Annotated in this window: 26 protein-coding genes; 12 read left to right on the top strand and 14 right to left on the bottom strand. The window is 73.7% G+C overall.

Translation table 11 applies throughout. From position 1 onward, the window contains the following. The 4 genes from ABZ809_RS30890 to ABZ809_RS30875 all read right to left on the bottom strand — a co-directional run. Positions 1-5,180: type I polyketide synthase (locus ABZ809_RS30890; protein WP_357566161.1), on the bottom strand; the 5,180-nt coding region annotated here is incomplete at its 3' end. After that, the gene (locus ABZ809_RS30885; protein ID WP_357566160.1) at positions 5,177-8,725 is read right to left on the bottom strand and encodes an amino acid adenylation domain-containing protein; all 3,549 of its coding nucleotides are present in this window, start codon (positions 8,723-8,725) and stop codon (positions 5,177-5,179) included. The genes ABZ809_RS30890 and ABZ809_RS30885, both read right to left, overlap by 4 nt. Further along, positions 8,722-11,088 carry a lantibiotic dehydratase gene (locus ABZ809_RS30880; protein WP_357566159.1) on the bottom strand — a complete coding sequence of 789 codons (2,367 nt, stop codon included), beginning with the start codon at positions 11,086-11,088 and terminating at the stop codon, positions 8,722-8,724. The genes ABZ809_RS30885 and ABZ809_RS30880 overlap by 4 nt, the downstream gene beginning before the upstream one ends. Beyond that, a complete protein-coding gene (locus tag ABZ809_RS30875; protein WP_357566158.1) occupies positions 11,085-11,873 on the bottom strand; it encodes a thioesterase domain-containing protein in 789 nt (262 codons plus the stop codon). The genes ABZ809_RS30880 and ABZ809_RS30875 overlap by 4 nt, the downstream gene beginning before the upstream one ends. Before the next feature lie 337 nt (positions 11,874-12,210). Here ABZ809_RS30875 and panD point away from each other — a divergent pair, with 337 nt between their 5' ends. Genes panD through argS form a run of 6 tightly spaced genes read left to right on the top strand, consistent with a single transcriptional unit; the run spans position 12,211 to position 21,982 of the window. Further along, a complete protein-coding gene (panD, locus tag ABZ809_RS30870) occupies positions 12,211-12,582 on the top strand; it encodes an aspartate 1-decarboxylase (RefSeq protein WP_357566157.1) in 372 nt (123 codons plus the stop codon). Positions 12,583-12,636: 54 nt separating this feature from the next. Then, positions 12,637-14,004, top strand: a complete 1,368-nt coding sequence (locus tag ABZ809_RS30865) for a DUF6002 family protein (RefSeq protein WP_357566156.1) — start codon at positions 12,637-12,639, stop codon at positions 14,002-14,004. After that, positions 13,994-17,131 carry an AMP-binding protein gene (locus tag ABZ809_RS30860; protein WP_357566155.1) on the top strand — a complete coding sequence of 1,046 codons (3,138 nt, stop codon included), beginning with the start codon at positions 13,994-13,996 and terminating at the stop codon, positions 17,129-17,131. Before ABZ809_RS30865 ends, ABZ809_RS30860 begins: the two co-directional genes overlap by 11 nt. Next, positions 17,128-19,242 carry a polyketide synthase gene (locus tag ABZ809_RS30855; RefSeq protein ID WP_357566154.1) on the top strand — a complete coding sequence of 705 codons (2,115 nt, stop codon included), beginning with the start codon at positions 17,128-17,130 and terminating at the stop codon, positions 19,240-19,242. The genes ABZ809_RS30860 and ABZ809_RS30855 overlap by 4 nt, the downstream gene beginning before the upstream one ends. Positions 19,243-19,247: 5 nt before the next feature. Next, a complete protein-coding gene (locus tag ABZ809_RS30850) occupies positions 19,248-20,246 on the top strand; it encodes an NADP-dependent oxidoreductase (RefSeq protein WP_357566153.1) in 999 nt (332 codons plus the stop codon). An 11-nt stretch (positions 20,247-20,257) separates the two neighbouring features. Next, positions 20,258-21,982, top strand: a complete 1,725-nt coding sequence (argS, locus tag ABZ809_RS30845) for an arginine--tRNA ligase (protein WP_357566152.1) — start codon at positions 20,258-20,260, stop codon at positions 21,980-21,982. Between the two features lie 64 nt (positions 21,983-22,046). Here argS and ABZ809_RS30840 read toward each other — a convergent pair whose 3' ends face one another. The 6 genes from ABZ809_RS30840 to ABZ809_RS30815 are packed head-to-tail and all read right to left on the bottom strand — an operon-like array spanning position 22,047 to position 30,102. Beyond that, positions 22,047-24,194 carry an alpha-N-acetylglucosaminidase TIM-barrel domain-containing protein gene (locus tag ABZ809_RS30840; RefSeq protein WP_357566151.1) on the bottom strand — a complete coding sequence of 716 codons (2,148 nt, stop codon included), beginning with the start codon at positions 24,192-24,194 and terminating at the stop codon, positions 22,047-22,049. Between the two features lie 3 nt (positions 24,195-24,197). Then, complete coding sequence (locus ABZ809_RS30835; protein WP_357566150.1) at positions 24,198-25,499, bottom strand: Gfo/Idh/MocA family oxidoreductase; 1,302 nt, start codon at positions 25,497-25,499, stop codon at positions 24,198-24,200. 53 nt (positions 25,500-25,552) lie between these two features. Then, positions 25,553-26,413 carry a carbohydrate ABC transporter permease gene (locus ABZ809_RS30830; protein WP_357566149.1) on the bottom strand — a complete coding sequence of 287 codons (861 nt, stop codon included), beginning with the start codon at positions 26,411-26,413 and terminating at the stop codon, positions 25,553-25,555. Continuing rightward, a complete protein-coding gene (locus ABZ809_RS30825; protein WP_357566148.1) occupies positions 26,410-27,366 on the bottom strand; it encodes a sugar ABC transporter permease in 957 nt (318 codons plus the stop codon). Before ABZ809_RS30825 ends, ABZ809_RS30830 begins: the two co-directional genes overlap by 4 nt. Further along, the gene (locus ABZ809_RS30820) at positions 27,363-28,736 is read right to left on the bottom strand and encodes an extracellular solute-binding protein (protein WP_357566147.1); all 1,374 of its coding nucleotides are present in this window, start codon (positions 28,734-28,736) and stop codon (positions 27,363-27,365) included. The genes ABZ809_RS30825 and ABZ809_RS30820 overlap by 4 nt, the downstream gene beginning before the upstream one ends. A gap of 31 nt (positions 28,737-28,767) precedes the next feature. Then, the gene (locus tag ABZ809_RS30815) at positions 28,768-30,102 is read right to left on the bottom strand and encodes an alkaline phosphatase family protein (RefSeq protein ID WP_357566146.1); all 1,335 of its coding nucleotides are present in this window, start codon (positions 30,100-30,102) and stop codon (positions 28,768-28,770) included. A gap of 95 nt (positions 30,103-30,197) precedes the next feature. Between ABZ809_RS30815 and ABZ809_RS30810 the strand changes: the two genes are divergently transcribed. Further along, the gene (locus ABZ809_RS30810; protein ID WP_357566145.1) at positions 30,198-31,226 is read left to right on the top strand and encodes an Lrp/AsnC family transcriptional regulator; all 1,029 of its coding nucleotides are present in this window, start codon (positions 30,198-30,200) and stop codon (positions 31,224-31,226) included. Positions 31,227-31,307: 81 nt separating this feature from the next. Here ABZ809_RS30810 and ABZ809_RS30805 read toward each other — a convergent pair whose 3' ends face one another. After that, positions 31,308-32,924 (bottom strand): RICIN domain-containing protein, encoded by a 1,617-nt coding sequence (locus tag ABZ809_RS30805; RefSeq protein WP_357566144.1) that lies wholly within the window; start codon positions 32,922-32,924, stop codon positions 31,308-31,310. Between the two features lie 474 nt (positions 32,925-33,398). On the opposite strand from ABZ809_RS30805, the gene ABZ809_RS30800 reads away from it, so the two are divergent. The 5 genes from ABZ809_RS30800 to ABZ809_RS30780 all read left to right on the top strand — a co-directional run bounded on the left by ABZ809_RS30800 (position 33,399) and on the right by ABZ809_RS30780 (position 40,033). Beyond that, the gene (locus tag ABZ809_RS30800; RefSeq protein ID WP_357566143.1) at positions 33,399-34,517 is read left to right on the top strand and encodes a hypothetical protein; all 1,119 of its coding nucleotides are present in this window, start codon (positions 33,399-33,401) and stop codon (positions 34,515-34,517) included. 108 nt (positions 34,518-34,625) lie between these two features. Next, positions 34,626-35,453: a DUF72 domain-containing protein gene (locus ABZ809_RS30795; RefSeq protein ID WP_357566162.1), complete on the top strand. Its 828-nt coding sequence runs from the start codon at positions 34,626-34,628 to the stop codon at positions 35,451-35,453. A gap of 158 nt (positions 35,454-35,611) precedes the next feature. After that, the gene (locus ABZ809_RS30790; protein WP_357566142.1) at positions 35,612-36,907 is read left to right on the top strand and encodes a protein kinase; all 1,296 of its coding nucleotides are present in this window, start codon (positions 35,612-35,614) and stop codon (positions 36,905-36,907) included. A gap of 127 nt (positions 36,908-37,034) precedes the next feature. Continuing rightward, positions 37,035-38,825: an extracellular solute-binding protein gene (locus ABZ809_RS30785; RefSeq protein ID WP_357566141.1), complete on the top strand. Its 1,791-nt coding sequence runs from the start codon at positions 37,035-37,037 to the stop codon at positions 38,823-38,825. A gap of 107 nt (positions 38,826-38,932) precedes the next feature. Then, on the top strand, positions 38,933-40,033 hold the full coding sequence (locus tag ABZ809_RS30780) for a glycoside hydrolase family 25 protein (RefSeq protein WP_357566140.1): 1,101 nt from the start codon (positions 38,933-38,935) through the stop codon (positions 40,031-40,033). Positions 40,034-40,109: 76 nt separating this feature from the next. Here the strand turns inward: ABZ809_RS30780 and ABZ809_RS30775 are convergent, their stop codons facing one another. From ABZ809_RS30775 to ABZ809_RS30765, 3 genes are all read right to left on the bottom strand, one after another. Then, a complete protein-coding gene (locus tag ABZ809_RS30775) occupies positions 40,110-45,533 on the bottom strand; it encodes a carboxyl transferase domain-containing protein (RefSeq protein ID WP_357566139.1) in 5,424 nt (1,807 codons plus the stop codon). A gap of 401 nt (positions 45,534-45,934) precedes the next feature. Then, on the bottom strand, positions 45,935-46,402 hold the full coding sequence (locus tag ABZ809_RS30770) for a RidA family protein (protein ID WP_357566138.1): 468 nt from the start codon (positions 46,400-46,402) through the stop codon (positions 45,935-45,937). Then, positions 46,399-47,010, bottom strand: a 612-nt coding sequence (locus ABZ809_RS30765) for a fumarylacetoacetate hydrolase family protein (RefSeq protein ID WP_357566137.1), incomplete at its 5' end; no start/stop codon positions are given. The genes ABZ809_RS30770 and ABZ809_RS30765, both read right to left, overlap by 4 nt.

Below are 47,010 nucleotides of genomic sequence, written 5' to 3'. Positions count from 1 at the left end.
GCCGGGACGGTCACGGTCGGCTCCGGCCGCATGGCCCGCAGCGTCCGGCCGCCGCGGCGCAGGAGCTGCGCCAGCGGGGTCGCCGACACCACCACCTGTGGCCCGAGGTCGTGGGCGATCACCCGGTACAGCGCCTCGACGCCGTCGGCCGGCGGGATGCCGTACGCGGGCGCCGCACCGACCGGCACCGGAGGCGGCGGCACGACCTCGGCCGCAGGGCCGCCCAGCGCCTGGTCCAGGGTCTGCCCGTCCACCACCCGCATCAGGAAGTCGGTGGCGGCGGCCAGCTCGACGCCGCTCTCGTCGACGAGCGTCACGTCGCCGTTGAAGTAGCTGTCACCGGCGCTGTCGTCCAGCCGCAGGTGCACCCAGAGCCGCGGGGTCAGCGGGGACCGGATCACCAGCCGGCCGTAGCCCATCGGCACGCAGCCGCCCATCGTCGGGCTCTTGCCGAACGCGGTCGCCTCGTCGAGGACCGACGGGTGCAGCGGCATCCGGTCCACCTCGGCCCGGACGATGTCGGGCATCTCCAGCAGGGCCAGCTTGTCCGGCCCGTCGCCGTGGTGCACCTCGCGGATGTTGCGCCAGTGCGGGCCCAGCTCGAACCAGCCGGAGGAGGCCAGTTCCTGCTCGGTGAAGTTGCCCGCCACCTTCGGGCAGCGGGCCCGGATCGCGTCGAGGTCCAGCCGCGGCGGCACCCCGGCCGGCAGCCAGCGGATCGTGCCCTGGGCGTGGGTCCGGCCCAGGCTGCTGCTCACGTGGAAGCGCAGGCTACCGCCGGCCTCCTCGGTGAACTGGATGCGCACCTGCGCCGAGGCGTCCTCGGCCAGCGCCAGCGGCTGGACGAACACCACGTCGGTCAGCTCGACCACGTGGTCGCCGGGCGGCGGGGCGACCGCGTCGACGAAGGCGGCCCGCACCGACTCCAGGTACGTCACCCCGGGCAGCAGCGGACGCCCGTTCGACCGGTGCTCGTCGAGCAGCCAGTGGGTCCGCGCGGACAGCGTGCCGCTGTACCAGGGCAGGCCGCCCGGCACGGGGTGCCGGGTGTCGAGCACCGGGTGGCCGAAGGGCTCGCCGGCCGGCCGGGTCGGGTCGGGGATCTCGGCGGCCATGCCGACCTCCAGCCAGCCCCCGAAGTTGATCGAGACGACCCGGCGGGCCCAGTCGGTCGCCCAGCGCGCGTACGCGTCCTTGAAGAGGTTGGCGGCACAGTAGTCGACCTGACCGAGGTCGCCGGCCACCGCCGCGTCGGACGAGCAGAGCACGACGAAGTCCAGCGGCAGGTCGGCGAAGACCCGGTGCAGGGCCACCGTTCCGGTCACCTTGGGCGCGATCACCGCATCGGCGGCGGCCGCGGAGCGCACCTCGATCATGCCGCCGCCGGGCAGGCCGGCGGCGTGCAGGATGCCGTCGAGCCGGCCGAACCGGTCCAGCGTCGCGGCGCGTACCCGGCGCAGCGCGGTCTCGTCGGCGACGTCGGCGGCGAGGGTCAGCACCTCGGCGCCGTACTCCTCCATGCGCCGGATCGCGGCGATCGCCCGGCCGACCCGTTCCCGGTCACCGTGCTCGGCGAGGTGGGCGTCCCAGGCCGCGCGCGGCGGCAGGGCGGCCCGGGACACCAGCACCAGCCGGGCCCGTGCCTGCCGGGCCAGCGCCTCGGCGACGGTGATGCCGATGCCGCCGGTGCCGCCGAGGACGAGGTAGACGCCGCCCTCGCGCAGTCCCGCACCGTACGGCTGGGTCGGCTCGACCGTCACCGGCTGGTGGTCCGGCACCCAGCGGCGGCCCCGGCGCAGCGCGACCTGCGGGTCGGCCGACGGGCGGCCCAACTCGGCGAGGACCGCCGAGACCGGGTCCGGCTCGTCGGCGGCGACGTCCACGTGCCGGGTGGACAGCCAGGCCAGCTCGTTCGGGGCCACCTTGGTCACGCCGACGACGGTGGCGTGCTCCGGGCGGGTGAGGTCGCCGCCCACCACGTCCTGGGTGCCGATCGTGACCACGTCCAGGTGCACCTGCTCCGGCTCGACCGCGGCCAGGGCCCGCACCAACGCCAGCAGGCTGTGGAAGCCGGTGCGCTGGGCCGCCGTCACCGCCGCCGGGTCGGTCGGGTCGACCGCGTCCCCGGCCGCGAACGCGTGGACGAACCGCTCCGGTACGCCGCCGTCGGCGGCCAGTGCGGCGAGCAGGGCGTCGTAGTCCTCGGCGCGGTCGGGCCGCAGCACGTGGCGGCCCTGCTCGTCGCGCCCGAAGGAGGTGCCGGCGACCACCTCGCGGACGTCGACGCCCATCGCGAGGAGCCGGTCGGCCAGCCCGGCGGCCCCGGTCGCGGGGCTGAAGACCACGCACCGCCCGGGCAGGGCCCGGCGTCCGGCGGGCGGGGTGGCGAGCCGCCAGCCCGGCACGCTGAACCAGTCGTCGAGCCCGCCGGCCGGCTCCGCCGGCCCGACGTCGGCACCCCCGGTGGCGACCGTCGCCGTGCCGGCCTCCGACGCCACCCGCGGCGACGGTGCCGCGGCGGGTTCCGGCTGCGGGTCCGGGTCGACCCAGTGGCGGATCCGCTCGTACGGGTAGTGCGGCAGGGACACCCGGCGGGCGGCACCGCCGCACGCCTCGGGGGCCAGCGACACCCCGGCCGCCCAGAGCCGGCCGGCGGCGCCGTACAGCACCTCCTCGTCGGTGGCCTTGTCGCCCTGGACCGGCAGGCTCTGCGCCGGGGCGGGGCTGCCCTCGGCGAGCTGCCGGCGGCTCTGCCCGGACAGCTGCCGCCCCGGACCGCACTCCACCAGCGCCCACGGGCCGTCCTCGCGCAGGGTGGCGAGGCAGGCGTCGAAGCGGACCGGCTCGCGCAGGTGCCGGGTCCAGTAGTCGGGGTCGGTGGCCTCGGCGGCGGTGATCCAGCCGCCGGTCACGTCCGACAGGTACGGCAGGGTCGGCGCCCGCATCGGCACCGAGGCGGCCACCGCCCGGAAGTCCGGCAGGACCGGGTCGACCATGGCCGAGTGGAACGCGTGCGAGGTGCGCAGCTGCTTGGCCGACACCTCGTCGGCGCGCAGCCGCTGGGCGAACTCCTCGATCGCCTCCGGCGGCCCGGCCACCACGCAGGCGCCCGGGGCGTTGACGGTGGCGACCGTCAACCCGGCGGGCAGCATCGGGGTCACCTCGGCCTCGCCGAGGCCGACGGCGAGCATCCGGCCCGGGGGCAGCGACTGCATCAGCTCGCCCCGGACGGCGACCAGCCGCAGGGCGTCCGGCAGGGTGAAGACCCCGGCGAGGGTGGCCGCGACGTACTCGCCGACCGAGTGCCCCACCATCGCCGCCGGTTCGACACCCCAGGACCGCCAGAGCAGGGCCAGCGCGTAGTCGACGACGAACATGGCGGGCTGGGTGTAGCGGGTCTGCGCCAGCAGCTCCGCGTTTGCCGGGTCGAAGGCCACCTCGCGGATGTCGGCCTCCAGGTGCGGCCGGAGCAGCTCGGCGCACTCGTCGACCGCGGCGGCGAAGACCGGTTCCAGCCGGTACAACCGGGCCGCCATGCCCGGGTACTGGGAGCCCTGCCCGGGGAAGAGGAAGCCGACCTTCACCGGTCCGGCCGTGCCGTGGAGCAGCCGCCGGGCCTGGTTGAGCCCCGCCACCGCGTCGGCCGCGTCGGCGGCGACCACGGCGGCCCGGTGCGGGTACTCCCGCCGACCGGTGCGCAGCGTGTACGCCACGTCGCCCAGGTCCAGGGTCGGGTTGTCGGTCAGGTGGCGGGCGAGTCGGGCGGTGGCCGCACGCAGCGCCGTCTCCGTACGCGCGGAGACCTGGAGCAGGTGCCGCTCGCGGGCGGCGGTGACCTGTGGTTCCGGTGCCTCCTGGAGGACGAGGTGCACGTTGGTGCCGCCGAAGCCGAACGAGCTGACGCCGGCCCGGCGCGGGACGCCGTCCGCCGTCCACTTCGACAGCGTCGAGTTCACCCGGAACGGGCTGGCCTCGATGTCGATCGCCGGGTTGGGCCGCTCGTAGTTCAGCGACGGCGGAATCACCTGGTGGGTCAACGCGAGCGCCGTCTTGATCAGGCCGATCACGCAGGAGCCCTGGCTCAGGTGGCCGACGTTGCTCTTCACCGAGCCGAGCGCGCACCAGCCGACATCGGGGCTGCTGCGCCGGAAGACGTCGTTCAGGGCGGCGAACTCGATCGGGTCGCCCATCAGGGTGCCGGTGCCGTGCGCCTCCACGTAGGACACCGTGCGCGGCTCGACGTCGGCGACCGCGAGCGCCTGCTGGACGGCGGTGGCCTGGCCCTCCTGGCTGGGCGCGCTGAACGACACCTTGACGTTGCCGTCGTTGTTCACCGCGTTGCCCAGGATCACCGCGTGGATGGTGTCCCCGTCGGCGAGCGCCGCGTCGAGCCGCTTGAGCAGCACCACGCCGCCGCCGCTGGCCCACAGCGTGCCACCGGCGTCGGCGTCGAAGGGGCGGACGTGCCCGTCCGGCGACTCCGGCGAGCCCTCCAGGAAGAGGTAGCCCGCGCCGATCGGGAACTCGATGCTGACCCCGCCGGCCAGCGCCATGTCGCACTCGGCGTTGCGCAGCGCCTCGCAGGCCAGGTGGATCGCCACGCCGGAGCTGGAGCAGGCGGTGTGCACGCTCATCGCCGGCCCGCGCAGGCCGAGCCGGTACGAGACCGAGGTGGCCAGGTAGTCGGGGCCGTTGCCGACGTGCGACAGCGACGCTCCGGACGACCGCCAGATCGAGGAGTTCCGCTTGACGTGCTCCCAGTGGTACGTCTCCTCCCCCGCGCTGCCGTAGACGGCGATGTCGCCGGGGTAGCGGGACGGGTCGTAGCCGCCGTCCTCCAGGGCGCTGTGCGACAGCTCCAGGAACAGCCGGTACTGCGGGTCGGTGACCTCCGCCTCGCGCTTGCTCATCCCGAACAGGATGTGGTCGAGCTTGTCGAGGTCGTCGAGGTTGGCCACGGCGGACACGAACGCCGGGTCGTCCACCTCGTCCACCGGCAGCCCGGTGGCGAGCTGCTCCTCACGGGAGGTGAAGGTGACCGACTCGACCCCGTCGACCAGGTTCCGCCAGAATTCGCGGACGTCGCCGGCGCCGGGCACCCGGCAGGCCATGCCGACGACGGCGATCGGTCCCACGCCCGGCAGGTCGCCCGGGCCCGACTGGTTCGTGCTCTCGGTCATTGCTGTCCCTCCGTGGGGCGGTCGAGCGAACGGTTGCGCCACGCGCCGCGGGTGAGCATCGCCTCGCGGCGGGCGTTGGCCCTGTTGACGGCCCGGCTGTGGGTGTCGCTGGTGGTGGTGCCGTCGAGGGTGCCGGCGAAGGTCCGTACGGTCGGCAGCCGGAACAGGTCGACCAGGCGCACCTCGCGGCCGAACTCCTGGACGAGCCGGTGCTGGAGTTCGGTGACGACCAGCGACGTGCCGCCGCTGTCGAAGAAGTTGTCGTCCAGCCCGACGGACTCACGGCCGAGCAGCGCCCGCCACAACGCCGCCACCCGGCGCTCGGTGGCGGTGGCGCCCGCGAGCGGGTCGCCCCCGGCCGGCCGAGGGCTGGCAGACGCCGTCGCCGGCTGGTACACCGCGCCGCCGTCGGCGAGGCCGGCGCGCAGCGGCTCGGCGTCCGGGAGGACGACGGCGGCGGCGGGACCGGCCGGCGCGTCGACCAGGCCGGCCAGCAGTTCCCGGTACGCCCCGAGCAGCCGGCGGATCCGGTCGCCGTCGTAGAGGTCGGGGTTGTAGACGACCTGGAGCGTGAACCCGCCGTCGGTGTCCACCACGTACAGGGTCAGGTCGAACACCGAGCCGGGCAGGCCGGCGGGTTCGGTGGCGGTCTCCAGTTCGGCCAGGTCCAGCCGGGGCCGGGCGAAGTTGAAGACGTTGAACACGACCTGGATCAGCGGGCCCCGGGTCGGGTCGCGGCGCAGCCGCAGGCCGTCGACGATCTGGTCCAGCGTCGCCCCGGGGTGGGCCGCGGCGGCCAGCAGTTCGTCCCGGCACCCCCGGACCAGGGTCTCGAAGTCGTCGGTGGGGGCGGACCGTAGCCGCAGCGGCGTGATGTCGACGAAGAACCCGACGAGGTCCTCCAGGTCGGCGTGCCGGCGGTCGGCGGTCGGCGTGCCGATCACGGCGTCGCGGCGGCCGGTGAGCCGGAAGACCAGTTCGGCGAAGCCGGCGAGCAGGACGGTCGCGGTGGTGACGCCCAGGCGGACCGCCAGCGCGGTGGCCGCGCCGAAGGTGGTCCCGCCGACGGTGACCGCCTGCGACGCCCCGCCGGAGGCCTGCTCCGTCGGCCGGGGACGGTCCCGGGGCAGGTCCAGCACCGTCGGGGCGCCGGTCAGGTGCTCCCGCCACCAGGCCAGGTCCTCGTCGTGGCGGCGCCGGTCCCGGTCGGCCCGCCAGGCCACGTAGTCGGCGAACCGGACCGGCGGGGCCGGCAGGGCCGCCGGGTGCCCGGCCAGGGCCGAGGCGTACGCCCGGGCGAGGTCCTCGTACAGCACGTCCTGCGACCAGCCGTCGAACACGGCGTGGTGGGTGGTGATCGCCAGGACGTGCTCGGCGGGACCGAGCCGCACCAGCCGGGCCCGCCACAGCGGGCCGGTGGCGAGGTCGAACGGGGTGACGGCCTCGACGCGCAGCAGCTCCCGCAGGGCCGCGGCCTGCTGCTCCGGGTCGCCCGCCGGCAGGTCCTCGATTGGCAGCGGCACCTGTGCCGGCAGGTCGGCGACGACGTACGGCCGGCCGTCGCGGGCGGGGATGCGCCAGCGCAGCACCTCGTGCCGGGTCGCCACCGCGGCCAGGGCGGCGCGCAGGGCCGCGGTGTCCAACGCGCCGGTGAGGCGCTCGGCCATGGCGATGTTGTACGCGGTGCTCTCCGGGGCGAGCTGGTTGACGAACCACACCCGGCGCTGGGCCACCGACAGCGCCGGCGGGTGGCCGGTGGAGATGCCGGAGCCGGTCGCCGGTCCGGCCTCGGCCACCGCCGCCGCGACCTGGCGCAGGGTGCGCGCGGCGAGGACCGTCTCCACGCTGACGTCGCGGCCGAGTTCCGACCGGATGGCGGCGACCATCCGCATCGCGCTGAGCGAGTGCCCGCCGCAGTCGAAGAAGTCGTCGTCGGGGTCGGCGACGTCCAGGCCGAGCACCCGGCACCAGATCGCCGCGACGGCGTCGTGGCGCGGGTCCACGGCTGGGCGTGCCGGGCGGTCCGGGCGGCACAGCGCCGCCACCCGCGCCACGTCCACCTTGCCCGAGCGGTTGAGCGGCAGTTCGGCCACCCGGACCACCCGGGTCGGCACCGCGGCGGCGGGCAGCCGGGCGGCGCACCACCGGCCGAGAGTGGCGGTGTCGGGCGCGCTGTCGGGCGTCACCACGGCCACCAGTTCGGCGCCCCCGGCGCCGGGCAGCGCCAGCACCACGCCGTGGCTGACCTCCGGATGGGCGCGCAGCACCGTCTCCACCGCGCCGACCTCGACCCGCTGGCCCCGGATCTTCACCTGGCGGTCGAGCCGCCCGAGGAAGGTCAGGTTGCCGTCGGCGCCCCGGACCACCCGGTCGCCGGTGCGGTAGAGCCGGGCGCCCGGTTGCCCGGAGAACGGGTCCGGCACGAACCGCTCCGCGGTCGCCCCGGGCTGCCCCAGGTAGCCACGGGCCACCCCCGGCCCGCCAACCAGCAGTTCACCGGGTACGTCGGCCGGCAGCGGACGCAGCGCCTCGTCGACGACGTACACCCGGTGGTTGGCCAGCGGGCGGCCGATCGGCAGCGGGGTGGACCACTGGCCCTCGGCCTGGAACGCGGTGACCTGCACGGTGGCCTCGGTGGGCCCGTAGCAGTTGAAGTAGCGGCCCCGCCCGCCCGCCGTCCAGCGGGCCACCTGCTCCGGGCCGGGGGCCTCGTCGCCGGTGAGCACGGTGCTGAACGCCGGCAGGGCGGCCGGGTCGAGCAGCGGCAGCAGCGCCGGCGGCAGCGACCCGTAGGTCACCTCGTGCCGGGCGAGGAAGTCCTGCAACCGGGCCGGGTCGGTGCGGTCCGCGTCGCCGACCAGGGCGACCTCGGCACCGCTGATCAGCGGCACCCACAGGTCCAGTACGGAGACGTCGAACCCGAACGAGGCGAAGGCGACGCAGCGGTCCCGCGCGGACAGGCCGGTGTCGTGCCGGGTGCCGGCGGCCAGCGCCACCACGCCGCGGTGGCTGACCACCACGCCCTTGGGCCGCCCGGTGGTCCCCGAGGTGTAGAGCACGTACGCGGCGGCGGCCGGGTCGAGCGCGGGCGCGGCGGCGGCCGGCCCGGGCCCGGCGGTGAGGTCCGGCGGGGCCAGCACCGGCACGCCGGCCCCGGCGAAGAGTGCCGCCGCCTCCGGCGCGGCGACGATCGCGCGCACCGCGGCGTCGGCGCAGAGCTGCCGGACCCGGGCCACCGGCAGGCCGGGCTCCAGCGGCACGTACGCGGCGCCGGCCAGCATCACGCCGAGCATGGCGGCCACCGTCTCGGGTCGACGGGGCCCGCAGACGGCCACCCGGTCCTCCGGGCCGATCCCGGCGGCGGTGAGCCCGGCGGCGACCCGTGCCGCGCCGGCGACGAGACCCGCGTAGGTGATCGCCGTGGCTCCCTGGCGGACGGCCACCGCGTCCGGCCGGGACCCGGCGACCGCCAGGACCGCCGCCGGCACGGTCGTGCCGGGGTGCTCCACCACGGGGCCGAGCAGGCCGGCCACGTCCGCGCTCACGCCCGGACCTCCGCCCCGGCCTGCGCCGCCAGGGCGTCGATCACCTGCATACGCAACTCCGAGGTGTAGCGGTTGCCGGCGGCGTCGGGCACCCACGCCTGCTCCGGGCCGGGCAGCAGTTCCGACACCACGACCTGGACCTGCCCGCCGGCCGCACGCCGCGCCGCGCGCAGCATCGACCAGAGCGACGAGGCGTAGACGGTGCTGCGGAAGTCGACGTAGCACGGCTTGATCTCGGTGCCGATCCGGACGAACACCCGCTCGGGCATGCCGAGCCGGCGACGCCACGCCCGCACCGCCAGGTAGCGGCCCTGCTCGCCGGTGGCGTCGGCGATGCCGGTCTCGTCGACGGTGGTGCGCCAGGTCTCCCGCGTGAGGACCATCCGGTCGACGGTGATCCGCGGGGTGTGTTCCCCCGCCGTCCACTTGCCGGCGTGCACCGTGCACTCCGCCAGGAAGTCGCCGAGCAGTTCGAGCAGCGGGACGTGGCCACCGTCCGGGTCGACCACCGTCAGCTCGCCGGCCACGTCGTCCACCGTGAGGTCGGCCAGCCGCAGCAGCCGGGCCGCGTCGGCGCCCCGGGCCGGCAGGAAGCCGAACTGGCGGTCGTCCGGTGCGGACAGGAAGGAGCTGATCCGGGCGGTGAACCAGGGCCACCCGTCCGGCAGCAGCGGCAGGATCCGGCCACCGCCGAGGTCGGCGTGCAGCGCCGCGTGCAGGGCCGCCGGGTCGTCGTGGCCGAGGGCGAACACCGAGTTGTTGAGGGTCGCCCAGGTGGCGTGCATCTCGCCGAGAACGGCGGTGAACTCACCGGCCGCCAGTGCCTCCGGCCCGTCGGCGCACAGGTGCAGGTCGGGGCTGTGCACCCGGGCGCCCGACCAGCCGGCGGTGACGGCCGGGAAGGCCGCCCGGGCCGCCGGGGCGAGGGTGGCCGCGTCCAGGTCCACCCGGCGTGTGCCGGCGGTCAGGGTGTCCAGGCCGCACAGCTCCCGCCAGCGGTCCGCGTACGCCTCCGCCGCCCGGTCGACCGGGCGTTCGCCGGTGCCGAAGAGCAGCGGCTGCGCCGCGTACCACAGCTCGGCGAGCGGAACCGCCGACCGGCCGTGGTCCTCGACCAGTTCCGTGTACAGGGCGCGCAGGGCGGCGCGGTACTCGGCGGTCACCTCGGCCGCCAGCCACCGGGAGGCCCGCAACAGCAGGTCCAGCGGCTCGGCCAGCACGTCGAGGACCCGCTGGCCGAGCCGGACGTCGAGGTCCCGGACCGTCTCCTCGTAGCAGAGGGTCCGGCCGGCGTAGGTGTCGCCGCCCCGGTGCCGGGCGGGTTCCCCGGTCAGCTCGACGAAGACGGTGTCGAGCGCCGCCAGGGCGGCGGCGAGCTTGTCCGCGTCACCGGCGGCGAGACCGACGGCGTCCCGGGCGGCGGTCAGCCGGTCCAGCGCCTCGGCGGCCCTGGTCCTGGCGTCGTCGTCGCCGATGGCGGCGATGGCCGTGGCCAACCAGTTCTCGGCGCCCGGGCGCATCGGCGGGTCCCAGCCCCACTCGACCAGGCCGCGTCCGCTGAGGTGCTCCACCAGCAGCGTGAAGTCGTCCTCGGTGCGCACCACCCGGGCGGGCGACGCCGCGAGTGCCTGGTAGATCTCCACCGCCGGGCGCCGGCCGTCGCAGAGCCGGACGAGGGCCGCCTCACCGGCGGAGAGCGGCACCGGGGACGCCGCCGGGCGGAGCACCTCCCGGTCGGCCAGCGCCAGGTGCGGCGCCAGCCGGACCGGCATCCAGCGACGGATCATCGGGTCGCGGGCGAGGCTGGCGGCGAACGCCGCGACGGCCCGGTGCTCCAGCAGGGTGATCCGCCGCCGGATCAGCCCCGCGCCGACCGTCAGTTCGGCGGGGGGTCCGGCCGGGTCGAAGCGGACCCAGCAGATCGGTCCGAAGAAGCCGATGGTGTCGTTCTTGGCGCAGTACCGCTGCCAGTACCGCGCGACGACCTCCTCCCGGCGGCGCAGCCGGGACCGGCGCGGCTGCTCCACCCGAGGCTCGGGGGCGGACAGCACGCCGTCGAGCGCGTTGCGTCCCTCCGGGTTCTGCCAGGCGACCGCCTCGCGGAACAGCGGGTCGGCGGCGATCTCGCGCAGCTCGTGGCTGGCCCCGGTGATCGCCCGGTCGAGCGCGGCGGCGAAGGCCGGCTCGTCGGCGGCGCCGTCGAGGAAGGCGTCGGCGACCTCGGCGCACGCCGGGTCGGCCAGCCGGTCGAGCCCGGCCGCGGGGAAGCCGGCCGCGCGCAGCACCGCCTCCCGCCACACGAGCCAGCCGCCGGGCAGGGTCACGTGGTGGTCGCGGGCGCCGCCCGCCGCGGGCGCGGTCACCAGGCACCGTCCATACCGGCCAGCGCCCGCAGCTCGCCGGCGACGAGCCGGGCGGTCTCCTCCCGCGCGGTACGCAGGAAGAGGTGACCGCCCGCCACGGTGTGCAGCCGGAAGGAGGCGGTGGTGTGCCGGGCCCAGCCCCGCATCCCCTCGGGGTGGACGCCGGGGTCGTCCTGCCCGGCCAGCCCGATCAGCGGGACGTCCAGCGGCCGCTGCGGGTGGTAGCGGTAGGCGTCCACCCAGGCGAAGTCGGACCGCAGCGCGGGCAGCAGCAGCTCACGCAGCTCGGGGTGCTCCAGCGCGCCGTCCAGGTCGGTGCCGAGCGCGGCGACCCGGTCCCGGACGTCCGCGCCGACGAGGTCGCTCGCCGCGGCCGGGACGTCGGGCGGACGGCTCGCCGCGACGTAGAGGGCCAGCGGGGGCGGCAGCGCACGGCGACGCAGCTCGCGGGCCACCTCGAAGCCGAGCCGGGCGCCCATGCTGTGGCCGTAGATGGCGTAGGGGCGGTCGGCCCGTTCGGCGAGGGCGGTCGTCACCTGCTCGACGGTGAACTGTGGCGGTTCACCGACCCGGGACTCCCGGCCGGGCAGCAGCACCGGCTCGACGGCGATCCCGGCCCACAGTGGACCGGCCCACCGCCGGTAGACGGCGGCACCGCCACCCGCGAACGGCAGGCAGAACAGGAGCACGTCGGCGGTGGCGGCCGGCCGGCCGGGAGCGAACCACCGGCCGGGGCCCGCCGCGGCGGCCCGCGAGGAGTCGGTGTCGTGCGCTGGCGCCGTCACGACGCCGATTGCAGACGTTGCTGAGCGTTATCGGTATATGACACCCTGCATCTCCGAATTGGGCAGGTAATTCGATTTGATCAGAGCGGGTCCTGATCGCTGGAGCGATTGCAGTTTCTACCACGCGGGGGGCGCGCGCGAAAGAACCCCTATCAACCCCTATCCCTGGGCGCCCAAAAAGGCCCCAGAAACCATGACGTACCAAATGAGACTCCTGCGATGTGCGGACGCGTGCTAGCGTGTGGCCCGCACTGCGGCCGAGACGGGGTCGTCGGCCGTCATCGCCGGTCCAACGGCCGCAACTCGCCATAAATTCGCCACGAGAGGTCGTCTTCGAATGCAGCGCACGATGTTGAAGTCGAAGATCCACCGCGCTATTGCGACACAGGCCGATCTGCACTATGTCGGTTCTTTGACACTCGACCCGGTTTTGATGGAAGCGGCGGACCTGCTGCCCGGCGAGCTGATCCATATCGTCAATGTCAACAACGGCGCCCGGCTCCAGACCTACGTTATCGAGGGCGAACGTGGCACCGGCGTGGTGGGCATCAACGGCGCCGCGGCCCGCCTCGTCATGCCCGGCGACGTCATCATCATCATCAGCTACGCGGTTGTCGACGACGAGCAGGCCGGTGCGCTCAAGCCCGCGGTCGTGTTCGTCGACGGGGAGAACCGCATCGTTTCCGTGGGCTCCGATCCCGCCAACTGACCGCGGCAGACCGCGCCGTCCGGCCGCGGACGGCCAACCCGAAGGACACGCATCATGGCCCGACCCAGCGGACCCGTCGGCAACCTGATCACCGACTACTACGGTCAGATTCCTGACGTGGTGAAGCGGTGCGTGGCCGACCCCCGGCCGTGCGACGACCCGAACGCGTTCAGCCCGGGCTTCGCGCTTCCCACACTGGACGAGGGGCTGCGGTCCTTCTTCGCGGCGGCCACCGCGCGGTGGACGCCGCTGGGCACGTACGGCGGCAGCCGGATCACCCTGCTGGACCTGACCGGCAATCCGGGCACGCAGACCACCAAGACGTTCGCCTCGTTGCTCATCGTGGCCCGGGCCGTGGAGCACATCCGGCGTACCGGCCAGCCGGTGCTCCTGTTCACCCCGACCTCCGCCAACAAGGGCACCGCCCTGCGCGACGCGGTGCTCCGCGCGATCGACTGCGGGCTCGTGACCCCCGACCAGCTCCGGGTCACCACCCTGGCGCCCCGGTCGTGCCTGGGCAAGCTCCGGTCGAACCGGCTCACCACCGACGCCGAACTGCGGCGGCTCAACCCGTTGCTGGTGCACGACTCGCCGCGCGCCGAGGACGTCAAGGCCCTCGGCCGGCAGTTCGTCGCCGCGCACGCCGAGGAGTACGCACGGCGGACCGGCGGGCGACTCTGGTTCTCGCTGGAGCTGGCGAACTACCTGGTCGCCGACGCCGCCCGGGCCTTCTTCGAGCACGACGCCGACCCGGTGCCCGGCGACCGCCCCCGGCTGCACGCGCACGCCGTGTCCAGCGCCTTCGGCCTGCTCGGCTACCACCAGGGTCGCGCGATCCTGGAGGAGACGGGCGCCAGCGAGCCGGCCCGGCGACCGGCCAGCCTGCTCGTGCAGCACCTGCACACCCCGGACATGGTGCTCAACCTGCGGCACGGCGACTTCGACCGCGCCCACCTGCCGTCGTACGAGTTCGACGCCGGGACCGGCCTGCACCGCCAGAGCGATGACCCCCACTTCCCGCTGACCACCCACGACCCGGGGGAACTGCTCGACCCGACGTTCTACACCCACCAGCCGGTGACCTCGGCGGCGATGAACGAGATCATCCGGACGCACGGCGGCGACGGGATCGTCGTCTCCCTGCACGAGTGCGTCGAGCGGTACCCCCTCCTGCGGGCGTACCTGGCCGACACCGGCCGGCCGCTGCCGGCCGACCTGCGACGGCTGCGCGAGTGGTCGCTGGTGATGGCACTGACCGGCGTGTTCAACGCGGTGGACCGGGGGCTGGTCGACGCGGGGCGCGACATCGTGGTGCACGGCTCGGGCAGCTACGGGGTGGACGACTACCGGCCGGCGGAGAGCGCCGACGTCACCGAGGTCCGCACCACCGCCGACATCGCCGCGGCCGTCGGTGACTGCTGACGCCGACCGGCCGGCCACCGCCCACCAGCGGGAGGTCTGGCTGCGGCAGCGAATCGACCCGGCCACCGGTCTGGCCGCCACCCGGGCCGTCCGGCTGCGCGGCCCGTTGCGACCCGACCGGTTGCGCGCGGCGCTGGACCAGGTCTGCGCCACGTACCCGGACCTGCACGCCGACCTCGTGCTGGCCGGGGACGGCGCCCGCCTGCGGCCGGCGCCCCCCGAGCCCGTCCGGTTCGACGTGGTGCCGCCGCACGAGGCGGCGCCGTCCACCCCGGACGCCGGCCCGACCCGGGGGGTGTGCGCCCGACTCGTACCCCACGATCCGACCGACCACGTCCTCACCCTGGCCGCCGCCCCCTGGGCCGTGTCGGGCGCCGGGCTGGGGACGCTGTTCGAGGCGGTGCTGTCGGCCTACGCCGCTCCGACGGCGGGGCCGGGCGCCGGTGACGCCCCTTGCGCCGGCCCGGCCCGGGTGCCCCGGCAGCGTGCCCTGCCGCCCGCCGCCCGGTCCGCCGGGCCGCGGGGCGCGGATCCCACCGACCCGCCGGGCGCACGCCGGCTGGATCTCGGGCTGCCGGCCCCGCACCCCGGCGGGCCGGGCCGGTGGACCGGCGTCCCCCTGACCCGGGACATCGCCGCCGGCCTGCTCGCCCTGGCCGACGCGCTCGGCACCAGCCGCAGCGCCGTCCTGGCGGCGGCCGTGGGCTGGACGCTGCACCGTTACACCGGCGACGGGACCATCGACGTCACGGTGCCCCGGGCCGTGCCCGAACGCCCCGGCGGCTCCGCCGACGTCGTCCGCCGGCTCCGCCCGGGCGCCGCGTCCACCGTGGGGGAACTGCTCGACGGGGCGCACCTGTCGCTCTCCGCGGCGGCGGGCCCCGAGCCGTCGCCGGACCTGCCGCCGACGGTGCTGCTGGAGACCGACGAGCTTCTCGGCGCGCCCGCCGGCCTCGCCGCCGACGTCACGCTCGGCCTGGCCGGGACGAGCGTCGAGTTCGGCGACCTGCGGGTCGAGGCCCAGGAGGCGCCCGCGCAGCCGGTCCCCGCCGACCTCGCCGTGCGGGCCCGGCTGGGCGCCGGCCCCGACGCCGTCGTGGTGCTCCTGGGCTGCCGCGCCGACCTTCCGGCGCAACTCGCCGACGACCTCGGCGCGGACCTGGCGCGGGTACTCGCCGCGATGCGTGCCGGCGCGGCCACGCCGGCCGCCGAGCTACTGCCCGTGCCCACCGTCGCCGGCCGCCGCCCGCCGTTGCGACTGCCGCACGTCGGCCCGGCCGACCATCGCGCCATCGCCCCGGAGGTGCTCGACGCCGGGGTCCCGGCCCGCTTCCGGGAGCAGGTACGGCGGCATCCCGACCGGATCGCCGTACACGGTGACGACGCGGTGCTGACCTACCGGGAGCTGGGCGGGGTCGCGGCGGGCGTGGCGGCGGAACTCGACCGGGTGACCGGCCGCCGCAGAGGCCGGGTCGGCCTGCTGCTCGACCACGGCACGGCCACCGTCGCGGCGATCGTGGGCACCCTCGCCGCCGGCGACTCGTACGTCCCGCTGGACACCGGCTACCCGCCGGCCCGGCTCGCCGCCATGCTCACCGGCGCGGTGGCCGTGCTCACCACGCCGGAGCACCGGGGGCTCGCGACCGCGGCGCTCGCGGCCGCCGGGATCCCGGGCACCCCGGTGGTCGACGTGTCCACGCTGCCGAGGTCGGGCGAACTGCCCGACGGAGCCGGCGACCCGGACGCCGAGGCGTACGTGCTCTACACCTCCGGCTCGACGGGCCAGCCCAAGGGCGTCGCGCAGACCCAACGCAACCTGCTGTTCCAGGTCTCGACCCACACCAACAACCTGCGCATCGGCCCCTCGGACCGGGTCAGCCTGCTGACGTCGTTCGGCTTCGACATGGCCGTGACCGACATGTTCAGCGCCCTGCTCAACGGGGCCACCTCGGTGCCGGTCGACGTCCGGAGCCGAGGGCTCGGCCACCTGGCCGACGCGCTGGTCGACCGGCAGGTCACCGTCTACCACTCGACCCCGACGCTGTACCGGCAACTGCTGGACGCCCCGGCAACGGCCGGCGGCCGGCTGCACCGGATGCGCGCGGTCGTGCTCGGCGGCGAGGAGACCACCCGGCAGGACGTCCTGCGCTGCCGGGAGCGGATCGGCCCGCACTGTGTCTTCGTCAACGGCTACGGCGCCACGGAGATCAGCTTCGCCGTGCAGAACCACCTGGCCGCCGACGACGAACTGCCCGCCACCGCCACCGTGCCGATCGGCCAGCCGCTCGACGGGGTGACCGTGGAACTGCTCGACGCCGACGGGGGAATCCTCGGGCTCACCGGGGAGATCGGCATCCGCAGCCGGCACCTGACCCCGGGCTACCAGGGTGGCGATCCGGTGTGGAACGCCAGCAGGTTCCTCGCCCACCCCGACGGCACCCGCACCTACCGCACCGGTGACCTCGGCCGGCGATTGCCCGACGGCGGCTTCGCCTATTTGGGCCGGCTCGACCGGCAGGTGAAGGTACGCGGCTACCGGGTGGAGCCGGGTGAGGTGGAGGCCCGGCTGCGCGCCCGCGCGGAGGTGGCGCTCGCGGTCGCGGCCGCCGTGGACGGTACGGCCGGAAAGGAACTGCTCGCCTGGGTCACCCCGGCGGGTGACGCGACCCCCGACCCGGCGGTGCTGCGCCGGGCGCTCGCGGCCGAACTGCCCCACTACCTCGTGCCGCAGCGCGTCGTGGTGCTGCCGGAGTTCCCGCTCACCTCCACCGGCAAGGTGGACGTGAAGGCCCTCCCGCTCCCCCCGCCCGCCGACGCCGACGCCCCGGCCCCGCCGCGTACGCCGCAGGAACGGGCCGTGGTCGAGGCCTGGCGGGCCGTCTCGGACGGGCGCCCGCTCGGCGTCGAGCAGAATTTCTTCGACGCCGGTGCCCACTCCCTGCACCTCGCCCGGCTCCAGCAGGAACTCGAACGTTCCCTCGGCCGTCCCGTCCCGCTGGTCTCCCTGTTCGCCCACCCGAACGCCGCCGCGCTGGGCGCCCACCTGGCCGGCACTGCGACGGACGCGACGGACCCGGCGCGGCGGGCCCGGGAACGGATGGCGGCACGACGACGGAGGACGCCATGACCACCGGGCCCGACTCCGGCGCCGGCGCGATCGCGGTGGTCGGCATGGCCGGCCGGTTCCCCGGCGCACCCGACGTCGACGCCCTGTGGCGGGCGGTCCGCGACGGGCGCGACCTCGTCCGCCGGTGGCGGCCCGAGGAGCTGCGCGCGGCCGGGTTGCCGGCGGACCTGCTCGCCGATCCCCGGTACGTGCCGGCCTTCGGCCAGCTCGACGGGCTGGCGGACTTCGACGCGGAGTTCTTCGGCTACTCGGCCCAGGAGGCGGCCCGGCTCGACCCGCAACAACGGATCTTCCTGGAGCTGTGCTGGTCCGCCCTGGAACACGCGGGGCACACCTGCTCGGGTGACGTGGTGGGCGGCGTCTTCGCCGGCGCGGCGCCGAACCGATACCTGCTCGGCAACGTGCTGCCCAGCCTGCCGGCCCACGAGGAGTGGACCTGGCCGCCGGGCAGCAGCGCGGACTACCTGCCCACCCGGGTGTCCTACGCGCTCGACCTGACCGGGCCGAGCGTCGCGGTGCAGAGCGCCTGCTCGTCCTCGCTGGTCGCGGTGTGCCTGGCCGCGCAGAGCCTGCTCGACTACCGCTGCGACGTCGCGCTCGCCGGTGGCGTGGCGGTGACGTCGGTCGACCAGCTCGGCTACCTCGCCCGGCCCGGCGACCAGACCTCGCCGACCGGGTACTGCCGCGCGTTCGACGCCGCCGCCGACGGCACGGTCTTCGGCAACGGCGGGGCGGTCGTGGTGCTGCGCCGGCTGGAGGACGCGCTGGCCGACGGCGACCACATCCACGCGGTCCTGCGCGGCTGGGCGGTGACCAACGACGGCGCGGCCCGGGCCGGCTTCGCCAGCCCGGGGGTGGACGGGCAGGTCGCCGCGATCGCCGAGGCGCTGGCCGCCGGCGACCTGGAGCCCGACACGGTGGGCCTGGTCGAGGCGCACGGCAGCGGCACCCGGCTGGGTGACGTCATCGAGTTGGAGGCGCTGCGCCAGGCCCTCGGGCCGGGCCCCGCGGGTGGTTGCGCGGTCGGCTCGGTGAAGACAAACGTCGGCAACCTGGACGCCGCCGCCGGGGTGGCCGGCCTGGTGAAGGCGGTGCTCGCGGTACGCCACGGTGTGCTCCCGGCGAGCCTGCACCACGAACGGCTCGACCCCGACGCCGACCTGGGCGGCACCGGGCTGTACGTGCCGGTGGAGTCCCGGCCGTGGGTGACCGACGGCGCGCCACGCCGCGCCGGGGTGAACTCGTTCGGACTCGGCGGGACCAACGCCCACGTGGTGGTGGAGCAGGCCGCCCCGGCGGTCTCCCCCACGCCGGGGCCGCAGGGACCCGAACTGCTCGTGCTGTCGGCGCCGACCGAGTCCGCGCTGCACGCCACCGCCGCCCGGCTCGCCGACGCGCTGGCCGACCTGGCGTCCGGGGCGGAACCGGGGGTCCCGGCCACCCTCGGCGACGTCTCCTGGACGCTGGCGGTGGGGCGCCGGCCCTTCGGCTTCCGGGCCAGCCTGGTCGCGTCCGATCTCGCCGACGCCGCCCGGCAGCTCGCGGCCGGGGTGACCGGGTACCGGGCCGCCCCGGGGTCGGCTGTCGACTGGCACCTGCCCGGCGGCGACGCCTCGCCGGGGGCGGGTCTCGCGGAGCTGCCGGCCTACCGGGACGCGACGCAGGAGTGCCACGCCGCGTTCGCCGGTCCCGGCGTCCCGCCGGAGGAGCCCGCCGCGGCGGCGTTCATCCGGGCGTACGCCCTCGCCCGACAGCTCACGGAGCTGGGCGTGCCGGCCGACGGCCACGACGGCGCGGGCGTCGGCACGTACGTCGCCGCCGTCCTGCGGGGCGAGCTGACGCTGGCCGAGGCGGCCCGGCGGGCCGTGACCGACGCGGCCGCTCCGGGCCCCGACGGTCCGCTGGTGCTGCGGGTCGCCACCGGAGCCCTGCCGGTGCCGGCCGACCTGCCCGGCCTGCTCGGGCTCGTCGGGCGGCTCTGGTCCGAGCACGGGGTGCCGGTCGACTGGCGCCGCAGGTCCCGGCCCGCCCGTCGCGTGCCCCTGCCGGGGTACGTCTTCCACCGGCGGCGGCACTGGCTGTCGCCGTCCTCCCCGCACGGAAAGGTGTGAGTCCGATGCCCACCAGCCGCCAGGTGCAGCTCGTCCGACGGCCGACCGGGGCGCCGGCCGGCACCGACTTCGAGCTCGTCACCGTCGACGTCCCCCCGCCGGCCGACGGGGAGGTCACCGTCCGGAACTCCCTCGTCTCGCTCGACCCGTACATGCGCAGCCGGCTGTACAGCGCCCCCGGCTACTCCGAGCCGTACCCGCTGCACGCCGCCCTGTCCGGGGACGCGGTCGGCACGGTGGTCGCCTCCCGGGCGCCCGGCTTGCCCGAGGGCACGCTGGTCCGTTCGACGCACGGCTGGCGGGAGTCCTTCACCGCCCCGGCCGCCGAGGTCACCCCGCTGAGCCCCGCCGGTTTCGCGCCGGCCGACCACCTCGGCCCGCTCGGCCTGGCCGGCGAGGCCGCGTACGTCGGCCTGTTCGTGGTCGCCGGGATCCGTCCCGGCGAGACGGTGTACGTCTCCGCCGCCGCCGGGGCCGTCGGCAGCATCGCCGGCCAGCTCGCCAAGCTGCACGGCTGCCGGGTGGTGGGCAGCGCCGGCTCCGAGGAGAAGGTCGACTGGCTGCTGGACGAACTCGGCTTCGACGAGGCGTTCGACCACTCCGACGGCGACCTGGAGGTGGAGCTGGCGATCGCCGCGCCGGACGGCGTGGACGTGTACTTCGACAACGTCGGCGGGGCGCACCTGCGGGCGGCCATCGGGGCCATGAACCCGTTCGGCCGGGCCGTGCTCTGCGGTGCGATGTCCCAGTACGGTCCGGAGCGCTTCGGGGTGGACAACCTCGCCCTCGTGGTCGCCCGCCGGCTGCGGCTGGAGGGCTTCCTCGTCCAGGACCACGCCGCGCACACGGCCGCCTTCACCGAGCTCGTCGCCGGGCACCTGGCGGCGGGGCGGCTGACCACCCGGGAAACCGTGGTGACCGGCCTGGAGAACGCTCCGGCGGCCTTCCTGGAGCTGTTCACCAGCGGCGGACACACGGGAAAGGTCCTGGTCGACGTGAGCTAGGTTGTCCCACCATGGCTACCTTGCATCAACTCCTGCACGACCGCCTCGCCGCCGCCTTCGCGGCGGTCGCGGGTGAGCCGGTCGACCCGAGCCTCCGCCGGTCCCAGCACGCCGACTTCCAGGCGGACGCGGCGCTGGGGCTGGCCCGCCGCCTGCGCGGCAACCCCCGGCAGATCGCCGCCGAGGTCGTCGCGCAGGCCCGGTGGGACGACCTGTGCGCGTCGGTGGAGGTGTCCGGGCCCGGCTTCATCAACCTCACCCTCGCCGACCAGGTGCTGGGCGACCTGCTCGGGGCGACGAACGCCGACGACCGGCTCGGGGTTCCGCTCGCGGCCGAGCCGGAGACGGTCGTCGTGGACTACTCCGCGCCGAACGTGGCCAAGGAGATGCACGTCGGGCACCTGCGGTCCACGGTGATCGGCGACAGCGTGGTACGGCTGCTGGAGTGGCTGGGCCACCGGGTGATCCGGGCCAACCACCTGGGTGACTGGGGCACCCCGTTCGGCATGCTGATCGAGCACCTGCTCGACCTCGGCGGCGCGGAGGCGGCCCACGAGCTGTCCCTCGGTGATCTGAACGCGTTCTACCAGGCGGCCCGGGCCAAGTTCGACAGCGACGAGGAGTTCAAGACCCGGGCCCGCAACCGGGTCGTCGCCTTGCAGGGTGGCGACGAGCAGACGCTGCGGCTGTGGCGGCTGCTCGTCCAGGAGTCGGAGAAGTACTTCCTCTCCGTGTACGACCGGCTCGACGTCCGGCTCACCGGCGCCGACTTCTTCGGCGAGAGCGCCTACAACGACATGCTCCCGGAGGTGCTGGCGGAGCTGGACCGGCTCGGCCTGCTGCGGGAGAGCGACGGCGCCAAGGTGGTCTTCCCCGCCGGCTACACGAACCGGGAGGGCGAGCCGCTGCCCCTCATCGTCCGCAAGCGCGACGGTGGGTTCGGCTACCCGGCCACGGACCTCGCCGCGATCCGGCACCGCCTGCACACCCTGCACGCCACCCGGCTGCTGTACGTCGTCGGCCTGCCGCAGCGGCAGCACTTCGAGATGGTCTACGAGGTGGCCCGCGAGGCCGGCTGGCTGCGCCCGCCCGCCCGGGCCGAGCACATCGGCTTCGGCTCCGTCCTCGGGCCGGACGGCAAGGTCTTCCGCACCCGGGCCGGGGCCACCGTCAAGCTCATCGACCTGGTCGACGAGGCCGTGGCGCGGGCCGCCGCGCTGATCGAGGAGAAGAACCCGGACCTGGACGCCGCCGAACGTGCCGAGCTCGCCCGGACGGTGGGCATCGGCGCCGTCAAGTACGCCGACCTGTCCAACGACCGGACGCGCGACTACGTCTTCGACTGGGACCGGATGCTGTCGCTGGAGGGCAACACGGCCCCCTACCTCCAGTACGCCCGGGCCCGGATCGAGTCGATCTTCCGGCGGGGTGGGGTGGCACCGGACCGGTCCCGGCGGACAGTGGCGGTGACGGCCCCGGCCGAGCACGCGCTCGCCCTGCACCTGCTCGCCTTCCCCGAGGTCGTCGGCGAGACGGCGGAGTCGCTGGAACTGCACCAGCTGACCGGCTACCTGTTCCGGCTGGCCACGCTGTTCACCTCCTTCTACGAGCAGTGCCCGGTGCTGCGCGCCGAGGACGACGTACGCGCCAGCCGGCTGGTCCTCTGCGACCTGACCGCCCGCACCCTGGCCCGGGGGCTGGACCTGCTGGGGATCGGCGCCCCCGGGCGGATGTGACGCGACGACCGCCCGGTCAGCGACGTGGAAGCGGGCCGGTGCCATCGGCACCGGCCCGCGCGGATCAGTAACCGAGCCGGTCGAGGATCCGGGCCGCCACGTCGAGCGTGTTCCCCTCCGGTGCGGCCGAGTAGCCCCCGATCGCCCCCCGCCAGGCCTCCTCGTGCCCGACGACGCGGGCGCGCAGGACGTCGACGTCCGGCTCCCGCCCGTGCGCCGCCGCGTCGGCCAGCCAGTTCGCCCACGACTCCCACCGGGGGAGGTAGTAGTCCCTGACGAGGCCGGCCCAGTGCCGGCCGGAGTAGTCGTGCAGCCCGCTCGTCTGGTGCCCCCAGACGGAGACGAGACTGCGGGCGTCCCGCTCCATGACGTCGGCCTCGGCCGGCGAGCCGCCCCACGCGCGGGCGTCGGCGATCCACCGCCCGACGCGGGACTCCGCCCGGGTGCCGGCGAGCTCGTCGAGGTCGAGCAGGTCGGTCCGGAACCGGGCGAAGTGATCGAGGACGGCGTCCGCGTCGCGCTCGGCGAAGGCCGCGAGCACGCCACGGATGTGGATCCGGCAGCCCTGCGCCACCACGTGCCCGACCAGATCGACGACGTCCCGCTCGACCTGGTCGGGCACGCCCGCCTCCGCCGCCCGGCCGAGCAGCAACCGCGCGGCCGTGGCGATCCGGGGCAGGGCGCCGAGCACCATCGGGTCGTTCTCGGCGTCGATGTTCGCCGACTGCCGCTGCGGCTCCGCGTTCTGCGGGACGAACTCGCCGGCCAGGCGCTGGGCGGCGAACGGCGCCTCGGCCGACCACGGCCGGGCGATGACCGGCGACGGGATGGACCGGGTGCGCCCAGGCCCGTAGAGCGTCTCGGCCAGGATGTCCCAGGCCCGGACGAAGTCGTCGTGCCCGGCCGCGTAGCGCTGCAGCGCGAACGAGCGCAGCCACTCGTCCAACTGCGGGACGTTCCAGGTCAGGTCGGTGGCGAGCTCGTAGAAGACGGTGTTGTTCTCGATCGCCTCGGGCGCGAGCCCGATGCCCGCGAGCCGGGGCGGCCGGGCCCGGGTCAGCTCGTCGACGTCGCGGCGCAGACCGCGCAGGTCACCGAAGAGCGCGAAGCGACCGCCGAAGTTGTGGATCGCGCACCAGACCCACCGCCGGTCGTACATGGCGTCGCGGCGCCACATGGGGGCGTGCTCGCCCCACAGGTCCAGCAGGACGAGCCGTTCCTGCGGGACCTCGGAGAGGAACGCCCGGACCCGTTCCGGCCGCCAGAAGTCGCGCTGGTAGTGGAACGGCCAGCCCTGGAGCACCCAGGTCGCCTCCGGGTCGCTGTCCGCCATCGCCCGGTAGCCGGCCCGGCCGACCGCCGCCAGGTAGTCGGGCTCGCCGGACGGCGGCACCGACTCGATGAACGGATCGGCGGCGTAGTGGTGGTCGGTGCCGAACAGTTCCCGCTGGATGCCCATGAACTCCGCGGCCAGCGACGCGAACCGCTCGCTGTCGGGGCTGAGAATCGGCGTACGCCAGCCCTGCCACTCGATCTCGCCGGCTGACGGGTCGGTGAGTTCCGGCGGCACGTGCCCCCCGAAGACGGGCAGGACCGGGGTCATGCCGAGCGCGCGTTGCCGGGCGAGGATCCGCTGCGCCAGCTCGACGTGGCGGGTGATCCAGTCCGCGGGCAGCGGCCCGCCGAACGAGTTGGTGTTGCCCATGAACGTCCACGGGAAGTGCGCCGCGCTGCCGATCCACTCGTCGATCCGGGCCGCGTCGAGCCCGGCCCGCCGGAACATCTCCGCCAGCACCGCCTCGTGGCCGACCTGCATGAGCGGATGGGTGACGCCGTGCAGCGCCATCCAGTCGATCTCCTGCTCCCAGCGGTCCCAGTCCCAGAACGCGGTCGAGTACCCGTAGGTCACGACGTTGAGGTAGTAGCGGACCGGGAACGGGCTGGTCAGCCGGGTCGGCGGCGCATCGGGCCAGGGCGCCGGCCGGGGCTCCAGCCGGGGCTGTTCCCAGGTCACCTGGCGGCCGGCGTACGCCTTGAGGTACTGCGCGAACGCGCAGGCCGCGGCGACGGGATCCGAACCGCGCAGCGTCAGGACGCCGTCGCGGCACTCGTATCCGGCGGCGGCGGCGTCATCGGCGGCGGGGACCCGCTCCACCCGTACGTCGTCCGCCGTGCCGGCGACGCGGGCCACGAGGGCACGTACGTCGTCCACCTGTCACAGCTCCTCGACAGTGTGGTTCAGCCGCGACCGCTCGGCGGCGAAGGCGACGAGATGACTCTCCACGCTCTCCTCCAACGAGCTGGGCGCCGCCTCGACGTCCTCGCCGGACAGCCGGCTCCGGACCCGCCCGGTGAAGTCGAGCATCAGCCCGGCGTCCCCGCCGCCGTGGCCGGAGAACGCCTCGATGACCTCGTCGACGACCCCCTGGCTGCCGCTGCCGACCTGGAACGTCTCGTCGGCCTGCCGACCCTCCACGTTGGGCGGGGTCTCGGCGAAGGTCGCGAGGCTGATCCGGCCCGAGCGCATGTCCGCGGTGATCTGCCCGTGGCTGCCCATCAGCGTGAGCGTCCGGGTGTTGAACGCGGTGAACGCCGAGACCACCAGCGACGCCGTGACGCCGTTGTCGAACCGCAGCGCCGCCGTCTGGTGGTCGACGACGTCGTTGTCCATCCGGTAGACGCACCGGCCGTAGTCGGTCAGCTGGAGCGCCCGCCGGCGGCCGGCCACGCTCGTGTCGTTCGTGACGACCGTGACCGGCGGCCCGTCGACGTCGGCGAGCTGGTCGACGTAGAGGCGCTCGGCGTTGTACGGGCAGGTGGCGGCGACGGCGCAGCCGTCGGTGCAGCGCTCCGTCGAGCCCTTCGGCGCGTGCTCGGCCCGGAAGTGGCGGCGCTCGCCGAACGAGGCCACCGTCGTGCACGGCGACCCGACCAGCCACCGAAGGATGTCGATGTCGTGGCACGCCTTCGCGAGCAGCATCGGGCTCGACCGGTCGGCCCGGTGCCAGTTGCCGCGCACGTAGCTGTGCGCGAAGTGCCAGTACGCGACGTTCTCGATGTGCGAGATGCCCTGCAACTCGCCGATGCGGCCCTCGTCGAGCAGGCGGCGCAGCGTCTGGAAGAACGGGGTGTAGCGCAGCACGTGGGCGACGGTGACCGTGCCGGTGCTCTCGCGCGCCGCGGCCGTCAGCCGGTGCAGTTCCTCGGCGGTCGGCGCGATGGGCTTCTCGAGCAGGACGTGGTGCCCCAGCTCGAGCGCGCGCAGGGTGGGATCGACGTGGTCCCGGTCCGGTGTCGCGACGATGACCGCGTCCCACGGTCCGCTGGTCGAGAGCGCCTGCTGCCAGCCGGTGAACCGGTGGGCCGCCGGGATGCCGTGGGCGTCACCCAGACCGTCGCGGCGCTCCGCGTCGGGCTCGGCGACCGCGACGACCCGGGCCGCCTCGGGGTGCTCCAGGCACCACTGGGCGTACGCGTGTGCGCCGCGTCCTCCCGCACCGAGCACGAGTAGTCGCACCGGACCCGTTCCCGATGACACAGGGCCTTCCACGTCGATCATCCTTTCGGAATTCACTTGTCCGCCCCCGACGTCAGGCCGGTGACGATGTAACGCTGAGCGAGGAAGAAGATGACGATGACCGGCACGGTCACCGCGATGGAGCCGGCCAGGAGCACTGTCACCGGGACCTGGAAGTCGGTGAGCTGGGCGAGGCCGAGCGGAGCCGTCCACCGGGAACGGTCCTGGACCAGGAACAACAGGGCGTAGAAGTACTCGTTCCAGGCGATCATGAAGACGTAGATGGCGGTCGCCACGACACCGGGCAGCGCGATCGGCAGTACGACCTTGCGCAGCATCGTCGGCAGCGAGCACCCGTCGAGCAGGGCCGCCTCCTCGACGCTCTCCGGCAGGGCGAGGAAGTAGTTGCGCATCATGTACAGCGCGACCGGGACGGTGGCGGCGACGTAGATGACGAGCAGCCCGACGAGCGACCTGGTCAACCCCAGCCGGCTCAGGATGACGAACTTCGGCACCGCGAGCACGATGCCCGGGAACAGGTAGACGGCGAGGATGATGCCGCTGGTGAAGCGGCGGCCGCGGTAGCGCAGGCGGGCAACAGCGTACGCCCCGAAGATGCACGCGACGATCGACACCACGACGGTGGCGAGGGCGACTCCCAGGGAGTTGACCACGAACCGGCCGAGCCCGAAGCCCCCCGCCGACTCGTCCTTCATCGCCGTGACGTAGCTGGACAGGTCGATCTCGGAGAGACCGGGGACGACGTCCAGGGGCTCCAGCAGCACCGCCGAGTAGGGGCGCAGCGAGAGCAGCACACCATAGAGCACGGGTCCCACGGCGCAGACGAGCGCGACGGTGATGAGCGTCCACCGCAGGACGTTGACCGGGCGCGAGGGTCGCATCGCCGAACTCACAACGTCTCCTTCCGCCGGGAGAGCAGGACGTAGCCGGCCAGCAGCACGCAGAGGATCAGCGACATCAGCAGTCCGTACGCCGCCGCGCTGCCGATGTCGGACCGGGTCACCAGCTCGGTGTAGACCTTGATCGCCATGACCTGGGTGCCGCCGGCGCCCTCGGTCAGCAGGTAGACGTCGTTGAAGTTCTGGAACGACCAGATGAAGCGCAGCAGCATCAGCAGCAGGACCACCCCCCGCAGCTGGGGAAGGATGATGTGGCGCAGGTTCTGCCACCGGGAGGCCCCGTCCAGCGCCGCGGCCTCCTCGATCCCACCCGGCACGTTCTGCAACCGCGCGGTGACGAAGAGGAAGGCGAGCGGGAACGACTTCCAGATCTCGAAGGCGACGACGACGAGCAGCGACACCGGTACGGGCAGGCCCGCCACGTCGGTCGAGGTGGTGCTGAGGAAGCCGATCGGGCTCTGCCAGCCGAGGTACTCCATGCCGATGGCGTTGACGATGCCGTACTGCGGGTTCAGCATCGTGCGCCAGATCATCGCCGCCGCGATGACCGGCAGCACGTACGGGACGAGCAGCAGCGCCCGGACGATCCCCCGGCCGCGGAACGGCCGGCGCATGGCGAGGGCGAGGGCCATCCCGACACCGATGGACCCGAGCGTGGTCAGGGTCGCGTAGATGACGGTGGTCCACAGGGCGCCCCAGAACGCGTCCGACCGCCAGGCGTCGGCGATGTTCTCGAAGGTCCACTCGATGGTGGACGGCGACAGCCGGGGGATGTCGATCAGCCTCGTGTCGGAGAACCCGAAGATGACGACCAGGACGAACGGGAGCAGGACGACCAGTGCGAGCAGCAGCAGGGTCGGACCGGTGAGGAGCTGGCCGTTGAGGTTCTCCCGCTGGGAGCGGCTGAGCCGCTCCCAGCGGGAGGACCGCACTGTCGGCGTGCTCACAGTTCGGCCTGGACCTTCTTGACCTCTTCGGCCATCGCCTTCGTGATGTCGGCCGGCGACTGCCCGCCGTAGAGCCGCTCGAGGAACTGCGCGAGCACGTTCTCCGCGGTGACCGCGCCGGCCAGCGGCGAGTCCTTCGTGCCCATGCCCCACAGGCTCACGGCGTTGACGCCGTCGCGGATCTGGGTGACCATCTCCGGGCCGTACAGCTCGGCGACGGAGCTCTTGGCCTCCGGGCCGACGCCCAGCTTGCCCCACGCGTCGAGGTACGCGTTCGGCTCGGCCTTGGTGCCGTTGCGCAGCGGGATCCGGCCCTCGGTCGCCGAGGCGAGCGTGTCCGAGTAGCCCTCCTCCAGCATGAACTTGATGAACTCCTTCGCCCCGGCGGTGTTGGCGCCCTCAGGGATGCCGTAGCCGAGGGTCGCGCCGTACTGCGCCGGGTGGTTCCGGTCGAGCACGGTGATGAATCCCGAGTTCTTCGACAGGAACGCCGGGTCGGCCTTGCACTGCTCGCAGGTCGGCGGGTTCGCCGAGTCGAGGCCGGCCAGCTCGTCGAGGATGTGCGTCGAGAAGAGCAGCATCGAGGACTTGCCGGCGAGGTAGGCCGCCCGCGCGCTGGTCACGTCGAAGTCACCCTGCGTGCTGGAGTCGCGCAGGACCTTGAACTGCTCGGCCGCCCGGGTGCACTCCGGCGAGTCGATGGTGACCTTGCCGTCCTGCACGAGCTGGCAGCCCGCGCTCTGGAACATCGAGTAGACGGCCTCGGTCCCCGAGGGGGTGCCGGACTGGGTACCCAGGGCGATTCCGGACACCCCGGTCGCCTTCATCGTCGTGGCGGCCTTCGCCAGCTCCTCGAGGTTGGTCGGCACCGCGACGTTCGCCGCCTGGAAGAGGTCCTTGCGGTACACCAGGAGGTGCACCCAGCCGTCGCTGGGTACGGCGCCGACCTTGTCGTCCAGGCTGAACGCCTTCAGGGCGTTCGCGTTGAACGTCTCGGCACCGAGGTCCTTGACGACCTCCTCGGCGGCGCCCGTGTTCAGCAGCCCCTGGGAACGCCAGGCGGCCGTGGTCGTGGAGCTGTGCAGCATCACGTCGGGCACGTCCCCGGAGGCGGCGCCCGTCGCCAGGGCCTGCTTCTGGTCGGCCTCGCTGAGCGGCACGACCTTCACGGCGATGCCGGTCTTCTCGGTGAACCGAGCCGCGACCTTCTCCTGCGCCGCGACCCGCTGCGGGGTCGTCTGCGGCGTCCAGAAGGTGATCTCTTTGGCCTTCTCCGCCTCCGGCTCGGACTCGCCGCAGGCGGCGAGCATGGTGAGCGCGGTCACGGCGGCGAGTGCCGCCGCGCACCGGCGCCTGGTCAGGTTGGACATGGCTATCTCTCCTCGATCTGCGTTGCGATGATCAGTGCCGCTCGATGGCCCCGCGCATGGCGTGCCCCCGCGAGTTCGCCGGCGGCTGCACGCCGAGCAGGGCGCTGATGGTGGCGGCCACGTCGACCAGGCCGACGTTGCGCAGCGGGACGCTGCGGATCCCGGCGCCCGAGAGCACCATCGGCACCTGCGCCTCGGCCAGCCCGCCGTGCGAGCCGCGCAGCTTGCCGTCGGTGAGCGTGGACAGGTGGTACGGCTCGACCGGCTCGACGACGAGGTCACCGAGCTTGTCGCTGGCGTGCAGGCGACGCAGGTCCTGCTTGTCGCGGACGGCCGCGATGCCCGGGATGCCCCTGATGATCCCGGCGATCCGGCGCGCGTTCTCCGGCGTGTCCGCCCGACCGCGCAGGGTGATGTCGGCGGTACGCGGCGCCGCGACGATGACGACCTCGCTCGTCGGGTCCGGCACGCCGCCCGAGGAGGAGATGACCTGGACCTTCAGGCCCGTCTCGGCCAGCCGGTCGAGCACCGTGGGCAGCAGCGGAACGGTCCACTCCCGGGCGCCGTGGTCGGCGGTGACAAGGAAGGTCGTCCTGTCCAGGATGCCTGCCTCCCGGGCGGCGTCGCGGACGCGGCCGATCTGGGCGTCCACCCGGGCCAGGGTCGCCGGCAGGTCGGGGGCGGCGAATCCGCCGTCGTGCAGCACGCCGTCGACGTCGTCGCAGTAGACGGTGATCAGGTCCGGAATCGCGGCGGGGTCGACCATGGTGCCGCCGGAGTTGACCGGCTCACCGCGCAGCAGCGCGATCGCCTGGTCGGCGCGCGTCTCACACTTTCCGCCTGGCTGGGTGTAGAGGGCGGCGGGATCGCCGTACGTCGCACCGTAGTTCTGCACCGCGTACCACTGGAGGTAGGCGGCCGTGCGGTCCTGCCGCTTCAGCGAGTGGGCGATCGTCTCGACGCCGGGCTCGATGTACCGCTCCTGGGAGACGCCGCGATCGGTCTCCTGGTTGTAGTAGTAGCCGGTGTTGCGGTGCACGTCGGCGTAGGTGCCGGTCGCGGTCGTCGACCGCGACGAGTTGGAGTACGACGAGTAGGACCCGTCGGCCACGCCGTAGGCGCCCTCGGCGATCAGCGCCCGGAGGTTGGGCAGTTCCGCCAGGTCGGCGTAGCGCCCGTCAAGGAAACGGGGATCGAACCCGTCGAAGTCAAACATGATCACGTGCTGCGTGGGCCGCGAGCCGTCCGCCGCCGGGGCGGGCGTCGCCGACGCCGGCCCCGCCGACAGCGCAGTTGCCGCGAGCAGTACGACCGTACCCGCCGCGACCGCCTTGGCCGCGTTCGAGCGCCCCATCGGATGCGCCACCTGTTGCCTCCTCATGCCTCGGAGCCGTGGGCGAGAGTCTGCCCGAGACACGAGGGAGATTGTCAAGATCCTGGGTCAAGATGCAAGATGCGTTCATGCAAAATCGCTCAGGTGACGGGACTGGCGCATCTCTGGACGAACTCGACCGCCAGATCATCGGCGCCCTGCTCGCCCATCCTCGGGCCACCCACGCGCAGATCGGCGAGGCGGTGTTCACCTCGGAGGCGACCGTCTCCCGCCGCATCCCGCGGCTCATCCGCAGCGGCGCGGTGCGGGTCATCGGCGTGCTGGACGGCGAGACGACCCGCCGGGCGCGGTCGCTGTTCGTCCGGCTGCGCTGCCGGCCGGACGCCGCGAGCCGCTCCGCCGAGCACCTGGCCCGGTGGCAGGAGTGCGGATCGGTCAAGCTGCTGACGGGGAGCTTCGACTGCCTGGCCGAGGTGTCCTACACCTCGAACGACCACCTGCTCCAGCTCATGTTCGAGCAGTTGCCCGGCCTCGACGGCGTGCTCGCCATCTGGAGCAACCAGGTGATCCGCAGGTTCGCCACGCCGCACAACTGGAGCCCGAGCCTGTTGCCGGCGGACGTCGTGGACCGGCTGCGGTCGCAGCGGGTGGACCGGTGGAACGAACAGGCAGCACCCGCCGAGGTGCCGCCACGGCTCGTCCGGCTCGACGAAATGATCATCGCCAGCCTCGGCGCGGACGGCCGGCAGAGCTGGCAGCAGTTGGCGGAGCGGTGCAGTGCGAGCCCCGCCACCGTACGCCGGCGGGCCGAGGCGATGATGGTGGCCGGATCCCTGCGGATGCGGACGGTCGTCGAGCCCAGCCTGGTCGGGCTCGCGGTGAACGCCTTCATCTTCCTCAGCATCCACCCCACGCAGCTCGGGCAGGCCGGCGAGTTGCTCGCCGCGCACCCGGCCGTCCTCATGATCGCCGCGACCACCGGGGACCGGAACCTCTGCGGCGAGATCGCGCTGGAGAGCGACGGCGCGCTCTACGAGTTCCTCTCCGGCACCATAGGCCAACTGCCCGGCCTCCAGCACGCGGACGTGGCCGTCGCCCTGCGTTCGGTCAAACGGGCCGGCATGATCCGCCCGCCCGCTCCCCGGACCGGCGACTGATCACCCGTTGGCGGGAGCACCGCCGATCGGCGGGAGCCCAGGCCCGCCGGGGCTCCCGCCGATCGGGGAATGACCGGCCCGTCAGGCGGTCCGGTTGGTGGTCCAGCGCTGGGTCGGCTCAGTCGTGGAGCAGGTCGCCAGCTCGAGTGCGACGAGCGCCCCGGTGGACGCCCCCGCCGCCTGGACGCAGAGGTTCGACGCGGTCTTGATGTGGTGGGTGAGTCCGGACAGGACGGTGAACGTCCACCGTTGCGCGGCGGCCCCCGAGCAGGTCGCCTGCACGACCGGGGTGCCGACGGTGGTCGCGCCGCCCAGCGGGGTCAGGCACTTGAGACTGTGGTTGTTGGTCAGGGTCCAGGTGCCGCCGGTCGCCGCGGTCATCTTCCACTGCTGGTTGGCCTCGCCGTTCTGCGGCCACTGGATCACGGTGGCGTTCTCGTCCTCGCTGAAGCCCAGCACGTCGATGGTCAGGTTGGCGCCCGAGCCGTCCAGCACGTCGTTGGCGAGGATCATCGTGGCGCCGTCCTCCGCGGCGCCGGCCGGTGCCGTGCTGCTGTTCGTGGTGACCGTGAGCGGCTGCGACGCGACGGAGGTGCGGGTGACGCCGGCGTGGGTGACCCGCTGCCGGACGGTCCACGTGGCCGTCGTGTTCGTCGCCAGGCCGGTCAGCCGCACCGAGGTACGCCAGCCGGGGACCGTCGCCACCACCGTGCCGTTGCGTAGCACCTGGTGGTCGACGGTGTAGCCGGAGCCGACCGGCTTCATGCTGGGCAGGTAGCTGAGCACGAGGGAACTGCCCTCGACGTCGGTGGCGCGCAGCACCTGGGGCGGCAGGGCGGGGATGGTCGTCATGGTCGGCACGGAACTGCCGGCCTGGAGGTAGAGGCTGTGGTGGGCCGCGTTGAAGTGCGTCGGCAGGTAGCTGCCCTGCGGGTTGATCCCGAAGTAGTCGTCGCTGCCGCAGTCGAGCAGCCGCACCGCGAGCGGGTCCGTGCAGACCGTCGGGTTGCCGTCCTGGCAGAGGGTCTCGTTGCCGTCGGAGCAGTGCCCGCCGCCGGAGTGGTTCGGCGCCTCCGGTTGCAGGCCGCCCAGGCCGTGGGCCAGCTCGTGGGTCATCGCGTGCCCCGTGAAGCAGGAGGGCTGGAAGGTGATCCAGACCGTCCGGCTGTTGCGCTGGTTGCCGGTGCCCGGCGCGGTGGGGTTCGCGATGCCCTCGTCGACGGTGCCGGCGCAGTTCACCCGGTGGTTCTCGGACAGGATGACGTAGAGCCGGTTGTCGGCGTCGTATCCGAGGGGCCGCAGGACGTTGAGCAGGTTGTCGGAGCTGGCGGTGCCGGTCGGCACCTGCACCTGGGTGATGGTGAGGTGGCACCCGGTGCTGCCGGTGAGGAACCTGATCCACCGCTGGGCGCCGTCACGCCGGGCGCTGTCGTTGACGTTCTGCTGGGCGACCCAGGCCGCCGCCCGGATCGCCGGCTCGCGCTCGGCGAACCGGCTGGTGCCCGGCTCGTAGGTGTAGAGCACCTGCACCCGGTGGCCGCTGGTGCCGTTGTCGACGCACTGCAGCGGCGGGGCCGCCGCCGTTCCGCCGGGGACGGCACCGGCGGGTGCGGTCGGCGCGACCGCGAGCCCGACCGCCGCCGTCAGCGTCGCCGCGAGCATCCACGCCAGTTTCCCGTGCCTTCTTACCCGCTTCATCCGGCTTCCTCTCTCGTGGCCTCCGACGGACGCCGCCGGGCACTCGACAATGAGGACGCGGCGGGTCGGAGTCATCACGAAACCCGCGTCTCGACTCCGCAGGATTGCAATGGTGTCGACACTAGTCGATGCGTATCGGAACGCACACCGCCGCGAGACACAGCCCACAGCGGCCGGATCACCACCCCCGAAGGGACGGCTCTGAGGTGCGGAAACTCCGTTCACGCCGTCCGGGAAAGCGCGCCGGCGAAGCAACGTAATATCGCTGTCGACACAAATTCATCGGGCACGCTCTCACCGGTGGACGATGCGCTCTGGAGAATCGCGCACCGGGGCGGCCGGGCCGCCCGCCGGACGCGATTCACGTTCCCTGCCGTACCCATGCTTTGATGCCGGCACCGGTCCGGCACGACCTGCACGACGCCGGCCGGCCGGGTCGGGAAAGGAGCGCCGGTGAGGCGACGAGGACTGCCGATGGGACCGCGGCGACCGGCCGCCCGGGAACGGCGAGGCCGCCCAGGCGGCGCGGCCCCGGGGGCACGCGTCGCGGCGGGGGCGGCCGTCGTCGCCGTCGCGCTGTTCCCGACCGGGGCGGCGGCGAGTCCGTCGCCCACCCCGCCGTCGGGAGCGCCCGCGTGCCAGGTCCGCGACGACCGGCTGACCGAGATCTCCGGAATGGTCGCCACGGACCACGGCTTCGTGGTGATCAACGACGGTGCGGAGAACGAGGCCCGCCGCCGCATCTTCTTCCTGGACCACGACTGCGCCGTGGTGCGTACCGTGCCCTATCCGTCGCGGCCGCGCGACACCGAGGACCTCGCCGTCGGCACCGACGGCACGGTGTGGGTGGCGGACACCGGCGACAACGACCGCTCCCGGCAGACGGTCGCGGTCTGGAAGCTTCCGCCGGGAGCCGACCGGCCGGTGTTGTACCGGATGACGTACCCGGACGGCCCGCACGACGCCGAGGCCATGCTCGTGACCGCCGACGACCGGCCGGTCATCGTGACCAAGTACTCCGCGGTCCTCTACGCCCCGAGCGCTGCCCTGCGTCCCGGCGCGACGGTGCCACTGGCGAAGGTGGGGCAGGTCCGGCTGCCGGCGTCCGCGACGAGCAACCCGTTCGGGATCCTCGGCCGGACAGCCGTCACCGGTGCCGCCACCGCCCCGGACGGGCGCCGGGTCGTGCTGCGCACCTACGCCGACGCGTACGAGTTCGACGTCGTCGACCGCGACGTGGTCGCCTCGCTGACCAGCGGAACCCCACGGGTCACCGCGCTGCCCGACGAGCCGCAGGGCGAGTCGGTCACCTACAGCCGCGACGGGCGTTCGCTGCTCACCGTCTCCGAGACGGCGGACCAGCCGCCCGGCACGAGGCCCGCTGTCCTGCGCTACGCCCTGGCTTCGGGCGGGCCGTCCCCCGCGCCACCCGACACACCCGAGCCAACCACCCCCGCCACCGCCACCGCCGACGAGACAGACGACGCCGGCGACGGGGTCACCCCCGTCGTGGTGGCGGGAGCGGTCGGACTTGGCCTGGTCGGCGTGGCACTGCTCGCCGTGACCTGGCTACGGCGGGCCCGGTCGCGCTGACCGGCCGGCACCGCGGTCGTCCGACCGGATACCGTACCCGGCGGTACGGGGTCACCGGGCCGGCGTCGAGCGGTGGGAGGTCGGATGCGCCTGCACGTGGGGTGCGCGATGTGGACGCACAAGGCCTGGCAGGGCCGCTTCGTGGCGCACCCGCTGCCGGCCCACGAACGGCTGCGCGCCTACGCCGGCTGGTGCACCGCCGTCGAGGGGAACACCACCTTCTACGCGACCCCGGCGCGAGAGACGGTGGCCTCGTGGGCGGGTCAGACCGGCCCCGACTTCCGGTTCGTGCTCAAACTGCCGAAGGCCGTCACGCACGACCACCGGCTCACCGGCGCCGACGAGGAACTCCGGATCTTCCTGGACGCGATCGAGCCCCTCGGCTCGCGGGCCCACGCCCTCTGGATCCAGTTGCCGGGTTCCTTCGGCCCCGCCGACGTGCCCACGCTGGCCCGGTTCCTGCGAGGGCTGCCCGCCGCCCACCGGTACGCCGTGGAGGTCCGCCACCCCGCGTTCTTCGACGATCCGCGGGCGGCGCGGACGCTCGAACAGACGCTCGTCGCGGCCGGCGCGGAGTGGATCCCCTTCGACACCACGGCGTTCTTCCGCACCCCGCCGACCAGCGACGCGGAACGGGAGGCGTGGACCAGGAAGCCGCGTACGCCGCTGCGCACCCACGCGCTCACCGACCGGCCGATCGTCCGGTACCTCGGCCGGGACGACCCCGCCCGGACGATCGAGGGCTGGCAGCCCTGGCTCGACGTGGTGACCGGCTGGCTGCGCGAGGGCCGCTCGCCGACGGTGTTCGTGCACACCCCGGACAACGCCGACGCGCCCGACCTCGCCCGCACCTTCCACGACGAGGTCCGGGCGGGCCTGCCCGGGGTCGAGCCGCTGCCGGAGCCGGCGCGGATCGGGCCGGCGACGCTGTTCTGACCGGATCGGGCCGGCCGCTCGCCGGTCGTCGCCACGAACCGGCGCTGATCCGGACGGCAGGTCGGTCGGGCACCCTCGGCCGGACGGCGTCGACATGACACCATGGCCGGTGTCCTCCGCCAGCCGGGTGGCCGGAGCACGACAGTGATGGAGTCGGGATGACAGGACTGGCCGGCGCACCGGTGCCGGGGCTGGCACCGTTGTGGACGCACGACCCGGTCACCGCCGGCCCCTACCGACTCGTCGGCCGGCTGGGCGCGGGCGGCCAGGGCGTGGTCTACCTCGGCGAGGACACCGAGGGCCGGCGGGTCGCGATCAAGATGATCAGCCTCGACCTGAGCGACAGCCGGGCCCGGTCACAGTTCCTGAAGGAGATCACCGCGGCACGGAAGGTGGCTCCCTTCTGCACCGCGCAGGTGCTCTCCGCCGACGTGGACGGCGAGCAGCCCTATGTGGTCAGCGAGTTCATCGAAGGCCCGACGCTCTACCGGCACGTCCGCGAGCACGGGCCGATCGCCGGAAACGCGCTGCACCGGCTCGCCGTCGGCACGGCCACCGCGCTCGCCGCGATCCACCGCTCCGACGTCGTGCACTGCGACCTGAAGCCGGACAACGTGGTGCTCGGCCAGGACGGGCCGCGGGTGATCGACTTCGGCATCGCCCGGGCCCTGGGCGTCACCGAGACGGTGACCAGCCGGGTGATGGGGACCACCGCGTACATGGCGCCGGAACGGTTCCGCAACGACGCCGTCGGCCCGCCGTGCGACGTCTTCGCCTGGGCCGCGACCATCGCCTTCGCCGCCGGTGGCCGGCCGCCGTTCGGCAACGACTCGCTCTTCGCGGTGATGCACCGGGTGCTGAACGACCCGCCCGACCTGCCCCCGCTCCCCGAGGGCCTGGCCGAGCTGATCGAGCAGTGCCTGGCCAAGGACCCGGCGGACCGGCCGGAGGCCGAGCAGGTGCTGATGCGGCTGCTCGGGCAGGACGCCCGGACCACCGGCCCGCTGCGCCGCGAGACCGTGCTCCAGGTGGGCAACGAGACCGCCGGCGCGCCGACCCCGAACCAGCCACTGCCACTGCCCCGCTCCGCGCCCCGCACGGCACCGGCTCCCCCATCGACAGTCCGGCCGGAGCCGACGGCTCCCCCGCCCGCGCCGACGGACCGACCGGGGCCGACATGGGTCCACCCGACACCGCCTGGCCGGGCCCCGGTTCCCGTACCGGGCACGGTCGCCAAGGCGGGCGGCGGCTGGCAGCGGTTCCGCCGCGAGGCCGGCGACGCCTGGGGCATCTCGACCGCGATCTTCCTCGGCTCGGTCGGTGCCGCCGCCGGTTACGTCGCGTCGAACGCGGTGGGCCCGGCCGTGGCGGTCGGGTCGGCCGCCTTCGTCGTGGTCTACGGGGTCCGGCTGCTGCTCGCGACGGCGCTCGGCGGCCGGTCCGATCGTCCCTGACCGGCAGCCCTCGGCCGAGGCGTCGGCGCGGCGCTGGCCGTGGCGGAGCGGGCGTGCCGGCGCCAGCCGGGTGGCGCCGGACCGATAGGTTGACCGCCATCAGTCGACCACCGAGGAGGACGTCCCCATGGTCCCAGCCCCGTCGCGGACACGGCAGTGGTTGCCGTACACCGCCGCCGTCACCGCCGGGCTGCTGGTCATCGCCGGGGCGTTCGTGCTCGTCCGGCAGCGGGACGCGGGCACCGACCGGCCCCGGGCCGACTGCACCACCGTCCTGGACGTCAACTCCTCCACCGAGAAGGTGACGCTGCTGGTGGAGTTGGCCGAGCGGTACAACGACAGCGGCCGGTCGCTCGACGGCGGCGGCTGTGCCGAGGTGCGCGTCACCGGCCTGACCTCCGGCAAGGCCACCGAGGCGCTGGCCGCCGGCTGGACCGGCATCGGCCTGCCGGAGCCGCAGGTCTGGCTGCCGACGTCGAGCCTGTGGACCGGTCAGCTCCAGTTGCTCGACAAGGCCGCCGGGCACCCGCCGCAGACCCCGGGCCAGTACCCGTCGATCGCCAACAGCCCGCTGGTGATCGCGATGCCGCAGCCCAAGGGCGAGCTGGTACGCCAGCAGGGTCCGTTGGGCTGGGGGCAGATCCTCGGCCTCTCCGGGCGCCAGGGATGGGCGGAGTTCGGCCGGCCGGAGTGGGGCCGGTTCACCTTCGGCAAGGACAACCCGAACCTCTCCACCTCCGGGCTGGCGGCGACCATCGCCACCTACTACGCCGCGGCGAACCGCTCCAGCGACCTCACCCGGGCCGACCTGTCGGACCCGAAGGTGACCCAGTTCGTCCGGCGGATCGAGGCCAACGTGTCGCACTACAGCGACGACTCGGTGGAGCTGCTCCGCGACCTCGCCGAGGCCGACCTGACCGGCGGGGGCGCCAGCACGGGCGACATGAGCGCCATCGTCATGCAGGAGGAGCTGGTCCACCTCTACAACGAGGGCGGGCTGAGCCCGCGGCAGGAGGGCCAGGAGCGGGGCGCCCGGCCCAAGGTGCCGCTGGTCGCCGTCCACCCCAAGGAGGGCACCTTCAACCTCGACCACCCGTTCGTGGTGCTGCCCTCCGCCGACGAGCGGCAGCGCGTGGCGGCGGCCGACTTCCTGGACTTCCTGACCGCGGCCGATCAGCAGAAGAGCTTCGCCCGCCTCGGCTTCCGCGATTACGAACGCCGGGCCTCGGCGGAGCTGCTCGCCAGCGTCGGCGCCGAGCCCGCCGGCGGGCTGGACTACTTCGCGCCGCCGAACCCGACGGTCGTCGAGGCCATGCTGGGCGGCTGGAGCACGCTGCGCAAGAAGGCCAACATCCTGATCGCGCTGGACACCTCCGGGTCGATGGAGGCCCCGATCGGCGACAGCACCCGCTTCCAGGTCGCCTCGAAGGCGGCGGCCAAGGGGCTCGCGCTGCTCAACGCCGAGGACCGGGTCGGGCTCTGGTCGTTCTCCTCGGAGACGCCGAAGCGGCCCAGGAGCCCGTATCAGGAGGAGGTCCGGCTCGGCGACTTCGACCAGAAGCGGTTCGACAGCCGGATCGCCGGCCTGCACGTCGCGGGCGACACCGCGCTCTACGCGACGGTCCGGGCCGCCCACCGGCAACTGCTCGACCGGTACGATCCGGAACGGATCAACGCCGTCGTCGTGCTGACCGACGGCAAGAACGAGTATCCCAAGGACAACGACCTGGCCCGGCTGCTCGCCGACGTCGCCCTGGATCCGCAGCGCCCGGTCAAGGTCTTCTGCATCGCCTTCGACCGGGACTCGGACTTCGTCACGCTGGACCGGATCGCCAAGGCGTCCTCGGGCAAGGCGTACGACGCCACCGACCCCGCCACTGTCGACGAGGCCTTCGTCAAGTTGGTCAGCAGCTTCTGATCCCCACTGCCGGCGGCGGGGCGGTCGCGGCGCCGCCCCTCCCCCGAGCACAATAGATCGATGTCAGGTGATGTCCGCGCGGCCTTTCCTTCGCTACCCTGTGGCCCATGATCCTCCACAGGAGATCCACCGCGACCACTGTTCTCGGGCGACTCGCGCTGGCGGTCGCGGTCGGCCTCGCGGCACCGGTGGGCGTCGCGTCGGCGCCCGCCACCGCCGCGACGCCGCCCGGCACGCTGGCCGGCATCGACGTCTCGACCTGGCAGGCCGGCATCGACTTCGCCGACGTCCGCGCCGACGGCCACCAGTTCGTGATCGTGAAGGCCGGCGGCTCCCAACTGTCGGAGGGGCCCTACACCGGCTCGCAGTACCCGACCCAGGTCGACGGCGCCCGGGCGGCGGGGCTCCGGGTCGGCCACTACTGGCTGGCCGGCGACTTCCAGACACCGGTGCAGGCCGCCGACTACTTCGCCGACCACCTGCACGACTACCGGCCCGGTGACGTGATCGCGCTCGACAACGAGGTGCTCGACGACTCGACGCGGCTGTGGAACGACACCGAGGTCACGGCGTTCTTCCAGCGGGTGCGCGACCGGATCGGCAACCACGTCCCCTGGCTGTACATGGGCGCGGCGGACCTGCGCTCCGGGACGTGGCCACGGGCGATCGCGGCCGGCGTGAAGCTCTGGGTGGCGTCGTGGGGCGCCAACGACGGCAGCTACCCCGGCCTGCCGAACCTGGGCGGCGCATACCCGACGTGGAGCGCGCACCAGTACACCTCGTCGGGCTCGACCGGCGGCATCGCGCGGGTGGACCTGAACGTGGCCAAGCCGGAGGCCTTCGAGATCGTCACGGGCACCCCGACCGACCCGCCCGTGGACGACCCGCTGCCCAAGACCACCACCGAGCAGGACGGCGCGCCCGGGCCGGTCATGTGGATGCGCGCCCAGAACTGGCTGGGGCTCACCTCCGGCTACACCGGCCCCATCGACGGCGTGCCCGGCCCGAACACCTACGCCGCCCTGCAACGGGCCATGCGCGGCTACGGCTACACCGGCCCGATCGACGGCGTGCCCGGGGTCAACACCTGGAAGGCGGTGCAGCGGCTCGCCTCCGGCTGGGGCTACACCGGCCCGGTCGACGGGGTGATGGGGCCGAACTCCTGGCGCGGCTTCGCCCGGTTCCTCAACCAGGACCAGTGGGACTGACGCCCCCGCACCGCCCCCGCTGACGCGGGCGCCTGGCGTACGGGCCAACCGGCTCGTACGCCAGGCGGAGGCAAGGTCAGCGCAGGCGGGACTCGATGGCCTCGATGATCCGTGGGCGCAGTTCCGCGGCGCGGATGACGGCGTCGACGGAACCCACCTCGACCGCGCGCTGGATGTTGTGCACGCGGTCGAACTCCGTGGCCACCTCGCCGAGCTTCTCGGCGCGGACCGAGGAGCGCAGCTCGTCCAGCTCGGCGGTCAACGCGGCACGGTCGGCACCGGACGCGGCCGCGACGCGGGCCTCCAGGTCCCGCACGCGCGGGTCGGCCGCGGTACGGGCGTTGACGTCACCCGAGAACACCACGGCGGCGGCGGGGGCACCGCCGAGCACCGAGGCGAACGAGCCTTCCAGCGCGAGCACTGTCATGTTCGGGTTCAGCGCCTTCGAGAACACCACGAACGCGCCACCGTGGTACCGCGAGATCACGCAGAACACGATGGGGCCGCGGAAGTTCACGATCGCGCGGCCGATCTCGGCGCCGTACTCCAGTTGCAGTTTGCGCATCGACTCCGGCGAGCCGTCGAAGCCCGACAGGTTCGCCAGCACCACCAGCGGGCGGTTGCCGCTGGCCGCGTTGATCGCCCGCGCGGCCTTCCGCGACGACTGCGGGAACAGCGTGCCCGCCGTGTAGGTGTCCGGACCGTCGGTGGGCGGGAAGCCGCGCCGCGGCACCGACCGCGACTCGATGCCGAGCAGGCACACCGGCATGCCGCCGAGATGCACGTCCTGCACCGCCACGGTCTCCGCGTCGGCCATGCCCGCCCAGCGTTCCAGCACCGGGTGGTCCTGGTCGGAGAGCGCCCGCATCACCGTCCGGATGTCGAACGGCTTCTTGCGGTCCGGGTTGGCCGCGACGGAGAAGATCTCACCGACGGTGGTGAAGTCGCTGCCCTCCACGACGTGCGGGAAGTCGGAGACGTCGCGGTCGACGGGGTCGTTCGTCCTCGCCCGCCGCGGCGCGTCCTCGCCGGGCGCGACGTACGTGTGGTCGTAGTACGACATCAGCACGTCCCGCGCGGCGGTCAGGCTCGGCGCCCAGTACTGCGCCTGACCGTTCGGGCCCATCACCCGGTCGTAGCCGCCGATGCCGAAGTTGTCCTCGGCCGACACCCCGCCGGAGAAGTCGAGCGACTGCTTGCCGGTGAGCACCATCGCCGAGTCCGGCGTCATCACCAGGATGCCCCTGGTGTGCATGAGCATGGTCGCCTCGGCGTTCCAGTACGGCTGCGCGCCGACGGTGATGCCCGCGACCACGATGTTGATCTCGCCGCCGTCCTGGGTGAACTCGACGATCCGCTTGAGCGCCGCGGCCACCCAGTCCATGTTCTCCGTGCCCGACTCCATCGAGATCCGGGCGCCGGCGGACAGCGCGTACCACTCCAGCGGCACCCGCATCTGCTCGGCCAGGTCCAGCGCGGCGATCACCCGGCGGCACTCCGGCTCCGACAGCGCGCCGAGCGACTTCGTCGGGTCGCCGAGCAGCACGACCCTGGTGACGCCCTGCGGGTGCCGCCGGGTACGCGTCCGGACCACGCCCGCGACGATCGCCGCGGTGTTGCGCCCCTTCGGCCGGTCGACCGGCACCAGCGCGTGGTCGTCGTCGAGGTCGTGCTCGACGAAGTCGCCGAGCCGGCCGGTCAACTCGTACGGGTACACCGTGTTGCGGCTGCTCGCGCGCAGCACCTTCTGCCGGTAGCCGTCGACCGGCTCGACCAGCTCGTCCGACGGCTGGCCGACGGTCAGCCTGGTGCCGCCGGTGGCGTCGAAGGTGATGCGTACGGCGATCTTGGTCAGCTCGCCGGTCCGGTGGTGACGCTGCCGCGCGATGAACAGGATCTCCTCCAGCCCGGCGCCCGTGGTCGTCGGCAGCACGCGCCCGGCGATCATCTCCAGCTCCTCGCGGGTGATCTCGCTCGGCGGCCAGACGTAGAGCACGATCCGGTTGGTGTTGAAGCGGTTCTTCGACGGCCGCCGCGACTGCGCGCGGCGGATCGAGTCGAGGCAGGTGGCGAGGACGTCCTCGGCCGTCGGCAACGAGACCAGTCGGCCGTCGTGCTCGCGCAGCTCGGTCAGGTCGCGCACCTGGGCGAACGCGACCAGGCGGTCGTCCGACGGGTTCTCCTGCGCCACGCACCGGAACAGGTAGACCTCCTCGTCCGACGACGGCAGCCGGGTGAGGGCGAACTTGCGCAGCCGCTCCAGCTGCATCCGCTGCGCGATGTACGGGTGCAGGCCCCGGATCAGCCGCTCCTCGGTCATCCCGGTGGTCGACGGGCGGAAGGTGAAGTGGTGGTGCATCACCGCGCCGCCGCGGCCCGCGACGGTGGTGGTGAGTCTGCGGACCTGGTGCGGCAGCGGGTGCGCGCTGACGACGCCGTGCAGGGCGGCCGCCATGGCGTCGGAGTCCTCCGGCTGCTTCTCCCAGGCCAGATAGATGTCGGCGTCGATGTCGTCCGCGCCGCTTGCCAGCTCCGCGAGCCCGCGCAGCGCGCCGCCCAGCGCCTCGAAGCTCACCGCGGCGGAGACCACGCGCGAGCCCGCCCGTTCGGCGACCACGAAGGTGCAGCCCGCGGCCTCCTGGGTGCGGACGCCGGTGAGGCCCTTGTTGCCGTAGTAGCGCCGGGTCAGCACCTCCAGCATGACCGCGTTGTCCAGGTGGTCGCGGGTGAGCCGCTGGCCGAGCAACCGCACCAACGGCTCGGTGCTGCGCACCATCTCGGCGACGCGCTCGGCGCGGTCCGGCGAGTCCGGCTGCGCGTCCAGGTGGCGCAGGTGCCTGCGGACACCGGCGTAGACGAGGGCCCGGTTGCGGCGCAGCAACGGCTGGCCGAACCAGGCGAACACCACGCCGCGGGCGAGGTCGGAGACCACGGGGAAGCGGATCTGCGTCGCGGCCACCAGCCGCTCCAGTGCGAGTCCGGCGGGCTCGCGCAGCGTCTCGTCCGGCGGGGGCTCCCGCAGCCACGCGCGCAGCAACGTCGCGACGACCGTGGCGTCGGCGGACGCGCGCTGCTGGGCGAGGAAGATCCGGAACACGGCGGCTTCGAGCTCCGGCGAACGCTCCATCTCGGTCACGCCGTAGTGCCCGAGCGCCTTGGCCAGCTTGGCCTGGAACGTCATCGGCAGCCCGGCCCGGTCGACGTCGAGGCACTGGAGGTAGGTGTGGAAGTACTCGCGGGCGCTGGGCACGTGGCCCGCGCCGACGCCGTCGTCACCCGCCGGCCGGTTGCGGCTCAGCTCGGTGAGGTCGGCGAAGACCTCGACGAGGTCGAGTTCCTCGGCCAGCGGCCGGTAGCCGTCCTCGATGGCGGCCCGGCGGGCGGCGAGATAGTCGTCGAGCACCCGGCGCTCGTCGTGCGGGTCGACGTCGAAGCCCAGCAGGAGGCTGTGCAGGTCCTGCCCACCACGCGCGGTGCGCTCCCGCGCCGGGATCCTGGCGGGCGCGACGGGCAGGTCCAGCTCGACCGCCCCGGCGGCCGAGGTGTCCTCGGTCTCGGCGTCGTCGTCGGCGAGCGGTTCCAGCCGCAGCAGCGGCGCACCGGTCTCCACCTGGCTGCCCACGGACACGGCGCATTCCTTCAGCCGTGCCCTGAACGGCGCCCGCAGCACCGTCTCCATCTTCATGCTCTCCAGCACGAGCACCGGCGCGCCCGCTTCGACCTCGGCGCCGACCGCCAGCGGCGTGGCGACGACCAGCGCGGGCGCGGGCGAGCGGACGACGCCGCCCTCGTCCCGGCTGACCCGGTGCGTCACGCCGTCCACCTCGACCAGGTGGATCGGCCCGTGGGTGCCGGTGAGCAGGCGGTACCGGGCGCCGTTGACGACGATCTGACCCGTGTGCCGGTCGAAGCGGTCCAGCTCGACGTCGGCGGTACGCACGTCGTCGCCCGCCTCGACGCCGACGCGGAACCGGTGCGGGCCGATCCGCGCGACGCGCACGCGATAGCCGACGCCCCGCAGCTTGAGGTCCAGCGGTCGGCCGCTCTCGTGCTGCACCTGCGGGCGCCCGCCGAACGCCGTCGACAGCAGACGCTGCCGCTCGACGCGCTCCTCCTCCTCGTACGCCTCGATGGCGGCGGCCGCCAGCGCGACGGCGGAGTGTCGGTGCAAGACGAGCCTGCCCTCGCCACGGACGCGGTCGATCCAGCCGGTGTCCGCGCTGGCGTCGATCACCTCGGGCTGGTCGAGCAGGTCGAGCACGAAGCTCTTGTTCGTCGCGCCGCCCTCGATGAGCACCCTGGTCGCCGACATCGCCCGGCGGAGCCTGCCGAGCGCCTCCTCGCGGTCGCGGCCGTAGGCGATGATCTTCGCGATCATCGAGTCGAAGTCGGCGGGGATGGTGTCGCCCTCGCTGACGCCGGTGTCCACGCGGATCCCCGGCCCGGCGGGCAGGTCCAGCAGGACGATGCGGCCCGGGGAGGGCGCGAAGTCGCGATCCGGGTCCTCGGCGTTCAGCCGGGCCTCGACGGCGTGCCCCCGCTCCACCGGCGGATCGCCTTCGAGCCGGCCGCCGGACGCCACGTGCAGCTGCGCCTTGACCAGGTCGAACCCGGTGGTCGACTCGGTGATCGGGTGCTCGACCTGGAGGCGGGTGTTGACCTCGAGGAACGCGAACAGCTTGTCGCCGGGGTGGTAGAGGAACTCGACGGTCGCCGCGCCCCGGTAACCGACCGCGACGGCCAGCCGCTCGGCCGACGCCTTCAGCTCGGCGGTCTGCGCGGGGCTGAGCACCGGCGACGCCGACTCCTCGATGACCTTCTGGTTGCGCCGCTGCACCGAGCAGTCGCGGACGCCGAGCGCCCACGCCGTGCCCTCGCCGTCGGCGATCACCTGCACCTCGACGTGCCGGGCCCCGGTGACCAGGCGCTCCAGGAACACGACGCCGCTGCCGAACGCCCGCGCGGCCTCCTGGCTGGTGCGCTCGTAGGCGTCGGCCAGCTCGGCCTCGTTGGTGATCACGCGGATGCCGCGCCCGCCGCCGCCCGCGGTCGCCTTCAGCATCAGCGGGTAGCCGATCTCGGCCGCCGCCGCCAGGGCGGCCTCCAGCGTGTCGACCGAGCCACGGCTCCACGGCGCGACGGGCACGCCGACCTCTTCGGCGATCAGCTTCGCGCCGATCTTGTCGCCGAGCTTGCGCATGGCCTCCGGGCTCGGCCCGACGAAGGTGACCCCGACCCGCTCGCACAGCTCCGCAAACGCCGGGTCCTCGGCGACGAAGCCCCAGCCGACCCACGCGGCGTCGGCCCCGGTCTCGATCAGCGCGCGCTCCAGCACCTTCAAATCGAGGTACGGGCGCGCGGACGCGGGACCGAGATCGTAGGACATGTCCGCTTCGCGGACGAAGGTGGCCGCGCGGTCGACGTCGGTGTGCAGGGCAACGGTCTCGATCCGTGTCCCGGTCTCCGCGGCCAGGTCTCGCACGGCGTGAATGAGCCGCATGGCGGCTTCACCACGATTGACGATGGCGACACGACTGAACACCGACCGAGCCCTCCTGTAGGCAGACATTGCACGCGCCGCCACATTGCGGCTCACGCAGTATTCACCCTTCCATCTCCCGGCCGGCAGTGCCATGTCGCAGACAGCGCACCCTGAGGGGCTCCAGTTGTGGGAACACCACCAAAACCGCCGGTCGCCCGCACCTGACCTGGGCGGATACGCACGGAGCAGCGGTCCGCTCCACCGCACGTCGGCGGAGAGAGACCGCACGGGTGCGGAAGGTGGTACGGCCGGCTGAGGCCGTGGAAGGCGTCGCCGGGTGGCCGGGTCGGGCGCGTGCCGTGGCCGCCTGGTCAGCCGGCGCGCGCCCAAGACCGCGCGTGCTGACCGGGTGCGGTCGGTCAGGGAAGAAGCGCGACCGCCTGGATTTCGATGAGTAGGTGTGGGTGGGGTAGTTGGTGGACGGCGACGGTGGTGCGGGTGGGTCCGGTGGTGTCGAAGTATTCGGCCCAGACCTGGTTGTAGCCGCCGAAGTCGTTCATGTTGACGAGGTAGGTGGTGACCTGGACGAGGTCGGTGAGGTCGGCGCCGACGGTGTGGAGCAGATCGCGGATGTTGTCGATGACGGCGCGGGTTTGTGCGCGGATGTCGAGGTTGGTGGTGCCGAGTTCGTCGACTTCGACGCCGGCGAAGGTGTTGTCGGGTCGGCGCGACGAGGTGCCGGAGATGTAGACGAAGCCGCCGGCGGTCTTGATGTGGGGGAAGGCGCCGCGGGGTACGGCTTTGCCTTCGACGACGTGTGCCTGCGTGTTCGTGCCGTGGCCGGCGCTCGTGCTCTGGTTCGCGGTCGTGTCGTGGTTCGTGGTCACGCGGTGGCTCGCAGGGTGGTGGTGCCGAGGTTTTCGACGACGGCGCGGACGTGGGTGCCGGGTTTCAGGGGCACGGCGGCGGTGGCGGCGCCAGCGAGGAACACCCAGCCTTCGCGTAGGCGTACGCCGTGGCGGCCGGCGAGGCGGATGCCTTCGTCGAGGGCGCGGCGGGGGTCGCCGAGGATCGCGGCGGTCGAGCCGACCTGCGCGACGCGTCCGTCGACCTCCAGGAGGACACCGAGGTTGTCGAGGCCGTCCGGGACCGGGGACCACGGGCCGATGGTGAAGGCGGCGGCGGAGGTGTTGTCGGCGATCACATCCGGCAGGGAGAACGTGAAGTTCGCATACCGCGAGTCGATGACCTCGATCGCCGGGGCGACGGCGCGCACGGCGTCGGTGAAGTCCCCGACGGGTTCGCCGGGTTCGGGGAGGCGGTCGAGCAGGAACGCGACTTCCGGTTCGGCGCGGGGGTGGATGAACGCGGCGACGTCGAGGGTGCCGCCGTCGGGGATGCGCATGGTGTCGGTGAGCCGACCCCAGATCACCTCGTCCACACCGACCTGGACCATTTTCGCCCGGCTGGTCAGGCCCATCTTCAACCCGATCAG

Source organism: Micromonospora sp. NPDC047074, assembly GCF_040643815.1.
Lineage (GTDB): Bacteria > Actinomycetota > Actinomycetes > Mycobacteriales > Micromonosporaceae > Micromonospora.
This window is presented reverse-complemented; position numbering and strand designations above follow the sequence as displayed.

Coding starts and splice junctions, on each gene's coding strand:
- panD (WP_357566157.1), top strand. CDS start 12,211: ATGCAGCGCACGATGTTGAAGTCGAAGATCCACCGCGCTATTGCGACA.
- ABZ809_RS30865 (WP_357566156.1), top strand. CDS start 12,637: ATGGCCCGACCCAGCGGACCCGTCGGCAACCTGATCACCGACTACTAC.
- ABZ809_RS30855 (WP_357566154.1), top strand. CDS start 17,128: ATGACCACCGGGCCCGACTCCGGCGCCGGCGCGATCGCGGTGGTCGGC.
- ABZ809_RS30850 (WP_357566153.1), top strand. CDS start 19,248: ATGCCCACCAGCCGCCAGGTGCAGCTCGTCCGACGGCCGACCGGGGCG.
- argS (WP_357566152.1), top strand. CDS start 20,258: ATGGCTACCTTGCATCAACTCCTGCACGACCGCCTCGCCGCCGCCTTC.
- ABZ809_RS30820 (WP_357566147.1), bottom strand. CDS start 28,736: ATGTCCAACCTGACCAGGCGCCGGTGCGCGGCGGCACTCGCCGCCGTG.
- ABZ809_RS30810 (WP_357566145.1), top strand. CDS start 30,198: ATGCAAAATCGCTCAGGTGACGGGACTGGCGCATCTCTGGACGAACTC.
- ABZ809_RS30805 (WP_357566144.1), bottom strand. CDS start 32,924: ATGAAGCGGGTAAGAAGGCACGGGAAACTGGCGTGGATGCTCGCGGCG.
- ABZ809_RS30800 (WP_357566143.1), top strand. CDS start 33,399: ATGGGACCGCGGCGACCGGCCGCCCGGGAACGGCGAGGCCGCCCAGGC.
- ABZ809_RS30795 (WP_357566162.1), top strand. CDS start 34,626: ATGTGGACGCACAAGGCCTGGCAGGGCCGCTTCGTGGCGCACCCGCTG.
- ABZ809_RS30790 (WP_357566142.1), top strand. CDS start 35,612: ATGACAGGACTGGCCGGCGCACCGGTGCCGGGGCTGGCACCGTTGTGG.
- ABZ809_RS30785 (WP_357566141.1), top strand. CDS start 37,035: ATGGTCCCAGCCCCGTCGCGGACACGGCAGTGGTTGCCGTACACCGCC.
- ABZ809_RS30780 (WP_357566140.1), top strand. CDS start 38,933: ATGATCCTCCACAGGAGATCCACCGCGACCACTGTTCTCGGGCGACTC.
- ABZ809_RS30775 (WP_357566139.1), bottom strand. CDS start 45,533: ATGCGGCTCATTCACGCCGTGCGAGACCTGGCCGCGGAGACCGGGACA.